Below are 45,470 nucleotides of genomic sequence, written 5' to 3' on the forward strand. Positions count from 1 at the left end.
AAAAAATCTTATTAATAAATATTAATAAGATTTTTTTATGATAAAGTAATTAATTCTGGCGCTTCTAAAATTTCTTTTAAACGTGTTAAGAAAATTCCAGCCTCAGCTGCATCAATAATTCGTTGATCAACTGTTAAAGCAATATTCATCATTGAACGAATTACTAATTTATCACCTTTAATAACAACCGGCTTACGAACAATACGGCCAATCCCAATTACCGCTGAGTTTGGATAAAAAATTGTTGGTGTTGCATTAACAGCTCCGACCGTTCCATAGTTGGCAATCGTAATCGTACTTCCTTGTAATTCATAATCGTATAATTCACCTTGGCGTAAACGTTCAATTGTTTCTTGAATATTAATTGCAATTTGTTTTAAACTCATGCGTTCCGTAAATTTAATTACAGGAATAACTAAACCTTCACTAGTTTCTGTTGCTAACCCAATATGTTGTGAATTTTTAATAACGATTTGATTTGTTTTTGAATCATAATATGAATTTAATTTTGGATACTCACTTAATGCTAATGAAACAGCTTTAACAAGAAAACTCATTGTTGAAAAACGAACACCATACTCAGTATTAGCATTTTTCAATTTACGTTGTTGATCAATAATTGAAGACATATCAATTTCAGCATTAATTGTTAATGGTGGTACATGCGTTTGTGACATGATCATTGACTGAATCGCCGGATATCTTGTTGCTTTAATTTCTTCTCTTGTTTCTAATCCTTGTGGTTCAATCTTACTATTTGTATTGACAATGTTTAAACTATTGTTTAATGGTTGAACTAAATTTCCATAAGTATTAGGAATTGCATTTGTTTCGCTATCAAACTTTTTAACTTGTAAATTATTACCACCCGAAGTATTTTCAATTCCTTGGTTAAGAGTTTGTTTGTTGTTCAAATTAAATTCTTTCAACATTTCTTTTAACATTGGATCGGGGGCATTCATTGTTTTCAACATTTGTTGCATTAACATATACTGCATCATTTTATCTAAGTTGTTAACATTATTGTTTTGATTCATATTATTATTTGTTTCTCGTAAACTTTGAATTTCACGTAACAATTCATTTTGACGATTACTTTGTTCTTGATTTAATAATTTTTCTTTTAAAACAGCTAGTTCAACAAGCATAGTATTATCACTTGCTGATTGTTGCGTTGACGGACATTGATAGTTATTTGTAATTGGTGTGACACTCCCTGTTCCTTGTTTTGTTTCTTGGTTTACCGGTCCATATCCTGGTTGGTTTTTATTTTGATTAGCAAAACCTTGTTGATGTTTTGTTGTTGATTGCTCATGATGCTGATTTTCATTTCCATAATATTCATTATCCAACATTTCGTATTGTGATTCAATTTCTTCAAAAGAAGGACGACGATAATTATTAATTTCTCCTAATACTGAATCAACTTCAACATTTCCTTTTGCAATTTGTTCCATTCTTTTTTTAATTAATTCACGTTGGTTTCTTGTTTTTAAAATTTTTTCACGTTGTCCCCCATCATTTAATTTTTCATATAAACGATCACGATAAGATTTTAACGGTGAAAAATAACTCGGTTTTTTAGGCGCTGATTTTTCTGTATCCTTAGGATCAACGGTATAACCGTCAGCTGAAATATAAACTTCATCTGACAAGTCGTCATCCTTAGCACGATAATCTGGTTGGTCATAACCATAAGTGCTGCCTCCACTTTGACCACTTAACATTTCTGGACTAGCATTTCTTTTAATTAGATCATTCATCCTTCCTTGTACAATATTACGTAAAATTTTTGGACGACCATCATCATCTAGGAAATCCATTGAACTTTTTGAATTATCACTTTGTAATGATAATTCATGAAAATCATTTTTATTATGTAACTGCTGACGACGTTGATTAACAAGATTACGAAAACTACTATTTTCTGCTTGATTGCCAAAAAGAGCGGCTGCATTAGCTGGGGCTTCATCTTGATGTTTTGTTTCATTAACTAAATACTTAGCATATTCTTTTGCTTGATTTTCTTCTTCTATTTTTTTTTGCCCAATTGGAACAGCATTAGCAATAATATTTTGTCCAGTTGATTGTGTCTTAACATTAAGACTGCTAACTGCTGAATCAAAGTTATTTTCTTTCATAACATCATTTATATTAGGCATATTAATCATCATATTATTTTCTTCACTTCTTACATTTTGATTACTTGGTTGTTTAATTGTATCAATTGAAGGAATTTTTGCACGGTTATTAATAATATGATCATCATCAATATCAAAATCTTTAAAAGAAAGGCGGCGAGTTTTTTTAGGACCAAATGTTAATTCTGTTTCGTCTCATCTTTTAATTTCAGTTGGTTTACTTTCTGAAATGGTTTGTTGTTCCATTGTTGGTGTTGGTTGAACCATTGTGTTATTAATAAAATTAGAATTATTAATAGGTTGCCCCATATTATTAAAGTCCATTGTTGTTGGCAATGGTTGATTTAAATTATTTTGTTCAAAACCTTGTCCAAAACTTTCATTTGAAAGTGGCGCTTCATTAATTAATTCTACTTTAGAATCAATATTCATTTCATTATAATTGGATTGTGTTGCCTCACTATTATTTTGCATTTGTTGTTGATCTAATAATGGTGGTGTAAAAGTCGGATTCAAAGTGTCGGATTTAACAAGATTAATACCAGAATAATCATCTTCTTCAACATCTTTTCATTTTGTTCCAAATTCACCATTTTTGGTTGTTGTAAACACAACACCTTTTTTATCTAAATGACTGAATTTATTATTTTCAAGATGTTTAAAATAATATTTTTCAATTTCAGTTTCTGTTGTTAATAAATGAGCAATAACAGCGTTTTTTTTAATTTTGCTGCCGGCTTTAATTGGTTTAACAATAATTCCATCCATTGAGGCTTTAATGATGGCTTCGCCATTGTTACTTTCAATCAAGGCGATATCATCCCCCGCTTTGACAGCAACATCTTGATATAGGAATTCTTTTAAAATTCCTTTTTTTTCTAAAAATGATACTTTAATTTTTTCCATTGTCTCAATTTACCCCATTCAAAAAAACTTAATTTGTTTTATTAAATTTTGTCTAGCCACTTTTATACCCCTTTTTTATTACAAAATAATTATATCATATATTCGCTATTTTTACCTGTTAAAATTAAAAATAATATTATACACAAAAAATAAAAAAATGCAAAATTTTTAAATTTCTTTTGCATTTTCTTTTAATTCTTTTACTTTATTGTCAAATTCAGTAATATGTTTTGTTGCTGTTAAATTTTTAACTCATTTTTTACGACTTAAAATTACGATCGCTCAAATTGCTTTTAGACTATCTGCTGTTTGCATAATTAAAACAATATAAATAATATCTAAATTTGATGTAAAAATTAAAATTGCTAATAATGGAACAGGAACTAATCATGTAAATAAAGCATCTAAAATAAACGCATTCATAACTGCCCCACCGGTTCTAATAATCGCATAACTTGTCGCAGTAATCATTAAACAAGGATATCAAAGACCATAAGCAAAGAGCATCCAGTGAGCAATTCTAAATGTTTCTGGCGTATTATTTCTAAATAATAATTCTGGTAAAAATCAACCACCAGCGACTAAAACTAATCCGGTAATAATTCCAACAAAGAAAGCTAAAATCACTAAATGTTTACCATTGTATTCTGCTTCTTCTAAATTATTAGCGCCCAAGCGACTACCAACTAACACTGAGGTTCCTGCTGAGAACCCATGGTACAATGGGGTATACAAGGCGGCAATTATTGTTGAAAAAATAGCATTTGCTGTCAGAGCATCTAGACTATAATATGCTCGTAGCTTAACCTGTAAAACCATTCCAACTGATCAAAAGATTTCATTTAACACAATTGGCCATGCCTTTTGAAACGCACGACGGGTAACATAGCCATCAAAACGATACCAATTACGAGGAATAAATTCATACCGTTTATATCAAAACAAAATAATAATAAAGATAAGTTGCATAACCCGCGAAGCAGAGGTCGCAATTGCTGCTCCCTGCACCCCAATTCCTTTAAAATCGCCAAGAAAATGTGGTTCAATTAAAAATGGATTCATAAAACAATTTGTGCTTAAAGCAATAACTGAAATTCAAACCGCCGAACCAGCACACCCTGTTTCACGAAGTGTTGTAATAAAGGCAATATTAATTGCTAATAATGGATATGATAAAGCAATAATTTTAAAATACTCTGCTCCTTCTTCCGTTGAAATTGATGCTGCTTGATATTCAAAGTATTTAAATCATTGAATTGCTAAGTCTTTATCACCTGGTTGTAATTGTTGAAAAACATCTGGTCGTGGTGCATACTTAGGTGTTGTTGTAAAACTAATTAATTGGTAACCACAAAGTTGCGATAAAATTAACACAATAAAGCAAATAATTAAACAAACATAAATTTTTAATAAGGTAACTTCTTGCAATTTTTTGTATTTTTGTGCACCAAAATATTGTGCATTAAAAACACCAAACCCATAACAGATTCCACTTAAAATCGCAAACATAATAAAATAAAGTTGATTTGAAGCGGCAACTCCATTCATTGCTAATTGACCTGCCGTATAATGAAAACCAACATAGTTTCCTAAACCCCACTGTTCTCAAACTTCTTTTACATTATAAACATTATCTGCTCCAAAAATAGTTTTAATCTCATCAGCCAAATGTTGAAAACCATGCACATTGCTCTTAATTGCACTAGCAAAAAAATTATCAACTAAATCCGTTGACTCCATAATAATTTCTTGCAATGTTGCTAATAAAATTAAAACTAAAGCTGTTGCATATCATTTTTTTGAAGCAAAAAATTTTGGTCGTTTCTTGCTTTGAATTTGTGTCATTGTTTCCCTCTTCCCATTCAGCTTAAATTACACTGTAAATATTATAATATAAAAAAATAAAAAAACATTATTTTTTTTATTTTTTTTGAACAATATTTTTGGTATAATTTATACCCCAATAAATTATGGTATGTTCATTCATCTTTTGAAAACCCTAATTTATTTTTCTTTGTTCGAACTAATTGTGCTGTATGATTATTAAAGTTAATTTGATACCACTGACCACAAGCATTCAACATTAAATGGCCAGTAACTGTTCCCAATGCTCCCAAGACAAATAAAGGCACGATTTGGGATGGATAACCACCCAGTCAATCACGAACATTAGTCCCGCCAAAACTTCAACCACCTTTACCCATATATTGAAAATTCTCATTTAGAATTGCTGAAAATAATAACGCCAACAAAGCGTATATTAAAAACATTATTAAACTTCCCAAAATTTGTTTTTTATCATAACTTGGGGTTCCATAAAGGTGCATCCATCAACAAACAGCAATGATTAAAGCGTGATTGCCATAATGAGCTCAATAATAATAATTCCCAAAAGTATAAGCATCTGGTGGAAAAACTAAGACCAAGATTGGCAACCACACTCCCCATAGCGCATAATACGAATATAAGTTTCTAGTTACTTTGCTATGCTGTGGACACAATAATAAAATTCCATAAATTAAATTTAATCATTTACATAACTCTAACGGTACAGCATCGGTTCAATTATCAGCGCGAATCGTTGAACCACTAGAAATTGTTTCATAAACACCTGGACTAATTAACCTAACTTTAACTCAAGCCTTATAAATTGGCAGGTGCAAACGATCAACAGCCCCAGTATCAAAAAAATGAGCATATCATTGCCTCTCATATTGCACAATATTATTTTGTCCATATTGCAAACCATTAATTAAAATGTTATTATCACCATTAAACATTAAAGTTGGAATAACTTGATAATAATAAATGACTTTTAATAATCAAAAAAATTAATCATGCAAAAATTAAATAACTACCCAAAGCATAACGAAAAGCACTCCTTGTTGCTAACTTCGCATTAAACTTTGGTAATAAAAAACTAATAGTAATAAAACAACAACCATACTTAAACCAACACCAAATTCAATTTCAAAAGTAACAGGTCCATTCGGTTGTGCTCATTGACTACCTAAGGGGTCAAAAAAACCTCAAGGTCCGTTCCAACCACCAAAACTATAACTCATTAAACTCATTGGCGCCTCCATTTGTTACTTTTGCTTTTTCTTTTTTGCCTTTTGCTTTACTGCTAGTTTTTCTGTTTTTTTCTTCTTATGGTTTTTACGAATTTTCTGTCATAAACTTTCAATCTTGACTCTTTCACTATGATTTTCAATTTGATCTGTTTTTCGTTTAAAGAACAAAACAAGCCCAACAACAATTGCTAAAATTACAATGACGATTAATAATGCTGCTCATCACGGAAGAACATCAAATAATGATTTTACCATTAACATCACTTAATTTTCCTCCTTTATAATATCTACCATTATACACAAAAATAAAAAATTAATAACATTCGTTATTAATTTTTTATTTGCTTAACTTCGTTTTGATGATTGTTTTTTAGCGATATTGTTTTTGTTCTCTTTTTTAGCTACTTTAATTTTTTTATCAGCAGCAATTTTATCAGAACGTGTTTTTAAAACAAATTGTTTCATTGAAATTGTTTCACCAGTACGTTTTTTATCAGCAATTTGTCAAAATCCATACATAAAGGCAGTAATTAACGCTCCAATCGCCATAAATAAGAATGCTAATAATGTTCATCCTCAAACACCAGCTCAACCATAAACACCAGTGTCACCGTTTCCACGACCTAAAGCGGATAAGAACCCAACAATTGGACCACCATGTCCAGCTAAATCAGCAATCCCTACTGCTCCAGCTAATCCACCAGCAATCGCTGATCCAACAATATTACTTGAAATAACACGTTTTGGATCATTTACCGCAAACGGAATAGCTCCTTCTGAGATTCCGATGCAACCCATAAAGAACGCTGTTGAACCCATTGTTCGTTGTTCTTCATTATAAAATGGTTTAAAGATTCATGTTGCAATTCCCATTCCCATTGGTGCAACTGGGATTGCAACTGCCATTGCTCCCATTGGAGTATAAATTTTTGAACCAATTAAACCAGTACATGCTAAGAAAGCAACTTTATTAACTGGTCCTCCCATATCAAATCCAGCCATTGCCCCAATTAATAGACCAAAGGCTAATCCAATTGCCACATTAGCAGCATTTGAAGTATTTCCTCATGTTTTTGAAATTCATTCTTGGAATTTTCCCATTACTCATCCAACTGCTGAACCAATTACGAACATCATAATCATTCCATAAATAAATCCAACAACAATTGGAATAAAGAAGATTGGCATTACTGGTTTTAAACCTTTTGGCACGTTTCATGTATTAATTCATTTAACGGTATAACCAACAGCTAATCCAGCCGCAATCGCTCCAATAAATCCAGTTGACGTATTAACTGCTTCAATCCCTGGTAAAGGATAAAAGTTAGCAGCATTGTTACCAATAAATGAAACAACAATTGCTGGCGCAATTGCAGAACGACCAGCAATTGAGTTAGCAATAAATGCTCCTAAAACAGGAATCATTAACGTAAATGCTGATCCCCCCAAAATATTTAAATAATAGAAAAAGTTCTTAGGATCAGTTAATGGGTCAGTATAGAATAACTCTCCTCAATGTGTTGTTCCTCCTGCTGGGTCAGGAATTCAACCCATCCCTTTTGAAGAACCGTGGAAGTTTTCATAATTAGGACCATAAATTGCTTTCGCCAATCCTAATGAGATAGCAATAAAAATCCCCCCCAAGATAACAATTGGCACCATATATGATACCCCTGCCATCAAGTGTTTCATAACTCCAACTTTCTGACCATTATTACCACCACTTTTTGTTGCAAACTCTCCAACTGGTGTAGTTTTTCCCTCCTTTAAAGCAGCATTAATAACTCCTTCAGGGTCTTTAATTGCTTTAGCAACAGGGCAAATATATACCTTTTTTCCACCAAATCTTGCCATATCAAGACCAATATCAGTTGCCGCAATAATTACTTCTGCTCGTTTAATTTCTGCTTCAGTAAAATCGTTACGAATTCCTTCTGCCCCATGCGTTTCAACTTTAATATCATATCCTAATTTTGGACCAGTTTGATTTAATTTATCAGCAGCCAGGAAAGTATGCGCTACTCCTGTTGCACAAGCTGTCATTGCTAAAATCAACGGTTTTTCACCAGTTGGTTTAGTAGTTTCTTTCGTATCGTTTTGATCAGAACCAGCTAATAATGCTGCTTGAATTTTGTCCTTATTTGTTTCAACTTTCATTTCTTTTTTAAAGTTTTCATCCATTAATTTTCGAGTAACTTCACTTAATATTCCTAAATGAATATCACCTGATTTACCCTCAGGAATAATTAAGGCAATTGCCACTTTTGTTGGTTTTCCATCCATTGCTTTTCAATCAATAGCATCTTTAAAACGAATAAACAAAACTGCTTCTTTTTTAACTGCTTTAATCCGCGCATGCGGAATTGCAAAACCATCTTCAAAACCTGTTGAAGATTCTTTTTCACGAGCCTCAAAACCTTTAACAAGTTCGTTCGGGTCAGAAACATACCCTAATGTTTCAGCCAACTTAGCAAGTTCTAAAAAAGCTTCTTCTTTAGTCTTTGCGGTTGAATCTAAAATGATATGCTTCTCATTAAAAATTTTATTATACATATAGTTTTTTCCTCCTTTAAAATATACTCACTTATTAGACTTCTTGCGATACCCTTTTTTATTAAAATATTATTATAAAATATAATTTATGAGGACATAAAAATATGAACAATAATAAATTTAATACTCTTAATGATAGAGAATGGTTAAGATTAACAGGAATAAAAAAATCCACTTTTAATAAAATGTTAGATATTTTAAAAGTTGCTGAAATAGAAAAATTTAAAAAAGGTGGTAAAACTAATAAATTATCATTAGAAAATAGATTATTGATGACTTTATTATATTGACGAGAATATCAGACTTATTTTCATCTTGGTAAAAGTTTTGATATTAGTGAGGCTAATTGTTATCGTAATATTAAGTGAATTGAAGATATTTTAATTAAAAACTCTGATTTTCAACAACTTGCTGGTAAAAAAGCACTAATAAATGATTATTTTAATGATAAAACTATTATTATTGATGCTACCGAAACTCCAATCCAACGCCCAAAAAAAGACAAAAACAATCTTATTCTGGTAAAAAGAAAAAACACACGATCAAAACACAAGTAATTATCGAACAAGAAACCAAAAAAATTATTGCAACAAGTTTTTCGCTCGGAAAAAAACATGATTATGCTTTATTTAAAGAATCAAAAATCCCAATTTTAAAAAATACCAAATTAATAGTTGATAGTGGTTATCAAGGAATACAAAAAAATCACAATAATGTTCTAATACCTACAAAGAAAACAAAGAAAAACCCTTTAAACAAAGAACAAAAGCAATATAATAGACTAGTTTCAAAAATGAGAATTATTATTGAAAATATTTTTGCTATTCTTAAAAAATTTAAAATTATTACAGAAAAATATCGTAATCGAAGAAAAAGATTTGGTTTAAGATTTAATTTAATTGCCTCAATTTATAATTTACAATTATTATATTTAACATAAAATATTTATTTAAAATTAAATAATTTAAATAATAAATTAATTTTTCGTTGTGGAAAAATATTAAATTTTTAAATAAAAAACATAATTAATTAAAATTATATTTTTCTATTAGTATCTTTTTTACAAATATTTGCAATTTTTTAACAAGTAATGCAAGAAGTCTATTATATCAAAAAAATANTTAAAAAAANCNNNTTTTTTAAAAAAACTGGAATTTTTTTCTATAAAAAATGGTTTTGAATAAACCACTTATTTCTTATAACTTAGTAAGGCTTTCCCATTAACCTTAACCGTAATCTTTTGATTTAAATCAACAATAATTGCTGATTCACCAGCTTTAAGCGTTTCTGTTCCAATTGTAATTTCCCCTTCAACAACTGTTACTTTCCCTCATTGCACTAATGATAAATCAAGGACCTGCGTTTTTGTTAATAAGTGTAGGGTAAAATATTGATTATCAACCAATATTCCTTCTATAATATGTTGGACTTGTTCATTTGAATCTGGAACTGTGGTTACATCAAAACACTCTTGCAAATGTAAGGGACGCAAGTTCCCGTCTTTATCGGCTCGATTAAAATCATAAAAACGATATGTCACATCGGATGAACGCTGTAACTCAAAAACAGTCACTCTCGGTGTTATTGCATGAACTTTTCCCGGTGGGACATATAAAAAATCACCTTTCTTAACTTTTACTTTAGTAAATAATTGTTCTCATGCTTTTTGTTCCACCATTGTAATCAATTCCGTTTTGGTTTGGGCTTGATGACCATAAATCATTGTGGCATCAGATGGACAATCAAGAATATATCAACATTCTGGTTTTCCCAACATCTTATTGTGCTTTAAACTATATTCATCATCAGGATGCACTTGCACCGATAAATAATCATTTGCTGTAATAATTTTTGACAATAACGGAAACTCGCTTTCCGTAGTGCCAAAATATTCAGAATGGTTTTTATAAAATGATTTTAATGACGTTCCTTGCTCTGGGCCAGTTGCAATATAACTCATACCATTATCTAACGCACTAATAACTCATGCTTCGCCATATAAATCATTTGTTGGTAATTGAAAGCCAAAATCCTTCAACTTGTGGCCCCCTCATAATCGTTCAGAAAAAAACGGGGTTACTTTAATTACTTTATACATAAATGTCCTCCTCAGGTTTTCATTTATATTTAACCATAAAAACCGAAAAAATAATATTATCTTATCAATTTATAGTAAGATATAAATAACTAGCAGAAAAGGAGTTCAAAATGGAAATTATTAATATTCGTAGCTATCTTAAAAAAATAAAGTGGCATTTGTTATGGCTTCTTGCCGCTTTAGGGTTGGTTACAATTATCTTTTTAATTATCTTTTTATTACAGAAAAAAATGTCAGCCCAAGATAAATTAATGTACTGTTCAATTTTTATTGTCATTAATTTGTTGCTATTATTTATTAACTATTTAATTATCAAAAACCCCTTTGTTTTTTCAAAAATTTATTGTTATAATAGTGAAAAAAATAGATTAAGTCTAAGTTTTTACTTTTATATTTTTGTTTTTATTATTACCCTTGTTTTTTTCTTTTTAACAATTGTTTCAATCCAACTAATTTTAAAAACAACTTTTAACAATGCAATTAAACAATTATGATATGCTGGTTTTGGTTATGCCTTATGAAGTTGTTCTATTATTGGTGATTTTAATACAGTAAATTTAATTATCTTAAACCGACCAATTCCCCCATCAAAACCTAATTCTTAAAATCATAGGCCTCAATTCACTGCAATGATTTTAATAATCATTCTAAATCATTACGAATAACATTAACAACATTGGTTATCGCTTTTTGGTAAGTTCCAACAAAAGAAAAACCAAGCAACATCCCCGTTATATCATTAAAACTATTAACATTATAATTATTGAAAGCAATTGTAATATAACCACCATCAAATTGCATTAAGGGGATTTTCTTATTGTTATTAGCTAATTCAATTAGATTAACCATTACTTTTGGGGTTAATAGTTTTCGAATTAGAATTTGATCATTTGCATTAACAGCAAATATTTTTTCAAATTCTGTTGATTCTAAGTCCGTATTATCTTTTGATTTAAAGATTTTAAAAAAAGTTCGCATTGCCTTAATTGTCGCAATTAACATTCATGGTTCATTAACATCAATTATTAAATATGGATAACGTGTATAAATAATATCTTTGCTTTTCCCCATATCAATTACTTCTTTACGGGTTAAAGTTCCAAACGAATAATTAACATTTGTTGTTTGAAAGTTAATAACATAATCTTGTCTAATTTCACTTTTTGCTGGGACTCCAACATGGGGAAAAAGATCAAACTCTTTTTTAACGGTGTCAACTTGATATTTCTTTGTTGTGATAGCATCTAATTCTGTTTGGTAGAATTTTGCTAAGGGTAATTCTTGAATAATAAGTTTTTGTAATTTAATTGCTTTTCAATATTTAAATGTTAAATATCCAGCACCACTTAACGAACCTAAACTAGCAAGAAAAATGAGAACTTGACCAGTAATTCCCACCGAATTTAGAGCTGCTAAAAAGAACAAACTAAGCTTAATAAAAGTTATTATTAATAAAAATCATAATAAAAATGTAATTATTACTAAAAACCAATTCAAAAACATATAGCGCTTTTTAAAATATTTAAAATTAATATTTGTTAATTTATATTTCATAACCAGGTCGGTAAACTCTTGTGTAACAACCGCTTCTAAAGGTAATATATTATTTTCCATTGCTTCCTTTTAATTCCCCCATTAATTTAAAAAATAGAATTAGGAACAACTAATTATTGTCCTAAATCTATTTTAACATCTTGACAATCAACAGCATCTGCTTCAAAATATAAGAACGTGTTTAAACGTAATGAACTTGCCGCAACATTTGATGGCCAAGTTTTTAAACTTGCATTAAAATCACGAACTGCTGAATTATAAAAACGACGAGCAGCAGCAATATTGTCTTCGCAATCTTTAATTCCTGTTTGTAATTCAATAACACTATTGTTTGCTTTTAAATCTGGATAATTTTCTAATAAAACATTAATTTTCCCCGCTTGACTAGTAATTGCATTATTAACCTTATCTAATTCTTTAACATTTAAGTTTTGATTAGTTTTATTTCTTAGCTCAACAACTGCTGTCAAAGTATCTTTTTCATACTTCATATATTGTTTTGTACTGTCAATTAATTTTGTTAACATATCAACTCTTCGCTTTAATTGAACGTCAATATCTGATGCTGTTTCCTCAATTTTTTCTTTATTACGAATCAAATTATTTCTTGATAAAATAAATAAGAAAATTGGAAAAATTAAAATAAACCAAATATAAACAAAGAATTTGCCAAAAAAACTACTTTTTGCTGCAACTTCTGCATTATTTACTGTTGGATTATATCCCATTTTTGTTCCTCCTTTACGGGCCTATTTGTTAATCATTATATAAGAAAATAATAATAATAAAAACAAGATAAACTTTTAAATAATAAAAAATAGCTCGTACTTGAGCTATTTTTAAAAAAGTTAATTATTTAATAATTGAAACAACTGTTCCGGCACCGATTGTACGACCACCTTCACGAATTGAGAATTTTGTTCCTTCTTCAATCGCAACTGGGGCAATTAATTCAACTGTCATTTCAACATTATCAGCTGGCATAACCATTTCTACTCCAGCTGGTAATTTAATTGAACCTGTAACATCAGTTGTACGGAAATAAAATTGTGGACGGTAATTTCCGAAGAATGGTGTATGACGCCCTCCTTCTTCTTTACTTAAAACATAAACTTGTGCTTTAAATTCTTTATGTGGTTTAACTGAACCTGGTTTTGCAATAACTTGCCCACGTTCAACATCGTCGCGGTTTACTCCACGTAATAAAATCCCAACATTGTCTCCAGCTTTAGCGTCATCTAATAATTTTCTGAACATTTCTAAACCTGTTGCAACAACTTTTTTAGTGTCTTCTTTTAATCCAATAATTTCAACTTCTTCATTAACTTTAACAACCCCACGTTCAACACGTCCTGTTGCAACTGTTCCACGTCCTGTAATTGTGAAAACATCTTCAACTGGCATCATAAATGGTTTTGCGATATCTCTTTCTGGTTCTGGAATTCAAGTATCAATTGCATCCATTAATTCCATAATTTTTTCTTCTCATTGAGGATCACCTTCAAGTGCTTTTAACGCTGATCCTCTAATAACTGGGGTATTTTCTCCATCAAATCCGTATTCACTTAATAGGTCTCTAACTTCCATTTCAACTAAGTCGATCATTTCAGTATCGTCACCCATCATGTCACATTTGTTTAAGAAAACAACCATTTTTGGTACACCAACTTGTCTTGATAATAAGATATGTTCTCTTGTTTGAGGCATTGGCCCATCAGTTGCCGCAACAACTAAAATCGCACCATCCATTTGTGCGGCCCCTGTAATCATGTTTTTAACATAATCGGCATGGCCTGGACAGTCAACATGAGCATAATGTCTTTTTTCAGTACGGTATTCAACGTGTGAAGTATTAATTGTAATTCCACGTTCTTTTTCTTCAGGTGCTTTATCGATATTATCATATCCTTGTGCTTCTGCAAATCCTTTTTTAGCTAATACAGTTGTAATAGCTGCTGTTAAAGTTGTTTTACCGTGGTCAACGTGACCAATTGTTCCAACGTTTATGTGTGGTAAACTTCTATCAAATTTTTGTTTTGCCATTTTAATCTTTTCCTCCTATATTTAATATACAAATGTCATAACTATTCTAAATTAATTTGTCTTGCTTTGCAATCCTTTTTTAATAATTTCTTCGGTAACTGATTTTGGTGCTTCTTGATAGTGTGAGAATAACATTGTGTATGTTCCTCGCCCTTGTGTAAAGCTTCGTAAATCAGTTGCATATCCAAACATTTCTGATAATGGAACTTTTGCCTTAACAACTTGGGCATTTCCACGTTGATCATTTCCTTCGATTTGACCACGACGTGATGATAAGTTCCCCATTACATCTCCATAGTATTCTTCTGGAACAGTAACTTCAACCGCCATAATTGGTTCTAAAATAACTGGTTTAGATTTTTTTGCCGCTTCTTTTAAAGCTAAACTAGCAGCAAATTCATACGCCATTTGTGATGAATCGACATCATGATATGACCCATCAAATAAAGTTGCTTTAATATCAATCATTGGATACCCTGCTAATTTACCAGTTTGCATTGATTCTTCAATTCCTTTTTTAACAGAACCAATAAATTCTTTGGGAATTTTTCCCCCAACAATTGCATCAACGAATTCAAAACCTTTATCATGGTTTGGTTCAAACTTAATTCATACGTGACCATATTGTCCACGTCCTCCTGATTGCTTAATGTATTTTCCTTCTACTTCCGCACTATCTTTGAAGGTTTCACGATATGAAACTTGTGGTGCTCCAACATTGGTTTCCACCTTAAATTCACGTTTCATTCGATCAACTAGAATGTCTAAGTGCAACTCACCCATTCCAGAAATAATTGTTTGCCCTGTTTCTTCATTTGTTCATGTTCTAAATGTTGGATCTTCTTCTGCTAATTTTTGTAATGCTAAACTCATTTTTTCTTGGTCTGCTTTTGTTTTTGGTTCTAACGCTAAACTAATAACTGGTTCTGGGAAAACCATTGATTCTAAGATTACTTCATTTTTTTCATCACAAAGAGTATCTCCCGTTGTTGTTAACTTTAGCCCAACTGCAGCAGCAATATCACCCGCATAAACTTCTTCAATTTCTTCACGATTATTAGCGTGCATTTTTAATAACCGTCCAATTCGTTCACTCTTATCTTTTGTTGAGTTTAAAACAGAACTTCCTTTTTTTAATACTCCTGAATAAACTCGGAAAAATGTTAATTTTCCAACAAAAGGATCAGTCATAATTTTAAATGCTAACGCTGAAAATGGTTCACTATCATTTGCATGACGTTCAACTTCTGTTCCGTTTGCTAATACTCCTTTAATCGCTGGAATATCAACTGGCGAAGGTAAGTAGTCAATTACCCCATCCAACAGTAATTTAACTCCTTTATTTTTAAAGGCACTTCCACAAAAGACTGGAAAAAAGTCTCCCGTTAATGTTGCCGCACGAATTGCACTTTTAATTTCAGGAATTGTAATTTCATTACCATCCAAGTATTTTAGCATTAACTCTTCATTGAAATTAACAACTGCTTCAATTAATCTTGTACGATATTCTTCCACTAAATCTTTTAAATCATCAGGAATTGGAATTTCTTGGGCTTCTTCATTTGCTGCTCCATCGTAATGGTAAGCTTTACGTTCCACAATATCAATGATTCCTGAAAATTGATCTTCTGCGCCAATTGGGATTTGCACTGGATGTGCATTTGCTTGTAAACGGTCATGAATTGTTTTTACTGAGTATAAAAAGTCAGCTCCAATTTTATCCATTTTGTTAACAAAGACAACTCGTGGTACCCCATAAGTTGTTGCTTGTCTTCAAACGGTTTCTGTTTGGGGTTCAACTCCTGATTGTCCATCAAGAACAGCAACTGCTCCGTCTAATACTCGCAATGATCTTTCTACTTCCACAGTAAAGTCAACGTGACCTGGAGTATCAATAATATTTAAACGCATATTTTTTCAAAAGGCTGTTGTTGCCGCAGAAGTAATTGTAATTCCACGTTCTTGTTCTTGGGCCATTCAGTCCATTTGACTAGCCCCATCATGTGTTTCTCCAATTTTATGAATTTTACCAGTATGGAATAAAATCCGCTCTGTTGTTGTAGTTTTCCCAGCATCAATGTGCGCCATAATTCCAATATTTCTCGTATTTTCTAGAGAATATTCTCTTGCCATTTTTAGATTCCTTTCTATGTTTCTTATCAACGATAATGGGCGAAAGCTTTATTTGCTTCTGCCATTTTATGTGTATCATCTTTTTTCTTTACTGACCCACCAATACCATTTGAGGCATCAATAATTTCATTTGCTAAACGATCAATCATACTTTTTTCATTACGTAATCTTGCATAATTAATTAATCATCTTAATCCTAAAGTAACTTTACGATCATCATTTACTTCAATTGGGACTTGGTAATTAGCTCCCCCAATTCGACGAACTTTTAGTTCTAAATGTGGTGTGATGTTTTCAATTGCTTTATTAAACACTTCTAATGGTTCACTATTTGTTTTTTCTTTTACAATATCAAATGCTCCATATAAAATTGTTTGAGCAACTCCCCTTTTCCCATCAATCATAATCTTATTAATTGCACGAGTCACTAATTTTGAACTATAAATTGGATCTGGTAAAACATCTCTTTTCTCTGCTTGGCGTTTACGCATAAAACTCCTCCTTTCTTTTTATCTAAGCTTTAGTTGCTTTTGGTCTTTTTGTACCATATAGTGAACGTCCTTGTTGACGGTTATTAACTCCGGCAGTATCCAACGTTCCACGAATAATATGGTAACGTACCCCTGGTAAGTCTTTAACCCTTCCTCCACGGATTAAAACAACACTATGTTCTTGTAAGTTATGGCCTTCACCTGGAATATATGCTGTTACTTCCATTCCGTTTGTTAAACGAACACGGGCATATTTTCGTAACGCTGAGTTTGGTTTTTTTGGTGTCATTGTCGCAACACGAGTACAAACTCCTCTTTTTTGTGGTGAGGTTACATCAGTTGGTTTTTTTTGTAAAGAGTTTAGCCCTCTATTTAAAGCGGGGGCTTTTGTTTTTCACACTTTTTCTTTACGTGGTTTACGAACTAATTGGTTAATTGTTGGCATTAAACTTGCTCCTTTCTTTTTCACATATCCGAGTGTATCAAAGAATACAATCCATATATAATATTACATAAAACCCAAAATTAAGTCAATAATTATTTAACTGTTTATCATAAAAAAAGACCAGACGGTCTTTTTTTAATATTCTTCAGCTTTTGCCGCAATTCCGGCTGGAATAATATCTTTCGGATTTTTTAATCCTGTTCCAGCTGGAATTAAATGTCCTAACATAATATTTTCTTTTAAGCCTTCTAAACGATCAACTTTTCCTTTAATAATTGCTTTAACTAACACACGCGTTGTATCTTGGAATGAAGCGGACGATAAGAATGACTCTGATTCTAATGGTGCTTTCTTAATTCCAAAAATAACATGTTTAGCAGTTGGTGGTTTTTTCATTGAACGAACTGCTTTAATTGTTTCATTACGATAGTGTTTAATTGTTATAATTTCACCTGGCAATAAATCAGTATCACCAGCATCAATGATTTTAACTTTATTCAACATTTGTTTAACAATAATTTCAATATATTTGTCTGAGATTTCAATCCCTTGTAAACGATAAACACGTTGAACTTCTTTTAAAATGTAATTGTGAACATCTTCAATCTTAGCAACTTCTAATAATTCTTTAATATTAATTGAACCTTCCGTTAACTTTTGTCCACGAACAACTTTATCACCAATTTTAACTCGTAAAACGGCATTATATTGTGTTTTATATTTTCGTTCATCACTATCTGATGCAACATAAATGATATGAATTCCACTTTCATCACGAATGTCACTAATAACTCCATCAATTTCTGAAATAACAGCAATTGATCCTTTTGGTGTTGTAACATCTAATAATTCTTTAATCCGTGGTAACCCTTGGGTAATATCAGCTCCACCAGCAACCCCTCCAGTATGGAAAGTACGCATTGTTAACTGTGTCCCTGGTTCTCCAATTGATTGGGCCGCAATTGTCCCAACTGCTTCACCAATTTCAACTTCCATTCCTGTCGCAAGGTTTTTTCCATAACAACGTTGACAAATTCCTTTTTCAGCTTCACAAGTTAAAACTGAACGAATTATCACTTCTTTAATCCCACTAGCAACAATCGCTGCACTATCTTCTTCTGATAACAATGTATTCGCTGCGATTACTTTACCATTTTTTAATTTAATATCTTTTAAATTATAACGCCCAACTAAACGGTCAAATAATGGCACAATAATATTTGAGTGTTTTTGTTCAATAATATCAAAAACAACAAAACCACGACGAGCATTACAGTCTTTTATTGTAATAATAATTTCTTGTGAAATGTCAACTAAACGTCTTGTTAAATAACCTGAATCCGCAGTTTTTAACGCCACATCAGCCATCCCTTTTCGTGCCCCGTGAGTTGAAATAAAGAACTCGGATACGGTTAATCCTTCTCGGAACGAAGATTTAATTGGTAATTCAATAATATCTCCTTTCGGGTTGTTCATTAATCCCCGCATCCCAACTAACTGCGTAAAGTTTGAAACATTCCCCCGTGCTCCTGAATCAGCCATCATAAAGATTGGGTTTTTAGGATCTTCTCGTAAAACATGTTCTAATTCTGTTTGAATGTTATCTTTTACTTTTGATCATACGTTAATAATTCGATGTTGTTTTTCACGACCTGTTAACATTCCCATTTTAAAGTATTCATTAATTTCTTTAACCTTATTATCTGCTTCTTTAAACTCTTCTTGTTTTTTATCATAAACCTTAACATCGCCCGCTGAAACAGTTACCCCTGATTTACCTGAGTATTTAAACCCTAAGTTTTTCATGTTATCTAACATTTCAGCGGTTTTATTTGCTCCATAAAGTTTAAAGTAACGATCAATAATGTTTGATAAGTCTTTTTTCTTAAATGGTGGATTGACCTCCCATTTTTCTAAATACTCAACTAAATTAACATTATCCTTAATTAATGAACGAGCTGGTAATGCTGTCAAGTTTTGAACATTTGGTTCATTTAAATATGGAAACTCTTCTTTAAAAATTTGGTTAAAAATAATTTTTCCTGGTGTTGTAATAATATAATCATCCATTTGTTCAGGTTTGAATTTTTTATTAGCAAAACCACTAGCAGGAATTGCAACTAAGGCATGTAAGGCTACGGCCCCAGTTTCATAAGCAATAACTGCTTCGTTTAAATCTTTAAAAATTGTTCCTTCACCCAATTGTCCTTTTTCTTCATATGTTAAGTAATAATTTCCTAACACCATATCTTGGGTTGGCGTTACAATTGGTTTTCCATCTTTTGGTCCTAAAATATTACGACTTCCTAGCATTAAACTACGTGCTTCAGCAACAGCTTCATCGGTAATCGGAACATGAACCGCCATTTGATCACCATCAAAGTCGGCATTAAACGCTGTTGTCACTAAGGGGTGCAAACGAATTGCTTTTCCTTTAACTAATTTTGGTTCAAAAGCCTGAATTCCTAAACGGTGCAATGTTGGCGCACGGTTTAATAACACTGGTCGTGATTTAATGACTTCTTCTAAAACTTCTCACACTTTGTCATCTTGATTTAAAATTAATTTTTCAGCAACTTTAATATTTGCTGCTAAATCATCCTTCACTAATTTACTAATAACAAATGGTTTAAACAATGTAATTGCCATATCACGAGGTAATCCACATTGATACATTTTTAAATCTGGCCCAATTGCAATAACTGAACGTCCTGAATAATCAACTCTTTTTCCTAATAAGTTTTGACGGAAACGACCTTGTTTTCCTTTTAAAATACTTGTTAATGATTTTAATGGTCGTTTATCTTTTCCAGTTACTGGCCGTGCTTTTCGTTCATTATCTAATAATGCATCCACAGCCTCTTGTAACATCCTTTTTTCATTATTAACAATAACACTTGGCGCTCCCATTGCTTTAACTTTTTTTAATCGTTCGTTTCGAATAATAATTCGACGGTATAAATCGTTAATTTCTGAAGTAGTGAAACGACCACCATCTAATTGAATAATTGGTCGAATATCTGGCGGAATAACTGGAACTGCACGCAGAATCATTCATTCTGGACGTGAACCTGATTTTTTTAATGAGTCTAATACTTCTAAACGTTTCATTAATTTATTTTGATCTAATTGTGTTTTTTTATCTTTTAAATCTTGTTTAATCTTTTCAATTTCATCATCAATATTTAGATTTTTTAATAATGTTTCAACTGCTTCAGCTCCAATTCCAAAACGAGCATTAGTATGGCGATTAATAAACTGTGCACATTCATCCATTGAAAAAGGTAATGAAGTATTTTTTAAATCCTCAATCATTGTTTCGCCAGCCTCATAAGCAATAGTCCCTTGTTCTAACGTATCTAAAATTTCTCGTAATGTTTTTGTTAAACGTTGACGAGTTGCTGCTGAAGTTTTGGCATTTCCTAAATCTAAAACCATTTTTTGTTTTAATGATTTAGCATCACCAGCATCCAAGACAATATACGACACGAAATAAACAACTTCTTCTAATTCTTTTGTTTTCATATCTAAACTTAATGCAATTCGACTTGGCGCTGCTTTTAACATTCAAATATGACTAACTGGTTCTTCTAATTCGATGTGACCCATACGTTCACGACGAACAATTGCTTCTGTAATTTCAACACCACAACGTTCACAAATTTTTCCTTTATTTTTTGATTTTTTATACTTCCCACAAGCACATTCAAAGTTTTTAGTTGGCCCAAAAATCTTTTCATCAAATAAACCATCACGTTCTGGTTTTAAAGTTTTATAATTAATTGTTTCTGGTTTTTTTACTTCACCATATGATCAACCACGAATGTCTTCAGGGTTCGCTAAACCGATTTTAATCATACGATTATTTTTTTCATTATTTTCAGCCATTTTCTCTGCCCCCCTTAATTTAATTCTTCTTGATCATCAACATAATCAATTTCGCTTTCAATATCACCATTGCCATAAGAGTCTTCTTCTAAATTATTTTGCAAATCAAATTCATCATCAATTTTAGTAAAACCATCTAAAATGTCATCTTGTTGTGGTTCCCGATTTGTATTTAAAATAAAATTATCAATATCAAATTCATCTTCAAATTCATCATTATCGGTCAACAAATCTTCATCAACATAATCTGATTCATCATAGCTTTTAATGTTTTTAATGTTTCCTTCTTCATCAATCATATGAATATTAAATCCTAATCCTTGAATTTCACGAGTTAAAACATTAAATGATTCTGGAATCCCTGGTTCAGGAATCTTTTTGTCTTTTACAATCGATTCATAAGCACGAGTTCTTCCTTTAATATCATCTGATTTAATTGTTAAAATTTCTCGTAGGGTATATGCTGCACCATAAGCTTCTAACGCCCATACTTCCATTTCTCCAAAACGTTGTCCCCCATTTTGAGCTTTTCCTCCTAATGGTTGCTGTGTAATTAACGAGTATGGTCCAACATTTCGGGCATGTAATTTATCATCAACCATGTGTGATAATTTCAACATATACATTACTCCCACCGAAACTGGATTATCAAATTTTTCACCCGTACGACCATCAATTAAAACTTCTTTCCCGAAGTTTTTCATGTTAGCTTTTTCCATAATTTCAATTAATTCTTCATTTGTCATTCCATCAAAAACTGGCGTCGAAACTTTTTGTCCTAATTTTTTAGCCGCCATTCCTAAGTGAATTTCTAGCACCTGACCAATATTCATCCGCGATGGTACTCCTAATGGATTTAACATAATATCAATTGGGGTTCCATCTTCCATATGGGGCATATCTTCTAATGGTAAAATTTTTGAAATAACCCCTTTGTTTCCATGGCGTCCAGCCATTTTATCTCCCTCTTGAATTTTTCGTTTTTGAACAATATAAATTTTAATGACTTCTAAAACATCAACAGATAATTCATATTTTTCACGAGGAAAACGTTTAATTGCTTGAATAATTCCTTCACCACCATTTGGTACACGTAATGAATTATCTTTAACATTTTTTGATTTTTCACCAAAAATTGCTTGTAACAATTTATCTTCTGGTGATAATTGGGTTTGACCTTTTGGTGTTACTTTTCCAACTAAAATGTCACCTGGTTTAACTTCTGTTCCAATAATGACCAATCCATCATCATCTAAGAATTTACGAGCATTCTCCGAAATATTTGGAATTTCACGAGTAATCTCTTCTCCTCCTTGTTTTGTTTGACGGCGTTCAATTGTATACTCTTCAATATGAATCGATGTAAAAACATCCTCTGAAACTAAGCGTTCAGAAACAATAATAGCATCTTCATAGTTATAACCATTTCAAGTTGTAAAGGCAACAACAACATTTTGCCCTAATGCCAACTCTCCTTTATCAATTGATGGTCCATCCGCTAAAACTTGTCCTTTTTCAACTTTTTGACCCTGTTTTACTAATGGAACATGTGTCAATGAAGTTCCTTGATTACTACGTACAAAAGTATCTAAATTATAATTCTTTAGCCCTTCTTTTGTTTTTAAAACAATTCTTGTTGCATCAACATAATCAATACTACCATCATATTGTGACACAATCGCTAATCCTGAATCACGTGCTGCCGCATATTCAACTCCTGTCCCAACATATGGTGAATTTGGTGAAATTAGTGGAATTGCTTGACGTTGCATATTAGCTCCCATTAAAGCACGGTTAGCATCATCATTTTCTAAAAAAGGAATACAACTTGTCGCAATTGAAACAATTTGTTTTGGTGAAACATCGACATAGTCAACATCATTACGCGTTGCAATAATATTTTCACCTTGGAATCGTGCAACTACTTGTTCATCTAAGATTTCACCTTTATCACTTAAACGAATATTTGCTTGTGCAACAACATAATTTTTTTCTTGATCTGCTGTTAAATAATCATTTTCAGCAGTAACTTTGCAGTCAATCACACGACGATATGGTGTTTCAATAAACCCAAAGGCATTAATTTTAGCATATGTTGTTAAATTATTAATTAATCCAATATTGGGTCCTTCTGGTGTTTCAATCGGGCAAATTCGTCCATAATGTGAGTAATGGACATCCCGCACTTCTAATCCAGCACGTTCTCTTGATAACCCTCCTGGCCCCAACGCTGTTAACCGACGCTTATTTGTTAACTCTGCTAATGGATTTGTTTGATCCATAAATTGTGATAACTGTGATAAATTGAAAAATTCTCCAATAATAGCAGACAATGGTTTATTATTAATAATATTTGATGGTTTCATTTTGAATAAGTTTGATGTTGACATTTTTTCTTTAACATTTTTTTCAATTCTTAATAAACCAATACGAAATTGATTTTGTAATAATTCTCCAATTGTACGAACACGACGGTTTCCTAAATGATCAATATCGTCAACTTCACCAATTCCATCCGTTAAATTTAATAAATATGAAAATGTTGCCAAAATATCTGGTACAGTAATATATTCATCAGTTGCATTTGGATCAATTCCAATAATGTTTGCTACACGCGTGCGAACTTCATTATCAACATAAACTTTAATTTTTTGAATTTTTTTTGAACAAGTAACTTCATCACTAAATTTAACTTCTTCTAAACAAGCTCCCGCTTTTAAAACTCCTTTTAGTTTATTAATGGCTTCTTTATCCATTAAAGTTCCTTCTTTAAAAACAACTTTACCATTAACATCTTTAATATCCTCAGCTAAAACTTTGTTATAAATTCGGTTTTCAACAGATAATTTTTGAACTAATTTAAAACGTCCCGCTTTTGTTAAATCATATTTACGTTTATCAAATAATAATCCGTATAAATATTTTGTTGCACCATCAGGTGTTGCGGTTTCTCCTGAACGAATTTTTTTATAAATTTCTTGAACCGCAATACTTTGATCATAAGCAATGTCACCAGTATATGGATCTAATTCATAAGTGCTTTTTACTAATTTATTGTCACCAAAAATATCTAGTGCATCCTCTTTAACAATTCCTAATGCCGTTAAGAAATTAGCAACTGATACTTTTCGAGATTTATCAATCTTTATATAAAAAACATTTTCAAAGCGTTCTTCTTTTCCCACTTTAATTTTTTTATGATCTGATTCAAATTCTAACCATGTTCCTCGTGATGGAATTAAATCAACATAATAAACATTTTCCCCATTTTTACGGTTTAAATCAATTTTATAATATGCTCCCGGTGAACGAACCAATTGTGAAACAACAACCTTTTCTGAACCATTAACAATAAAAGTTCCTTTTCCAGTCATTAATGGAAAATCACCAAAAAAGACCTCTCCTTCTTTTTCAATTGTAATATCCACTAATAACTTATCTTCTAGTCTTTCCGTAATTGTTACCGTACATGTTGCTGTTTCATCGCCAGAGTGAATATCATAATAAATAACATCTGGTGATTTTTTTAAAATTGTGATCATGTGTTCAACACGTTCTTCAATTCATGATTTAATTAATTCTGGTTCCCCTTTAACAATTAATTTTTCTACTTCTAAATCTTTTGAATTAATTGTTAATTTTAAATTGGAATAAATTGGTGCTTCAAAAATTTTTGACTCATCTTTTGCTTGAGAAATAGTTCGCCGCGGCTCTCTAAATTCTCAATTTAACATCTCTAAAAAAATATTTCCTTCATGTCCTACAATTGGAAATACCTCACTGAACACTTCGCTAATACCGATTTTCTTAAATCAATCATATGTTTCAGTTTGAATTTCAATTAAGTTTGGTAAATCTAAATTCCCACTTACTTTTGTATAATCGATTCTTTTAGCATAGTGCCCAAATTCTTTTTCTTTTAATGCCATTAATTATTAACCTCACTTTTCACAATATACGCTTATAAATTTTATATTGGTTTAGAAGAAAAGTCAATCATTTTGACCATTTCCTTATCTTTTTTAAAATCTTTTTGTTCACTTTTTATCACAAGCCTTACTACTTATGACGGTCACAGACAAAAATTTCATCATCAGTTGCGCCAACCATTGCTTGTTTCATCTTTCCGAATAAAACTCCCGCAGCGCCACCAACAACTCCTTGTTTTTCTTGTTCTGCAACACATTTAAAACATTTTGGATTAAAATCTGCCATCTGTTTTACCTCCTTTAAGGTCTTCTTAATTTTACTAAAAAATAATTAAGTTTTGCAACTTAATTATTTATCAATTAAAATTCATGCTCATCATCCATGCTGAACATTAATATCTCCAGCATTTGAACCATATGCTGTATAAAAAATTGAATTCATCCGATCTTGGCCAAAAGTAAATGCTAAGCAAAATGATGCGTTTTTATAATTAAAAACAATTTTGTCACGGGTTGGTTCATAATCATTTGGTCCCCCAATTCATAATGACTTGTCCTTAACTAGATTATGCAAATTGAATAATTCAAGATCAGGTAAATTTTTTCCTATCTTACTACGTTTAAAATTAGTTAAGAGTTTTTTAAAGATTGTATTTGCACTACTAATATCATTTTTAAATTCTGCAAAAAGACTATCCCCAACATGAAAAACACTAGTGTTTTTAAAATTATTAGCATCACTACTTCCAAGAACTCGTTTTTTTAATTCAACATTATAGTATTTATGAAATGCTACAATAATTTTCCCAAAATTAATTAATTTGCTATCTAATCCTTGGCGACTAATTAAAATATTACTTTCAAAAGTTTGATTATTAATTTTTAAAGTTCCTGCCAATGGTAAACCATATAATGAAATATAATTTAAATTAACATTTAATTTTGCTAACATCATATTGTTATGATCAACATTAAAAATTGGTAAACTTTTCTTATATGCTGTCACAAAATTTTCTGGTGTTAAACCAATTGGGTTAAGACCTTCACCAGCTCAAAGCGCGGGTTGATAGTTTCCAATATCAGCTTTTTCTAGAATTTGACCGGAATTTTCTGCGGTTATTGTTCCAGAAATTAAACGCATTAATTTTTTATTTCCACCATTGTCAAATACAATTGCATCACGAACTGATTGGTCAATTTCAGAATCTTCTCTAATCATGTTCTTTAAATTACTAACAAAAATGTCATCCAACGGTTTAACATCCATATTATAATTAATTTGAAAATTAGTATAAATTGAACGAAACTTGTCATTGCTATCAATAACTACTTTTTAATAATTATTAAAGAATCTAATTAAAATTTTAGTCATTGTTTGAATTGAATTTTGTAAAAGTTTTTGAATTTTTTCTGGTTCATTTGTAATAATATAAGTAATCGTAAACGGCATTAACTGATTTAAATTTTTAAAACTCAAGTTTAACACAAACTTATATTGTAATTGCACCGCTTTAACGCCCGCCACTGGGGTATTGGTTAATTTACCAATTTTATCTAAATCAATATAATTTAACGTAAATTTACTTTGTTCTTTATCAAATGTTAATGGCACCGTATTCAAATAATAATTTGAATATTCTCGAATAATTTCAAAATTTAAATTATCAAAAACAGAGCGAAAACCATTCTCAACGTTTTCTAATCCCAAACTAATCTTTGGGTCTGTTTTATCAAGTTCGATACTTTGCTGATCTTTATTAACTAAATCATAAAAAGGGGTCAATTCTGAAAAGGCATTTGAATCCTTCAAATTACTATTATTATCATAATCAGTAATAACAGAACTAACTTTACTAGCAATTTTAGTTAAATTTATCATATCATTTTGTAAATTTGAGTTGTCATAATCATTAACAATATTTTTCTTATAACAACCCGCCAGATTAATTGGGCCCCCTGTTGTTATAGCCGAAATGGCAAAAATAGTTAATAGTTTTTTCATTTTGTTTCCTCTGAAAAACAATACCTTTTGTTTCCTATTATTATTATAAAAAAGCAAGTATTTAACTAAACATAATAAAAAAACAACCAATAGTTGTTTTTTTACCGCAGGGACTTATCAAAGGGAATTCCTGACGCTTTTGGAATTTTGGAATATTTAGAAAATGCGACCATTGTCACTAACGCTAAAACAAATGGTAATATTTTTAGCAATTGGTTTGATGGATCAGCAATATTTCAACCAGTAAATCGTCATAATGTTCCTGCTAACGCAATTAAGAAACTAAATAAAACAGCTCCTAAGGTAATATATTGAATTCTTCATTGTCCAAAAATCATAATTGCTAAGGTAATATAACCTTGGCCTTGTACATCACCACGAAATTGACCTGAAACATAATGGGTAAACATTGCACCAGCTAAACCAGCTAAACATCCTGAAATAATAACCGCTTTATACCTTGTTTTAATTACATTAATTCCAGAAGCATCAATTGCATTTGGATTTTCGCCACATCCAGCGTAACGAATTCCTGTTTTAGTAAATCTAAAGAAAACAAAGGTAAAAATCGCTAGAACAATTGCAATAATTAAAAAAATATTAATAATTTGTGCTCGATCGATTCCAATTGTGCTAAAACCAGTTTGAATCATATTTCCGACAGCTAAAGCTGGAATACTAACAAAGAATAATCCTAATCCTGTTGCTAATAAGTTTAAAGCTGTCCCCGAAATTACTTGCTGTGCTTTTAAAGTGATTGAAGCAAAACCATGCAATAAGGCAAATGCTCCCCCAACAATTGTGGCAATTAATAAAGCAATGATTTGCATGCCATTTCCATATTGTGAAAGAACTTTTCCTAACAATGCATAGACTAAAGCCCCAATAATCATCATTCCATCAATCGCAATATTAATAACACCAGCTCGTTCTGAATATAACCCCGCCATTGCAGCAATTAATAATACAGCAAAAAGGACCGAACCATTGGCAAATAATTGTGAAACTGCTTCCATTAGTTTTTTCCTCCTTCTTGTGCTGACTTATGATATACTGATTTCTGACGAAGATACTCTGTTTTTAAAATTTTATTATCTTCACCAACAGCCTTAATAATTGTATTTAACTTCTGATTTAATTCATTTCTTCACTGCGGTAAATTTGTCCGATGTTTTTCTTTAACAACTTTATTTTCAACATCAAATTGTTGTTTCATCGTTGCTAATTGTATTGTTAAATCTTTTTTTAACATCATTACTTCTTTTTGAATCCCAGGATCATTTTTTAATTTAACATCAATTGCTTTTAATTCATGTTTAATTTCTTTTCGTGTCTGGTAATTTGTTATTTTAAACTGACACATTTCTTTCCACTGTTGATGTTTTAGTTTTTTAATTTCTTGATTTAATTGTTTAGTAACAACCTTTTCTTTACTTTGCAATGTTTTAAAATCAGTTAAATATTTTTGTTGAATTTCATCAAAAACAGGATAATAATTCTCACGCACCTTTTTAATGGCATCCTCTTGTTTTAAGATTAAATCACCATATTGTGTTTGTAATTGTACTAATCTAGCATATAAATCTTTTTTCGGTAGACCATAAAGTTGAGAAAGTTTTTGTTTTGTTTGTCCTTTACATTTTTTAACTGTTTGAACATAATTTCGTTTTAAAAAACTAGCTTGTTGTTTTTTTAATAAATATTCATTTTTTACTTGTACAAAATGATCCATTGCTGAACCAAGAGCAATAAAAACGGCTAAATCATATTTTGTTTTAATTCCTCGTTGCCCAATTTTTGCTGCTTCTTTGTATTTTGAATTTGTAAAGAAACGCATTTCTGTTTTTAAAGTTGTAATCTTTCCAGCATATAATGTTAATTCATCATTAATTTCTTCACGATAAGCTTTAATTAATTCCTTATCTCCTTGCTGTTTTAATTCATGGATTTTAACTCGATACCTTTTATTGATTGTTTTGATTTGTCTCTGATATGTTTTAATTTGTTGCTTATATTCATCATATTCTTGTTTTCAATCAACATGATGGCGAATATTTCACCAACGACGAATTCAAAAAATTGGTTTGAAGTAAATAAATAGGGCCGAAATCGCGGTCATATAAATAATAATCCCAAAAATTAATTGTCCCATTTGTTTTGACATTTGAAAATCTGGTAATTGCGTTGCTTGTAACGCTGCGGTTTTAATGATTCCTCATAATAAAGCAATTGGTAAAATCGCAACACCATTAGTAAAAGCAACTAATGCAACAGCAATCGCATCAAATCCAACCACCGGCAAAGCATCCGTTGTAAACTGCAAGACCGTTGATTGAGTCATATAATATAGCATTCCTAAAACACCAGCTAGTCCACCCGATAAGGCCATTGACACAATCATATAGGCACGAACGTTTGTTCCAGCATATAGTGAAGCATTTCTTGATTTTCCAACCGCTTTAATCCGAAATCCTAATACTGTATAATTCATAATGAAGATAACTGTTAGTAATAATAACATTGCAATAATAAATGGAATAATTCATGTTTGACCATTTAATGTTAAATTAAAATTAGGAGCAGCTGTAACAATATCAATTGTTGAATTATGATTTGAATTTCACATCCCATGCGCGGGATTCATAAACATTCATTTCATCACATATCAAACAATTCAATTTAACATAATTGTTGAAACAACTTCATGAATATTAAAATACGCTTTTAGTGCACCAGCAATTGCTGCTAAAGCTGCTCCAACTAAAATTGAAATAAGCAACGCCCCAACAACACCAGCTCCTTGACTAATAGCTGGATTTTTTAATCCTAAAACAATTGTCATACTACCAGCAAGGAGCATTTGTCCGGGAACTCCAATATTAAATAGTCCCGCTTTAAACCCAACCGCAACAGCTAACCCCGCAACAATATAGATTGCTCAATATGTTAATGTTTGGTCTTTTAATAAAGGGTGGAAAGCTAAACGAAAAACATAACTAAAGAATAACAATGGATTTGAAGCATTTGCACCAATAATAATAAAACTAAGAATAGCTCCCGCAATAATGGCACAAACAGATGCTTTAAAATAATTCATTTTTGTTTTGAATTCATTTGAACGAAAGAAAATTTTGGTTTTTTGTCTTAACAATCAGCCATAACTTTTAATTTGTTTTTGCATCAATTTGAGTTCCTTTCTGCTGATATGTCCCAGCCATCATTAAGCCAATTTCTTCTCGTTTAACCTTGTTTCCAAAAACTTCACCCGTCACCCGACCATTATGTAAAACAACAATGCGGTCAGCTAAACTAATAATTTCTTCTAATTCATAAGAAACAAGGAGCACTGCGTTACCTTGTGCCTTTTCTTCTAAAATTTTATTATGAATGTATTCAATCGCACCAACATCTAATCCCCGGGTTGGTTGAACAACAACTAAAATATTATGCTGACGTGATAATTCACGACCAATAATTAGTTTTTGTTGATTACCACCAGATAGTTCTCTTGTCATCGCAAAACCAGAGTTAGCACCACGAACATCATATTTTGTAACAATTTGTTGGGCATATAACTGAATTGCAGCTTTATCTAATAAACCATAATTTGAAAATGGTTCTTGATTAATATTTTGTAACACAACATTATCAATTGCATTAAAATCTAAAATCAAACCATACTTATGACGATCTTCGGGAATATGTGACATTCCATTTTGATAACGTTCATAAATGCTTTTCTTCGTAACATTAATATCATTAAAAATTATTTTTCCTGATGTTACTTTTTCTAATCCTGCTAGAGCATTAACTAACTCAGTTTGCCCATTTCCTTCCACTCCGGCAATCGCAACAATTTCACCGGCCTGAACCGTTAAATTAAAATCATCTAAAGCCATTAAACGCGTTAATTCTTTTTTCTTTACTGATAAATTTTCAATTTTTAATAAGGCTTCCTTTTGTGGGGCTTTTCCATCATTTTTAATAGCAACCAAATTCCGCCCAACCATTGCTTCAGCAATTTCTTTTTCGTTTTTATCTTTAACCTCAAATGTTTCAATAACTTTTCCACGACGAATAACCGTCGCACGATCAGCAATTTTTTTAACTTCATCTAGTTTATGTGAAATAAAAATAATTGTTTTTCCATCTTTTTTTAGATCTAACATAATTTTTAATAACCCCTCAATTTCTTGTGGTGTTAATACTGCCGTTGGTTCATCAAAAACTAAAATGTCAGCACCACGGTATAAAATTTTTAAAATTTCTACCCGCTGCTGCATCCCAACTGAAATGTTGGCAATCTTTGAACGAAAATCAACTTGTAAATTATATTTAATCGCAATTTGGGCAATATCTCGTGTTTCTTTTTGTCGATCAAGAAATACTTTACCAACTACTTTTTCATGTCCTAATGTAATATTGTCTAAAACAGTAAAAATATCAATTAATTTAAAATGTTGGTGAACCATCCCAATTCCTAATTTATTTGCTTTAATTGGGTTGCTAATGTATTCTGGTTTTCCATTAACAAGAATTTCACCTTTTGTTGGTTCATATAACCCAAATAAAATACTCATTAAGGTTGATTTTCCAGCCCCATTTTCACCAATCAAAGTATGAATTTCACCTTTTTTAACTTTTAGGGTAATATCATCATTTGCAATTAAATCACCAAAAACTTTTGTAATTGACTTCATTTCAATTGCATATTCATTATTATTTGCCATTACTGTGTCCTTTCTTATAAAGCTGCTTCAATTGCATTTAGAATATAATCTTTTAATTTATCACTACTTTGATAAGTATTTGCTAATGTTTTTGAAAATACTTGTACAGCAACCGGTGGTTGTTCTTCAATCCCACGTGAATACACATCTTGTAATACTTCAACAATTTTATCAAAAACAGTATCTTTTGCATGTTGATCTGTCTCGTTATGAATGAATGCAACAGTATCATCATTAATTGCCTTTGTTTTTTCAATTCCAGTTCAAGTCGGATGTTGAATTGATGATTGATCAATATTAATTCAACAGTCAGGAGTTGCTTTACTATTATCTCATGTTTTATTATCTTCTTGATAACCACACGTTGATGAATAAATATTTTTTAATGCTTCTGAAGTTGAAGTTGCAATTTCTTTTAAAGCACTTGTCACAACAATTTCTTCGCCATAAATTTTTGATTGCTCCGTATCAACCCCAATAACTTTTGCCATTGATTTATTATATCTAATTCGATCAATTGTATCTTGTGTTTGCGGTCCAGCAACTGGAAAAATAATACTTGCTTTACGAGAAATCAATTCATCAGAAATATCTTTGCCTTGCCCAACCTCAAATGATTGTGAAAATCATGATTCATTACTTTTAACAACATTTTGAACTTTTCCAATTGGTTGTAATGATGTAACCTTTGGATTCATTTTTTGTACTTGTTTCAAAATATCATTTTTAATTTGATATAGTTCTGGGAAACTACTATCATTAATAATTGTATTGAAGATATCAGCTGCAACAATAAAACCTCACATATAGTTTGAAACAGCATCAGGGTTATCCATTCCACCATAGGTCGCAATTTTTAAACCATCAGGATATCTCTCTTGATTAGCATTCAATCATAAAGCTGCTGCAATGCCAGCAAAGAAACCAGAAGATTCAGCTTCATAAGTTATTCCAATAATATTTTTTGCTAATGGTCTTGTTGTATCCATTCCCAAGTGAATATTTTGGCTACTTCCATCAATATAAATAATATTTTGTGCCACTTCTGCTGCTCAGCCAATTGTATTACCGTGAGCAAACCCTGGTAAAATGATCGTTTTAGCTCCAGCAATATTTGCCGTTACATAAGCTGTTTTAAAATCAGAAGGGGTTTGACTTGCTGGTTCAAAATAACTAGCTCGTCAATTATTTTTTTTCCACTCTGCAGTGGTAATTTTTGGATCTTTTTGTAAAACAACGTATTTACTTGCTCCATCTCATGCTGATTCATTAAATGATGCATCAGTAATTGTTCCAGCATCAGTAATAACCCAAATATCACTATCAAAAGTGTATTTTTTTGCACAAGCGACAAGAGAAGTACCTGAAGTGGTTATTAACGTTGATACTGTTAGAAAACTGAGCAATTTTCTCATCGTGTGTTTCCTCCTATTATATTTTTAATTTCTATTTGGCAATTGAATATTCCCTTTTATATTATATTTATGATTTTTAAGACCCCAACAATGTAATATATCATTGCTAATTTATTTTTAACATATTTTTAAGAGAAAAGAAAGGAAATAGTTTTACTTTCCAAATAAAAAAATAAATTCATATTAACTGAATTTAACTTTTTTATAAATTTATTGTAATTAAATAAAAATAATATCTTTGAAAGATTCTTTCCTCTTTAAAGATATTATTTTAAACTAAAACTTTATTCTTATTTATTTTAAAGTTAAAATATAATTTTTACTAGTACGCTCATCAATTAAAAAAGCCGAAGTTGGTGTAAAACGATCCATTGCTAACGCTTTTAGCGGAACTGGTGTTAAATAACCGCGGGCATTAAGAATATAACTTATATCCATTGATTGTGCACCAATAATGATAATGTTATCGTTAACCATAGCATAGTTATTTGTTAACATATTAGGAATTATTCTAATAGTACCGTTATCTGCTAAAAATCAGCAAGTATCTCCTGACATTCCAAAAGCTACATTTCCATTCCAATATCTTTCTTCACCAGTATCTGCTGTCGCTGTCAAGTTTCCATCTTCATCAATAAAACTTCCTTTACCATTGATTGCAATGTTTCCTTTTGAATCATTGAATTTACCATAAGTTGAAGATGAAAACCCTAAACTAGTAAATCCAGTTGAAGGTTTAAAGATACTGATTTTTTTAAAATTATCATGAGAAATTCCTCAATTATCATTAATCATTACTAAGTTATCTGCCATTCCATTAAAACTAGTAACTTTCCCTGCTTCTTTATCAACAAAATAAGTTTTGTATGTTTTTCCATCTGAGAAAATTGCTGAATATATATAGCTATTATTTGTAACTTTTGAAAAAGTTACTACATTAGAGCCAATAAATTTATAGTTACCTTGTGCGTCAATTTCGTACATATTACCAGAACTAAATCCAATATTAGTAATTTCTACATATAACATTAAATTTGAATTAATTGCCATAAAATCTCAAACACCAGAAAACGGCACATTAAGGGTTTTAACCGCACCTGATGTATTAACCAAAACGAAACTTGATCCCAAATTAATGATGTAATTAGTTTGGTCAAAGGAAAATACTAATTGTTGTTTAACCACCACCCTGGTGTCACTTTGACGTTTAAAGCAACAAAATTATCATTCCCTTTAACTAGAAATACTTCATTTGTTTCTCTTTCAACTCCAATTCCAATTGAATCAGTTCACTTAGATAATATTCTAAAATTCTTAGTCATTTCTTCTAATGAATAATCTTCTGTAATTTTATCAATTTTATTATTAATACTTTTTGCATGATTGATATGATTAATACTACTTGCTCCTGTACTTATAGAAGCCCCTGTTAAAATAGCAGGAATAATAAATGTTAACATTTTTTTCATTTTTATGTTGCCTCATTTCTTAATCATCAAGGAAAGGGGCTACGCCCCCGCGTCGCTACGCGAACGCTCCCCCGCAAACAACACACGGGTAAAAATAAATTTTTTGCACCGTGTGTTGTTCGCTGCCTGTTTTTTCTTGGTCTATGTATATATATATATGTATCATTTTGTTTTTATAAAAATCGCAAAATATCATTGAACATCGCAAGAGTAATAATTGCCCCAAGCAATAATTTAAAAGCAATATCAAAAGCAAAAAAATTACTAATATTATCTCAAAGCAAATTAACATTTTGCATTGTATTTACTAATGCATTAGCATATTTTCCAACCTCTTTAATGCCGGGCAAATTATTAAATGCTCAAATAAAACCATTTTTTATATGACAAAATACATTATATCAAGTACAAGAACTATAAGGTAAATTTCAAATATCACCACCATTAATCTCATTATTTCAATCACTAGCATTATAAATGCTAAAATTAAACCCAAAAAGATTTAAAGTAGATTTACTAGGCAAATTTTTACTTTGAAAAGTAATTATATTAAAACCACGATATTTATTAGTGTCTGTTGTCATATCAAGCATTTTAACCTTACTTTCATAACCACCATTACCATTACCAGGCAATACATCAGTTAAATAATCTCAATTTGATAAATAAGAATAATAATTATCATTTGAATTTATTTTAAAAGCATTTGCCAATTTTACTTGATATTGTGGGTCAGTACCATTAGAAACTCAAAAATTAAAAAGCATTGATTTAGGATATAATAAAAAACCATTTTTTACAAAAAACGAAAAACCTAAATTCCCAGTTAAACTAGTAAAAATTAAATATTCTTTATAATTAGAAACATCAAATAAAGTTCTTAAAATATTAGAATAAAAATAATCTAAAAGTTTAAACAATAAATCTAAATCATTAAAATTATCAGTTAATTTATCATTAACATAAAACTTAAAATTATTTTGTTTTAAATTAGACTTCTTGCGATACCCTTTTTTATTAAAATATTATTATAAAATATAATTTATGAGGACATAAAAATATGAACAATAATAAATTTAATACTCTTAATGATAGAGAATGGTTAAGATTAACAGGAATAAAAAAATCCACTTTTAATAAAATGTTAGATATTTTAAAAGTTGCTGAAATAGAAAAATTTAAAAAAGGTGGTAAAACTAATAAATTATCATTAGAAAATAGATTATTGATGACTTTATTATATTGACGAGAATATCAGACTTATTTTCATCTTGGTAAAAGTTTTGATATTAGTGAGGCTAATTGTTATCGTAATATTAAGTGAATTGAAGATATTTTAATTAAAAACTCTGATTTTCAACAACTTGCTGGTAAAAAAGCACTAATAAATGATTATTTTAATGATAAAACTATTATTATTGATGCTACCGAAACTCCAATCCAACGTCCAAAAAAAGACAAAAACAATCTTATTCTGGTAAAAAGAAAAAACACACGATCAAAACACAAGTAATTATCGAACAAGAAACCAAAAAAATTATTGCAACAAGTTTTTCGCTCGGAAAAAAACATGATTATGCTTTATTTAAAGAATCAAAAATCCCAAATTTAAAAAATACCAAATTAATAGTTGATAGTGGTTATCAAGGAATACAAAAAAATCACAATAATGTTCTAATACCTACAAAGAAAACAAAGAAAAACCCTTTAAACAAAGAACAAAAGCAATATAATAGACTAGTTTCAAAAATGAGAATTATTATTGAAAATATTTTTGCTATTCTTAAAAAATTTAAAATTATTACAGAAAAATATCGTAATCGAAGAAAAAGATTTGGTTTAAGATTTAATTTAATTGCCTCAATTTATAATTTACAATTATTATATTTAACATAAAATATTTATTTAAAATTAAATAATTTAAATAATAAATTAATTTTTCGTTGTGGAAAAATATTAAATTTTTAAATAAAAAACATAATTAATTAAAATTATATTTTTCTATTAGTATCTTTTTTACAAATATTTGCAATTTTTTAACAAGTAATGCAAGAAGTCTATTCTTACTTCACACCTTATATATTGTTATTTTATCATTTTTATAAAAATTATTGTCATAAAAATAGATAAACATTTGTTTATCTATTTTTTTTGTTTTCTTCAATTAATCCATCTCTAATTTTTTTCTCATATGCAATGCAACCATCAATAACAGATGTTTCGGCATTTTTAGCAATACGAACTGGAATTTGGAAATAATCTGATAAAAATTCTTTAATTCCTGCGATTTGTCCACAGCCACCAGTAACTAAAATACCGTTAGCTACAGCATCACCAGCTAATTCAGCGGGTGTTTGTTCTAACACTTCAGTTATTAATTGTGTAATTGATGAAAAAACACTTATTAATAACTTTCTAATTTCTGAATCTAAAATTTCCGCTTCTTTTGGCATTCCTGTTACAACGTCTCTTCCAAAAATAATCATTTTTTTGTTTTCTTTTGTTTTATATAATGATCCAATTTGTTTTTTAATTTGTTCTGCTGTCACAACTCCAATTGAAATTGTATGTTTAGCGCGGATGTATTTTAAAATTTCTTCATCAATATAATTTCCGGCTGTTTTAATTGATTTGCTTTTAACAATTCCACCAGCTGAAATAATAGCGCAACTTGTTTTTCCACCACCAATGTCTAAAACAAAAGTTCCTTTTGGTGCAAAAATGTTTTCTCCGGCTCCTAGAGCAGCCATTAATGAATCTTCTTCAATTTTAACAAAATCTGCACCAATATTTTTACACATTTGGATTATTGCTCGTTTTTCTAAGTCTGTAACATTTTTTGGACATGCAATTAAAACAATAGCATTCTTTCATAAGTCAGCCACCTTTGCTTTTTTTCCTATTTGCTGAATAAATTCTTCAGCAATAGCTAAGTCTGTAACTGCTCCATTACGTAATGGTGTATAAATTTCAATTTTATCATGAGTTTTCCCAATTAACTTTTTAGCATCATCTCCTAATGCAATTAGTTTATTAGTTCCAATTTCATATGCCATTACTGATGCTTCGTTGAAAATAATACCTCTCCCTGCAACATAAGCGATCGAATTAGTTGTCCCCAAATCTATAGCGATAAATTTACGAGGTGGCTTTGGTGAGATGTTGAATGTATTTTTCAATACGTCTGATATTGCCATCTTTAAAATGTCTCCTTCCGTTTATTGCTTAGTTAAAAACATAGCAATAATAAATAACATAATAATTTTCTTAAATATTAAACCCCTTAATAGTAATAAAAAATTCAATATCAAGTAATTTTATTATATATAAAATTAAGAGCAATTTGCAATTAAAAACAACAATTTAATTTTTTTTTTTTTTTGGTGTTTTGTTTTATTTTATGCTCTTGTTAGAAAAAAAAGTATAATCTTAATATACTTTTAATTTTTATGCAATTTTGTATTCATTTGCTTCTAACAATTGGATTCTTTCAATTACAGCACCTAAGTTTTTTTCATATGTTTTAGCGCCATCAATTACACACATTAACGGATCATTTGCAGCTTTTACTTTTAATTGGAAAATTGATTCAAAATATTTAACAATTCCACGAATTAAAGCTCCGCCTCCACAAATTGTAATTCCATTTCTAATAACATCTCCTGCTAATTCAGGTGGTGTTTGTTCTAATACTTCAACTAATAAGTCTGTAATTCTTGAAAATGGTGCTAATAAAACGTTTTTAATTTCTTCAGGTTTAATCATTACTTCACGTGGTAATCCAGTAATAATATCACGCCCAAAGGCACGAACTGGTTTTTCATTAATTATTTTAACTAATGCTCCAATTTCTTTTTTAATTTGTTCGGCAGTTCTAATTCCAATTAAAACATTATACTCGGCACGAATGTATTTCTGAATTTCTTGATCTAAGTGTTTTCCAGCAACTTTAACTGATTTTGAAATTACAATATCACCTGCTGAAATAATTGCTATATCAGTTGTTCCTCCACCAATATCGATTACCAAGTTTCCTTGTGCTAATCCGATGTTTAAACCAGCTCCTAATGCTGCTAGTTTAACTTCTTCTTCAACTAAAACGTAACTTGCTCCCATATCTTTTGCGATTGCTTTTAAAGCACCACGTTCTAATTCTGTAACTCCACTTGGGCATGCTAATATTACTAGTGAATTTTTTCAAATTCCTGATAATTTTAATCTACTAAAAATGTGTTTTAATAAATCTTGGGCAGCATCCATATCTGAAATAACGCCATCAACTAAAGGTGTTACCATTCTAATATGTTCATGTGTTTTTCCAACCATTTTGTATGCTTCGTTCCCTAAGGTAATTAATGAGTTACTTAAGGTGTCATATGCCATCATTGAAGGTTCGTTATAAACAATCCCTTGTCCTGAAACATATGCTACTGTATTAGCTGTACCTAGGTCTAGAGCTAAAAATGAGTAATCTTTTCCAAATTTATAATTAGCCATATTTCTTTTTGCCTCCTACTCCTATATTTAAAATTTATCATTATTTTAATATAACAGTCTAGTATAATTATACTATAAAATTATGATAAATTAAACCAAAAAGATTTTTATGGGGGAAAAGGCGACAGTGGGAACATTCATTATTGTAGAAGGCAAAACAGATGCGGCAAAATTGAAAAGCATTTTTCCTGATCTTAAAATAATTGAAACTGGGGGGAGTGGAATTACAACAGAAAAGTTAGCATTAATTAAAAAAATTAGTTTACATAATAAAATAATAATTTTTACCGACCCTGATCATTCTGGTCAAAAATTGCGACAAATCATTAGTGATTATTTAGACAATAATTGTATTCATACTTTTATTGATAAAGTTGATGCAATTAGAGGAAAAAAGGTGGGGGTTGCAGAAGCTTCTATCTCCGCAATTAAAAATAGTATTAGCAATCTTATTACCTTTAGTAACAAGACTGGTGATAGTTTATTATGAAGTGATTATATTAATCTTGTTGATTAAAAATTAAAACGTCAAAAAATTATTAATTATTATAATTTATCTCTCATAAATAATAAAACAACATTTAAATATTTAAACTATATGAATATAACAAAAGATGATTTAATTAAAACTTTAGAGGAGAAATAATAATATGAAAAAACAAAATCAGGAAATGTGGGCAGAAGGAATTATTGCCAAAAAAAGTAAAGGCCAAAATTTTTTAACAAATTCTTATTTTATCAATAAAATTGTTAATAGTGTATTTGAATTTCCAAAAACCAATATTTTAGAAATTGGTCCGGGGATGGGAGCTTTAACCAATGAAATTTTATTAAAAGCAAATAAATTTGTTTGTGTTGAAATTGATCCTGATTTAGTAAAATATTTAACAGTAAAATTTCAAAATCAAAATTTTAAAATTATTGAAGCAGATATTTTAACACTTGATTTAGAAACATTGTTTGCAACTGAATTTCCAGATAATAATCCAATTAATATTATTTCAAATATTCCTTATTATATTACTTCTCCAATTATTTTTAAATTATTAAAAATAAAGAATCCAAAAGTAAAAGAAGTTGTTTTAATGATGCAAAAAGAAGTTGGTGATCGAATTATGGCTCAACCAAATTCAAAGGCGTATAATAATCTTTCGATTGTTTGTCAACTTTATAGTGATATTGAAAAAGTTTGTTTAGTTGGACGCAATAATTTTGTTCCTGTTCCTAAAGTCGATAGTGTTGTTCTAAAATTTAAACTAAATCGAAAATATCCTGATTTAAAAAATGAAGAAGATTTTATTGTATTTATTCGAGCAATGTTTGCGACAAAGCGAAAAACAATCTTAAATAATTTAGCAACTATTTTGCATGATAAAACATTGGCACAAAATATTTTATTAAAATTAAATTATTCTTTAACTTTACGATCAGAAAGATTAACCTTAAATGATTTTTATTTATTATATAATGAAGTTAAACAAAATGAGAAAGAAGGTCAATAATGCAAATTAAATCATATGGTAAATTTAATTTAACATTAAAAGTTTTTCGTAGAAATCGATGAAAAAAAATGCATCGAATTCAAAGTATTATTTTTCCTTATAAATTAGAATATGATATGCTTGAGGTTTTGCCTTATCAAGGCGTACAAACAATTTTTACTTGTAATAAAAAAGAACTTGATTGAAATAATAATACTGTTTTAGATGCTTATCATAAGTTCTTGATAGTATTTCCTAAATTTAAAACAATTTCGTTACATATTAATTTAATTAAAAACACAACAATTGGTTCCGGTTTAGGTTATTCGGCTAGTAATGCTGTTGCTGTTATTAAACTAATTTGTAATTTTTTTAAGATTAATTATTATTCAAAAAAAGTTAAAAAGTTAATTAAAAGTCTTAGTTCAGATGCTTTATTTTTTTACTTAGAAAGACCAGCAATTATTTCTGGCTGTGGTAATAAAATTACATATTTAACATCTAAACAAATTAAAAAATATGAAATTCCTAATCTTAAAGTTATTGATTCAAAAATTTCATCAATTACAAAAGATGTTTATCAAGAGTTTGATTATAATTATAACTATTATAAAACAAAGAAAAATACTAATACCTACTATAATATGCTGCAACAACCTGCTTTTAAAATTAATTCAAAGTTAAAAAAATTTTATATGACTTTAAAAAAAGAACACCAAAATGTTATGCTATCAGGTAGTGGGGGTGCTTTTTTAGTATGATAAATTAATTTTTGTAAGGTACCATACACATTTAAGAATTTAGCATAATACCGCGTAAAAGCGGTTTTTTACGTTTAAGAAGGAGAAATGTGATATGGAAAAAAATAACAGTATTATTAAACAAATAGAACAAGTAAAACAAATATGTGGTGATGATTTTAAAAAATGACCTAACAAAATGGCACATGAGACATTAAAAATGGTTTATGAAGAATTAAAAGAGGCAATTGATAATGGCAAAATATTGTAAAAAATGTCAATGTCCAGTAAATACGATTGATAGCGATTTATGTTTATTTTGTAAGGGAGGATACTAATAATGGCAAAAACAGTTATACAAATAAGCCAAGAGCAACAAATATATTTACAAGAAAGTTTAAGCAATAAAACATATAAAGATGTTTGTGATGAATTTATTGAATTATGTAAAAAATTAAGTTTAGATGATTATGAAAAAGGTAAATCAATGATGGAACATTTTAATAATTTTATCAATGCACAAATAGTAGGAAAACAAGAACTTTTAACTTGTCAACATTGTATTAATGCAAAAGGTAAAATTAGTGAATTACCTTGAAATAAAGAAATTCAAAATGAGAATATAAAATAATGACAATAAAAGAATTTAATTATAAATATAAAAATGGATATATAGTTAAAAAATTACCTAACTCAGAGAAATATTTATTCCTATATGTTATAGGCAATGACGATTGAGATTGAATTGCATGAATTACTGAAGATTATTTTAATTCTACAGGACATTGAATTGAACCTGAAGTAGTTAAAGACTTTATATCAATTAAATTAAAAGGAGAAAAAAATAAATTACAAACAATTATTGAATTATAAATTTACTAAAATAAAAAAGCTAGGAAAAAATTATGAAGAAACTATGAAAAAAAATAAAACGACTAAAAGAAATTAAAAAAATACATCAATATGCTGTTAAGTGAGCAGCAGGTATTCCACATATTAAATTTAAAAAAAGTGCAACATAACTGTTGAAAAATTAATTATTTTTAATTAGAAAGGGGTTAGCTACAATGGAAAACATAAAAATTTGTGAATCTGGTTGCCATGATCGAAGTAGGAATTTTGCTAAAGACTTTGATTTTATAAAAGAGTTTAGCACTAATTCTGAAACTAAAGAAATTTATAAACCTTACAAGCAAAAAGATAAAAATAAAAATATATCTAATTATCGAATTCATAAAAGTTCTATGCAAAAATATAATAATTGTGGCCAAAAAATAATTAGTTACATTGTTAAAACTCCTGAGCGTTGAATTATTGTTCCTGGTTCTTTTGTTCATAAGGATAAATTTAAAGATGATTTTTTAATAGTTGGAATTGTTCCACAATTTATTTATTAGACTTCTTGCGATACCCTTTTTTATTAAAATATTATTATAAAATATAATTTATGAGGACATAAAAATATGAACAATAATAAATTTAATACTCTTAATGATAGAGAATGGTTAAGATTAACAGGAATAAAAAAATCCACTTTTAATAAAATGTTAGATATTTTAAAAGTTGCTGAAATAGAAAAATTTAAAAAAGGTGGTAAAACTAATAAATTATCATTAGAAAATAGATTATTGATGACTTTATTATATTGACGAGAATATCAGACTTATTTTCATCTTGGTAAAAGTTTTGATATTAGTGAGGCTAATTGTTATCGTAATATTAAGTGAATTGAAGATATTTTAATTAAAAACTCTGATTTTCAACAACTTGCTGGTAAAAAAGCACTAATAAATGATTATTTTAATGATAAAACTATTATTATTGATGCTACCGAAACTCCAATCCAACGCCCAAAAAAAGACAAAAACAATCTTATTCTGGTAAAAAGAAAAAACACACGATCAAAACACAAGTAATTATCGAACAAGAAACCAAAAAAATTATTGCAACAAGTTTTTCGCTCGGAAAAAAACATGATTATGCTTTATTTAAAGAATCAAAAATCCCAATTTTAAAAAATACCAAATTAATAGTTGATAGTGGTTATCAAGGAATACAAAAAAATCACAATAATGTTCTAATACCTACAAAGAAAACAAAGAAAAACCCTTTAAACAAAGAACAAAAGCAATATAATAGACTAGTTTCAAAAATGAGAATTATTATTGAAAATATTTTTGCTATTCTTAAAAAATTTAAAATTATTACAGAAAAATATCGTAATCGAAGAAAAAGATTTGGTTTAAGATTTAATTTAATTGCCTCAATTTATAATTTACAATTATTATATTTAACATAAAATATTTATTTAAAATTAAATAATTTAAATAATAAATTAATTTTTCGTTGTGGAAAAATATTAAATTTTTAAATAAAAAACATAATTAATTAAAATTATATTTTTCTATTAGTATCTTTTTTACAAATATTTGCAATTTTTTAATAAGTAATGCAAGAAGTCTATTATACTCGAACAAATAGAGAAGCTGCACATGGAATTCCAAGTATTAAGAAAAAAGGATTTAATATTTTTGTTGATTTAATTGAATTAGAACAATATGATCATAAAACACAAATTGAGGCTAATAATCAATTAACAAAAATATGAAATAACAATCAAGAATGAATTAATAAGCGTATCGAAAATAATGAAAGAATAAAAAAACTTGCTGAAATACAAGAAAAACAATTAGCAAACCAACCTGTAACCTACCGTGGTGCAGAATATAAAATTAATGATAACCCTGACAGTAATAATGATCCTCCAACCATTGTTTTTGATAATGACGACAATATTTTATGAGATTAAGGATAGGAGAGGAAATTTAATAGAAACATATGTCTATGTGTAAATTATAACACAATAGATTATTTTTGCGTAAATTGTTATTTTTGCTTTGGCAAAATATTCTGATATTCTTGTTCACATAAAATATACAAAAGAAATCACAGAAAGGTACACATAAAAGTCACGAATATTGATATGGAGGTTTTTATGAAACAACAAAGTTATTTTCCTAGTTTCTCAGTTGGGATAGATCCAGCTGGAATTGGAATTACTGGTATTTTTATTAAGACAATTGGAACACGATTTCCCCACTATAAATATGTCCAAGTAAAGTGCAGTAATCCAACGGATTCAGCAAATGAAATTTTAACTATTATCAATGATTTTAAAAATAAACATCATGATTTATCTTTAAATGTGGTAGTAGTTGAGAATTTGCACATGGGTCCTGAAAAAATGCGTGAGGTGCGAGCAACCCGTGAGTTAATTGGAATTTTAAGATATGAATTGCAAAATAAAATGCGATTACATTACCCAGCTGATAAAAACAAGGAAATGATTAAAAAAGAACTTAAAGAACGAACTACTAAAAATGAGCATTCAATTCATGCAAAAGCAATTTTAGAGGCACATTTTAGGGAAAAAGAATTTGGATATAAATGTGAAAAATACAATTGGGAGGTAATTGATTATGGCACAAAGAAAAATTGATAATAAGATGTTGCTATCAGTATTTGATGGCATTGTTGCAGTTTATAAAAAAGATTTATTAAAAGAAAAAATTAATGGTGTTGAAGTTGATGTGATGAGTATGCAAATTCGTTGAGGTTCCAGTTATGGCTGAATTAAAGAAACTATTTCAAAAAATATAACTCAGTTAAAGAAATTTGAAGTTAATGATGTAATTCACATTAAAGGCTCTTTAACTAATATTTTTAGTCGATATTATAAAAATAATTTGTTAGTTATTAATAATTTAATTGAAATTGATAAAGTAGGTAGGTTGGATCGTGCATATCATAAAAAAAAGTAAACCTTGACAAATTAAGAAAAATAGTGCATCTATATGTACCAGGAGGAATTATTATGGCCA

42 protein-coding genes are annotated in these 45,470 nt (G+C 29.7%); 15 read left to right on the forward strand and 27 right to left on the reverse strand.

Going from position 1 to position 45,470, the window contains the following annotated elements; all coding sequences use genetic code 4:
- Positions 1-35: 35 nt before the first annotated feature.
- The 6 genes from TS70_RS08260 to TS70_RS08270 all read right to left on the reverse strand — a co-directional run bounded on the left by TS70_RS08260 (position 36) and on the right by TS70_RS08270 (position 8,674).
- Positions 36-3,047: a 2-oxo acid dehydrogenase subunit E2 gene (locus TS70_RS08260; protein ID WP_241460053.1), complete on the reverse strand. Its 3,012-nt coding sequence runs from the start codon at positions 3,045-3,047 to the stop codon at positions 36-38.
- Positions 3,048-3,215: 168 nt separating this feature from the next.
- A complete protein-coding gene (locus tag TS70_RS08265; RefSeq protein ID WP_198049116.1) occupies positions 3,216-4,892 on the reverse strand; it encodes an MATE family efflux transporter in 1,677 nt (558 codons plus the stop codon).
- A 41-nt stretch (positions 4,893-4,933) separates the two neighbouring features.
- Positions 4,934-5,827 (reverse strand): TMEM164 family acyltransferase, encoded by an 894-nt coding sequence (locus tag TS70_RS00790; RefSeq protein WP_198049117.1) that lies wholly within the window; start codon positions 5,825-5,827, stop codon positions 4,934-4,936.
- Positions 5,828-5,935: 108 nt separating this feature from the next.
- Complete coding sequence (locus tag TS70_RS00795) at positions 5,936-6,121, reverse strand: hypothetical protein (RefSeq protein WP_133165085.1); 186 nt, start codon at positions 6,119-6,121, stop codon at positions 5,936-5,938.
- Positions 6,122-6,136: 15 nt separating this feature from the next.
- On the reverse strand, positions 6,137-6,382 hold the full coding sequence (locus tag TS70_RS00800; protein ID WP_227991582.1) for a hypothetical protein: 246 nt from the start codon (positions 6,380-6,382) through the stop codon (positions 6,137-6,139).
- A gap of 84 nt (positions 6,383-6,466) precedes the next feature.
- Positions 6,467-8,674 (reverse strand): PTS fructose transporter subunit IIABC, encoded by a 2,208-nt coding sequence (locus TS70_RS08270; RefSeq protein ID WP_198049118.1) that lies wholly within the window; start codon positions 8,672-8,674, stop codon positions 6,467-6,469.
- A gap of 104 nt (positions 8,675-8,778) precedes the next feature.
- On the opposite strand from TS70_RS08270, the gene TS70_RS00810 reads away from it, so the two are divergent.
- Positions 8,779-9,614, forward strand: a protein-coding gene (locus tag TS70_RS00810; RefSeq protein ID WP_105628856.1) for an IS5 family transposase whose coding sequence is annotated in 2 segments (ribosomal slippage) — positions 8,779-9,175 and positions 9,175-9,614 — 837 coding nt in all. Because the reading frame shifts where the segments join, the coding sequence is not laid out codon by codon here.
- Positions 9,615-9,863: 249 nt separating this feature from the next.
- Here TS70_RS00810 and TS70_RS08275 read toward each other — a convergent pair.
- The gene (locus TS70_RS08275) at positions 9,864-10,772 is read right to left on the reverse strand and encodes a type I phosphomannose isomerase catalytic subunit (protein ID WP_198049119.1); all 909 of its coding nucleotides are present in this window, start codon (positions 10,770-10,772) and stop codon (positions 9,864-9,866) included.
- Between the two features lie 110 nt (positions 10,773-10,882).
- Here TS70_RS08275 and TS70_RS00820 point away from each other — a divergent pair, with 110 nt between their 5' ends.
- The gene (locus TS70_RS00820) at positions 10,883-11,377 is read left to right on the forward strand and encodes a hypothetical protein (RefSeq protein WP_040094439.1); all 495 of its coding nucleotides are present in this window, start codon (positions 10,883-10,885) and stop codon (positions 11,375-11,377) included.
- Here TS70_RS00820 and TS70_RS08280 read toward each other — a convergent pair.
- The 18 genes from TS70_RS08280 to TS70_RS00910 all read right to left on the reverse strand — a co-directional run bounded on the left by TS70_RS08280 (position 11,367) and on the right by TS70_RS00910 (position 35,791).
- Positions 11,367-12,386: a DUF3137 domain-containing protein gene (locus TS70_RS08280; RefSeq protein WP_198049120.1), complete on the reverse strand. Its 1,020-nt coding sequence runs from the start codon at positions 12,384-12,386 to the stop codon at positions 11,367-11,369. The genes TS70_RS00820 and TS70_RS08280 overlap by 11 nt on opposite strands.
- 53 nt (positions 12,387-12,439) lie before the next feature.
- Complete coding sequence (locus TS70_RS00830) at positions 12,440-13,054, reverse strand: LemA family protein (RefSeq protein WP_040094441.1); 615 nt, start codon at positions 13,052-13,054, stop codon at positions 12,440-12,442.
- A 124-nt stretch (positions 13,055-13,178) separates the two neighbouring features.
- Positions 13,179-14,369, reverse strand: coding sequence for an elongation factor Tu (tuf, locus tag TS70_RS00835; protein ID WP_198049121.1), 1,191 nt, complete (start codon positions 14,367-14,369; stop codon positions 13,179-13,181).
- A 51-nt stretch (positions 14,370-14,420) separates the two neighbouring features.
- Positions 14,421-16,502 (reverse strand): elongation factor G, encoded by a 2,082-nt coding sequence (gene fusA, locus TS70_RS00840; RefSeq protein ID WP_198049122.1) that lies wholly within the window; start codon positions 16,500-16,502, stop codon positions 14,421-14,423.
- 23 nt (positions 16,503-16,525) lie between these two features.
- The gene (gene rpsG / locus TS70_RS00845) at positions 16,526-16,993 is read right to left on the reverse strand and encodes a 30S ribosomal protein S7 (protein ID WP_040094448.1); all 468 of its coding nucleotides are present in this window, start codon (positions 16,991-16,993) and stop codon (positions 16,526-16,528) included.
- 22 nt (positions 16,994-17,015) lie between these two features.
- A complete protein-coding gene (rpsL, locus tag TS70_RS00850) occupies positions 17,016-17,438 on the reverse strand; it encodes a 30S ribosomal protein S12 (protein ID WP_040094450.1) in 423 nt (140 codons plus the stop codon).
- Between the two features lie 135 nt (positions 17,439-17,573).
- A complete protein-coding gene (rpoC, locus tag TS70_RS00855; protein WP_198049123.1) occupies positions 17,574-21,326 on the reverse strand; it encodes a DNA-directed RNA polymerase subunit beta' in 3,753 nt (1,250 codons plus the stop codon).
- A 14-nt stretch (positions 21,327-21,340) separates the two neighbouring features.
- The gene (gene rpoB / locus TS70_RS00860; protein ID WP_198049124.1) at positions 21,341-25,255 is read right to left on the reverse strand and encodes a DNA-directed RNA polymerase subunit beta; all 3,915 of its coding nucleotides are present in this window, start codon (positions 25,253-25,255) and stop codon (positions 21,341-21,343) included.
- A 130-nt stretch (positions 25,256-25,385) separates the two neighbouring features.
- On the reverse strand, positions 25,386-25,541 hold the full coding sequence (locus TS70_RS00865) for a hypothetical protein (RefSeq protein ID WP_198049125.1): 156 nt from the start codon (positions 25,539-25,541) through the stop codon (positions 25,386-25,388).
- Positions 25,542-25,604: 63 nt separating this feature from the next.
- A complete protein-coding gene (locus TS70_RS00870) occupies positions 25,605-26,522 on the reverse strand; it encodes a hypothetical protein (RefSeq protein WP_198049126.1) in 918 nt (305 codons plus the stop codon).
- Between the two features lie 66 nt (positions 26,523-26,588).
- The gene (locus TS70_RS00875; protein WP_198049127.1) at positions 26,589-27,257 is read right to left on the reverse strand and encodes a hypothetical protein; all 669 of its coding nucleotides are present in this window, start codon (positions 27,255-27,257) and stop codon (positions 26,589-26,591) included.
- Positions 27,258-27,358: 101 nt separating this feature from the next.
- Complete coding sequence (locus tag TS70_RS00880; protein WP_198049128.1) at positions 27,359-28,273, reverse strand: ABC transporter permease; 915 nt, start codon at positions 28,271-28,273, stop codon at positions 27,359-27,361.
- On the reverse strand, positions 28,273-30,438 hold the full coding sequence (locus tag TS70_RS08285) for an ABC transporter permease (RefSeq protein WP_198049129.1): 2,166 nt from the start codon (positions 30,436-30,438) through the stop codon (positions 28,273-28,275). Before TS70_RS08285 ends, TS70_RS00880 begins: the two co-directional genes overlap by 1 nt.
- Positions 30,422-31,987, reverse strand: coding sequence for an ABC transporter ATP-binding protein (locus TS70_RS00890; protein ID WP_198049130.1), 1,566 nt, complete (start codon positions 31,985-31,987; stop codon positions 30,422-30,424). The genes TS70_RS08285 and TS70_RS00890 overlap by 17 nt, the downstream gene beginning before the upstream one ends.
- A gap of 14 nt (positions 31,988-32,001) precedes the next feature.
- Positions 32,002-33,402 (reverse strand): BMP family ABC transporter substrate-binding protein, encoded by a 1,401-nt coding sequence (locus tag TS70_RS08290; RefSeq protein WP_198049131.1) that lies wholly within the window; start codon positions 33,400-33,402, stop codon positions 32,002-32,004.
- Positions 33,403-33,696: 294 nt separating this feature from the next.
- Complete coding sequence (locus tag TS70_RS00900) at positions 33,697-34,515, reverse strand: hypothetical protein (RefSeq protein ID WP_198049132.1); 819 nt, start codon at positions 34,513-34,515, stop codon at positions 33,697-33,699.
- Between the two features lie 53 nt (positions 34,516-34,568).
- The gene (locus tag TS70_RS00905) at positions 34,569-34,871 is read right to left on the reverse strand and encodes a hypothetical protein (protein ID WP_198049133.1); all 303 of its coding nucleotides are present in this window, start codon (positions 34,869-34,871) and stop codon (positions 34,569-34,571) included.
- A gap of 173 nt (positions 34,872-35,044) precedes the next feature.
- Positions 35,045-35,791: a spiroplasma phage ORF1-like family protein gene (locus TS70_RS00910; protein ID WP_198049134.1), complete on the reverse strand. Its 747-nt coding sequence runs from the start codon at positions 35,789-35,791 to the stop codon at positions 35,045-35,047.
- Positions 35,792-35,931: 140 nt separating this feature from the next.
- Between TS70_RS00910 and TS70_RS00915 the strand changes: the two genes are divergently transcribed.
- Positions 35,932-36,767 (forward strand): IS5 family transposase gene (locus TS70_RS00915; protein WP_198049135.1). Its coding sequence is split into 2 segments (ribosomal slippage): positions 35,932-36,328 and positions 36,328-36,767, totalling 837 coding nucleotides; the frame shifts between segments, so codons are not numbered across the junction.
- A gap of 242 nt (positions 36,768-37,009) precedes the next feature.
- Here the strand turns inward: TS70_RS00915 and TS70_RS00920 are convergent.
- Positions 37,010-38,068, reverse strand: coding sequence for a rod shape-determining protein (locus TS70_RS00920; RefSeq protein ID WP_127092449.1), 1,059 nt, complete (start codon positions 38,066-38,068; stop codon positions 37,010-37,012).
- Between the two features lie 250 nt (positions 38,069-38,318).
- Positions 38,319-39,368 carry a rod shape-determining protein gene (locus tag TS70_RS00925; protein WP_198049136.1) on the reverse strand — a complete coding sequence of 350 codons (1,050 nt, stop codon included), beginning with the start codon at positions 39,366-39,368 and terminating at the stop codon, positions 38,319-38,321.
- A gap of 109 nt (positions 39,369-39,477) precedes the next feature.
- Between TS70_RS00925 and TS70_RS00930 the strand changes: the two genes are divergently transcribed.
- The 12 genes from TS70_RS00930 to TS70_RS00980 all read left to right on the forward strand — a co-directional run bounded on the left by TS70_RS00930 (position 39,478) and on the right by TS70_RS00980 (position 45,410).
- Complete coding sequence (locus TS70_RS00930) at positions 39,478-39,885, forward strand: toprim domain-containing protein (RefSeq protein ID WP_241460044.1); 408 nt, start codon at positions 39,478-39,480, stop codon at positions 39,883-39,885.
- Between the two features lie 3 nt (positions 39,886-39,888).
- Complete coding sequence (locus tag TS70_RS08790) at positions 39,889-40,014, forward strand: DUF4093 domain-containing protein (RefSeq protein WP_334199109.1); 126 nt, start codon at positions 39,889-39,891, stop codon at positions 40,012-40,014.
- Between the two features lie 4 nt (positions 40,015-40,018).
- The gene (rsmA, locus tag TS70_RS00935; RefSeq protein ID WP_198049137.1) at positions 40,019-40,870 is read left to right on the forward strand and encodes a 16S rRNA (adenine(1518)-N(6)/adenine(1519)-N(6))-dimethyltransferase RsmA; all 852 of its coding nucleotides are present in this window, start codon (positions 40,019-40,021) and stop codon (positions 40,868-40,870) included.
- Positions 40,870-41,613: a GHMP family kinase ATP-binding protein gene (locus TS70_RS00940; protein ID WP_040094536.1), complete on the forward strand. Its 744-nt coding sequence runs from the start codon at positions 40,870-40,872 to the stop codon at positions 41,611-41,613. The genes rsmA and TS70_RS00940 overlap by 1 nt, the downstream gene beginning before the upstream one ends.
- Positions 41,614-41,704: 91 nt before the next feature.
- Entirely contained in the window at positions 41,705-41,860 is a 156-nt protein-coding gene (locus TS70_RS00945) for a hypothetical protein (protein WP_198049138.1), read from the forward strand.
- Between the two features lie 69 nt (positions 41,861-41,929).
- Positions 41,930-42,220, forward strand: coding sequence for a hypothetical protein (locus TS70_RS00950; RefSeq protein WP_198049139.1), 291 nt, complete (start codon positions 41,930-41,932; stop codon positions 42,218-42,220).
- Positions 42,220-42,462, forward strand: a complete 243-nt coding sequence (locus TS70_RS00955) for a hypothetical protein (protein ID WP_127092443.1) — start codon at positions 42,220-42,222, stop codon at positions 42,460-42,462. The genes TS70_RS00950 and TS70_RS00955 overlap by 1 nt, the downstream gene beginning before the upstream one ends.
- A gap of 194 nt (positions 42,463-42,656) precedes the next feature.
- Complete coding sequence (locus tag TS70_RS00960; RefSeq protein ID WP_198049140.1) at positions 42,657-42,986, forward strand: hypothetical protein; 330 nt, start codon at positions 42,657-42,659, stop codon at positions 42,984-42,986.
- Between the two features lie 66 nt (positions 42,987-43,052).
- A protein-coding gene (locus tag TS70_RS00965; protein ID WP_105628856.1) for an IS5 family transposase occupies positions 43,053-43,888 on the forward strand; the annotation gives its coding sequence in 2 pieces (ribosomal slippage) (positions 43,053-43,449 and positions 43,449-43,888; 837 coding nt in all).
- A gap of 150 nt (positions 43,889-44,038) precedes the next feature.
- Complete coding sequence (locus tag TS70_RS00970; RefSeq protein WP_198049141.1) at positions 44,039-44,398, forward strand: hypothetical protein; 360 nt, start codon at positions 44,039-44,041, stop codon at positions 44,396-44,398.
- Positions 44,399-44,584: 186 nt separating this feature from the next.
- Positions 44,585-45,091, forward strand: coding sequence for a hypothetical protein (locus TS70_RS00975; RefSeq protein WP_198049142.1), 507 nt, complete (start codon positions 44,585-44,587; stop codon positions 45,089-45,091).
- The gene (locus tag TS70_RS00980) at positions 45,069-45,410 is read left to right on the forward strand and encodes a hypothetical protein (protein ID WP_198049143.1); all 342 of its coding nucleotides are present in this window, start codon (positions 45,069-45,071) and stop codon (positions 45,408-45,410) included. Before TS70_RS00975 ends, TS70_RS00980 begins: the two co-directional genes overlap by 23 nt.
- The last annotated feature ends 60 nt before the right edge of the window (positions 45,411-45,470 follow it).

Source organism: Spiroplasma sp. hyd1 (assembly GCF_016082235.1).
GTDB classification, from domain to species: Bacteria; Bacillota_I; Bacilli_A; order Mycoplasmatales; family Mycoplasmataceae; genus Spiroplasma; species Spiroplasma poulsonii.